58 protein-coding genes and 1 tRNA gene (2 of these 59 running past the window's edge) are annotated in these 56634 nt (G+C 60.7%); 33 read left to right on the forward strand and 26 right to left on the reverse strand.

Annotated elements, in window-relative coordinates:
• The 6 genes from eno to AC2YB9_RS04350 form a co-directional block, all read left to right on the forward strand.
• On the forward strand, positions 1–778 hold the 3' portion of the coding sequence (gene eno / locus AC2YB9_RS04325; RefSeq protein ID WP_487267528.1) for a phosphopyruvate hydratase. The gene continues 509 nt to the left of window position 1, outside the view; the window shows 778 of its 1287 coding nt (coding positions 510–1287); its start codon lies off the left edge, out of view; it ends in the stop codon at positions 776–778.
• 146 nt (positions 779–924) lie between these two features.
• Positions 925–1317 carry an FtsB family cell division protein gene (locus AC2YB9_RS04330; RefSeq protein WP_487267529.1) on the forward strand — a complete coding sequence of 131 codons (393 nt, stop codon included), beginning with the start codon at positions 925–927 and terminating at the stop codon, positions 1315–1317.
• 8 nt (positions 1318–1325) lie between these two features.
• Positions 1326–1835 carry a DUF501 domain-containing protein gene (locus AC2YB9_RS04335; protein ID WP_487268563.1) on the forward strand — a complete coding sequence of 170 codons (510 nt, stop codon included), beginning with the start codon at positions 1326–1328 and terminating at the stop codon, positions 1833–1835.
• A gap of 56 nt (positions 1836–1891) precedes the next feature.
• Complete coding sequence (locus tag AC2YB9_RS04340; protein WP_487267530.1) at positions 1892–2875, forward strand: Ppx/GppA phosphatase family protein; 984 nt, start codon at positions 1892–1894, stop codon at positions 2873–2875.
• The gene (locus tag AC2YB9_RS04345; RefSeq protein ID WP_487267531.1) at positions 2872–4107 is read left to right on the forward strand and encodes an alpha-hydroxy acid oxidase; all 1236 of its coding nucleotides are present in this window, start codon (positions 2872–2874) and stop codon (positions 4105–4107) included. The genes AC2YB9_RS04340 and AC2YB9_RS04345 overlap by 4 nt, the downstream gene beginning before the upstream one ends.
• 22 nt (positions 4108–4129) lie before the next feature.
• A tRNA-Leu gene (locus AC2YB9_RS04350) sits at positions 4130–4203 on the forward strand.
• Positions 4204–4221: 18 nt separating this feature from the next.
• Here the strand turns inward: AC2YB9_RS04350 and AC2YB9_RS04355 are convergent.
• Complete coding sequence (locus AC2YB9_RS04355) at positions 4222–5457, reverse strand: bifunctional alpha/beta hydrolase/OsmC family protein (protein ID WP_487267532.1); 1236 nt, start codon at positions 5455–5457, stop codon at positions 4222–4224.
• A gap of 342 nt (positions 5458–5799) precedes the next feature.
• Between AC2YB9_RS04355 and AC2YB9_RS04360 the strand changes: the two genes are divergently transcribed.
• A complete protein-coding gene (locus AC2YB9_RS04360; RefSeq protein ID WP_487267533.1) occupies positions 5800–6720 on the forward strand; it encodes an Rv1678 family membrane protein in 921 nt (306 codons plus the stop codon).
• Between the two features lie 27 nt (positions 6721–6747).
• Here AC2YB9_RS04360 and AC2YB9_RS04365 read toward each other — a convergent pair whose 3' ends face one another.
• Complete coding sequence (locus AC2YB9_RS04365; RefSeq protein WP_487267534.1) at positions 6748–7674, reverse strand: NADP-dependent oxidoreductase; 927 nt, start codon at positions 7672–7674, stop codon at positions 6748–6750.
• Positions 7675–7731: 57 nt separating this feature from the next.
• Between AC2YB9_RS04365 and AC2YB9_RS04370 the strand changes: the two genes are divergently transcribed.
• The 3 genes from AC2YB9_RS04370 (at position 7732) to AC2YB9_RS04380 (ending at position 9099) form a co-directional block, all read left to right on the forward strand.
• Positions 7732–8217, forward strand: coding sequence for a hypothetical protein (locus AC2YB9_RS04370; protein ID WP_487267535.1), 486 nt, complete (start codon positions 7732–7734; stop codon positions 8215–8217).
• A gap of 56 nt (positions 8218–8273) precedes the next feature.
• Positions 8274–8705, forward strand: coding sequence for a phosphatase domain-containing protein (locus AC2YB9_RS04375; protein WP_487267536.1), 432 nt, complete (start codon positions 8274–8276; stop codon positions 8703–8705).
• Between the two features lie 205 nt (positions 8706–8910).
• Entirely contained in the window at positions 8911–9099 is a 189-nt protein-coding gene (locus AC2YB9_RS04380; RefSeq protein ID WP_487267537.1) for a hypothetical protein, read from the forward strand.
• Here AC2YB9_RS04380 and AC2YB9_RS04385 read toward each other — a convergent pair.
• The 9 genes from AC2YB9_RS04385 to AC2YB9_RS04425 all read right to left on the reverse strand — a co-directional run bounded on the left by AC2YB9_RS04385 (position 9080) and on the right by AC2YB9_RS04425 (position 21814).
• Positions 9080–10051 (reverse strand): electron transfer flavoprotein subunit alpha/FixB family protein, encoded by a 972-nt coding sequence (locus AC2YB9_RS04385; protein ID WP_487267538.1) that lies wholly within the window; start codon positions 10049–10051, stop codon positions 9080–9082. The genes AC2YB9_RS04380 and AC2YB9_RS04385 overlap by 20 nt on opposite strands.
• Complete coding sequence (locus AC2YB9_RS04390) at positions 10048–10809, reverse strand: electron transfer flavoprotein subunit beta/FixA family protein (RefSeq protein WP_487267539.1); 762 nt, start codon at positions 10807–10809, stop codon at positions 10048–10050. Before AC2YB9_RS04390 ends, AC2YB9_RS04385 begins: the two co-directional genes overlap by 4 nt.
• A 6-nt stretch (positions 10810–10815) precedes the next feature.
• A complete protein-coding gene (locus AC2YB9_RS04395; protein ID WP_487267540.1) occupies positions 10816–13332 on the reverse strand; it encodes a GcvT family protein in 2517 nt (838 codons plus the stop codon).
• A 205-nt stretch (positions 13333–13537) separates the two neighbouring features.
• On the reverse strand, positions 13538–14500 hold the full coding sequence (locus tag AC2YB9_RS04400) for an ABC transporter substrate-binding protein (RefSeq protein WP_487267541.1): 963 nt from the start codon (positions 14498–14500) through the stop codon (positions 13538–13540).
• A 51-nt stretch (positions 14501–14551) separates the two neighbouring features.
• Positions 14552–16558 (reverse strand): ABC transporter permease, encoded by a 2007-nt coding sequence (locus tag AC2YB9_RS04405; RefSeq protein ID WP_487267542.1) that lies wholly within the window; start codon positions 16556–16558, stop codon positions 14552–14554.
• Entirely contained in the window at positions 16555–17589 is a 1035-nt protein-coding gene (locus AC2YB9_RS04410) for a quaternary amine ABC transporter ATP-binding protein (protein ID WP_487267543.1), read from the reverse strand. Before AC2YB9_RS04410 ends, AC2YB9_RS04405 begins: the two co-directional genes overlap by 4 nt.
• A complete protein-coding gene (betA, locus tag AC2YB9_RS04415) occupies positions 17586–19304 on the reverse strand; it encodes a choline dehydrogenase (protein WP_487267544.1) in 1719 nt (572 codons plus the stop codon). Before betA ends, AC2YB9_RS04410 begins: the two co-directional genes overlap by 4 nt.
• Complete coding sequence (locus AC2YB9_RS04420) at positions 19301–20806, reverse strand: aldehyde dehydrogenase family protein (protein WP_487267545.1); 1506 nt, start codon at positions 20804–20806, stop codon at positions 19301–19303. The genes betA and AC2YB9_RS04420 overlap by 4 nt, the downstream gene beginning before the upstream one ends.
• A gap of 111 nt (positions 20807–20917) precedes the next feature.
• On the reverse strand, positions 20918–21814 hold the full coding sequence (locus AC2YB9_RS04425; protein ID WP_487267546.1) for an IclR family transcriptional regulator: 897 nt from the start codon (positions 21812–21814) through the stop codon (positions 20918–20920).
• A gap of 82 nt (positions 21815–21896) precedes the next feature.
• Between AC2YB9_RS04425 and purU the strand changes: the two genes are divergently transcribed.
• Positions 21897–22763: a formyltetrahydrofolate deformylase gene (gene purU, locus AC2YB9_RS04430; RefSeq protein ID WP_487267547.1), complete on the forward strand. Its 867-nt coding sequence runs from the start codon at positions 21897–21899 to the stop codon at positions 22761–22763.
• 11 nt (positions 22764–22774) lie between these two features.
• On the opposite strand, the gene AC2YB9_RS04435 is transcribed toward purU, so the two are convergent.
• Positions 22775–24214, reverse strand: coding sequence for a trimethylamine methyltransferase family protein (locus tag AC2YB9_RS04435; protein WP_487267548.1), 1440 nt, complete (start codon positions 24212–24214; stop codon positions 22775–22777).
• Positions 24215–24402: 188 nt separating this feature from the next.
• Here AC2YB9_RS04435 and AC2YB9_RS04440 point away from each other — a divergent pair, with 188 nt between their 5' ends.
• From AC2YB9_RS04440 to AC2YB9_RS04460, 5 genes are read left to right on the forward strand one after another with little or no spacing between them, the layout of a single operon-like run.
• Entirely contained in the window at positions 24403–25176 is a 774-nt protein-coding gene (locus AC2YB9_RS04440; RefSeq protein WP_487267549.1) for an IclR family transcriptional regulator, read from the forward strand.
• Positions 25173–25838, forward strand: coding sequence for a cobalamin B12-binding domain-containing protein (locus AC2YB9_RS04445; RefSeq protein ID WP_487267550.1), 666 nt, complete (start codon positions 25173–25175; stop codon positions 25836–25838). The genes AC2YB9_RS04440 and AC2YB9_RS04445 overlap by 4 nt, the downstream gene beginning before the upstream one ends.
• A gap of 31 nt (positions 25839–25869) precedes the next feature.
• A complete protein-coding gene (locus AC2YB9_RS04450; RefSeq protein WP_487267551.1) occupies positions 25870–26778 on the forward strand; it encodes a dihydropteroate synthase in 909 nt (302 codons plus the stop codon).
• Positions 26775–28682, forward strand: coding sequence for an ASKHA domain-containing protein (locus AC2YB9_RS04455; protein WP_487267552.1), 1908 nt, complete (start codon positions 26775–26777; stop codon positions 28680–28682). The genes AC2YB9_RS04450 and AC2YB9_RS04455 overlap by 4 nt, the downstream gene beginning before the upstream one ends.
• A gap of 7 nt (positions 28683–28689) precedes the next feature.
• The gene (locus AC2YB9_RS04460) at positions 28690–29310 is read left to right on the forward strand and encodes a DUF1638 domain-containing protein (RefSeq protein ID WP_487267553.1); all 621 of its coding nucleotides are present in this window, start codon (positions 28690–28692) and stop codon (positions 29308–29310) included.
• Between the two features lie 36 nt (positions 29311–29346).
• On the opposite strand, the gene AC2YB9_RS04465 is transcribed toward AC2YB9_RS04460, so the two are convergent.
• From AC2YB9_RS04465 to AC2YB9_RS04475, 3 genes are all read right to left on the reverse strand, one after another.
• Positions 29347–30336 (reverse strand): transposase, encoded by a 990-nt coding sequence (locus tag AC2YB9_RS04465; RefSeq protein WP_487267554.1) that lies wholly within the window; start codon positions 30334–30336, stop codon positions 29347–29349.
• Positions 30337–30374: 38 nt separating this feature from the next.
• Positions 30375–30779, reverse strand: a complete 405-nt coding sequence (locus AC2YB9_RS04470; protein ID WP_487267555.1) for a hypothetical protein — start codon at positions 30777–30779, stop codon at positions 30375–30377.
• A gap of 126 nt (positions 30780–30905) precedes the next feature.
• Positions 30906–31772: a methylenetetrahydrofolate reductase gene (locus AC2YB9_RS04475; RefSeq protein WP_487267556.1), complete on the reverse strand. Its 867-nt coding sequence runs from the start codon at positions 31770–31772 to the stop codon at positions 30906–30908.
• Positions 31773–31948: 176 nt separating this feature from the next.
• Between AC2YB9_RS04475 and AC2YB9_RS04480 the strand changes: the two genes are divergently transcribed.
• On the forward strand, positions 31949–33331 hold the full coding sequence (locus AC2YB9_RS04480) for a GH1 family beta-glucosidase (RefSeq protein ID WP_487267557.1): 1383 nt from the start codon (positions 31949–31951) through the stop codon (positions 33329–33331).
• Positions 33332–33336: 5 nt separating this feature from the next.
• The gene (locus tag AC2YB9_RS04485) at positions 33337–34572 is read left to right on the forward strand and encodes an MFS transporter (protein ID WP_487267558.1); all 1236 of its coding nucleotides are present in this window, start codon (positions 33337–33339) and stop codon (positions 34570–34572) included.
• 6 nt (positions 34573–34578) lie between these two features.
• Here the strand turns inward: AC2YB9_RS04485 and AC2YB9_RS04490 are convergent, their stop codons facing one another.
• Both AC2YB9_RS04490 and trmB read right to left on the reverse strand, forming a co-directional pair.
• A complete protein-coding gene (locus tag AC2YB9_RS04490) occupies positions 34579–34953 on the reverse strand; it encodes a hypothetical protein (RefSeq protein WP_487267559.1) in 375 nt (124 codons plus the stop codon).
• The gene (gene trmB, locus AC2YB9_RS04495) at positions 34950–35690 is read right to left on the reverse strand and encodes a tRNA (guanosine(46)-N7)-methyltransferase TrmB (RefSeq protein WP_487267560.1); all 741 of its coding nucleotides are present in this window, start codon (positions 35688–35690) and stop codon (positions 34950–34952) included. The genes AC2YB9_RS04490 and trmB overlap by 4 nt, the downstream gene beginning before the upstream one ends.
• A gap of 129 nt (positions 35691–35819) precedes the next feature.
• On the opposite strand from trmB, the gene AC2YB9_RS04500 reads away from it, so the two are divergent.
• The gene (locus tag AC2YB9_RS04500) at positions 35820–36134 is read left to right on the forward strand and encodes a hypothetical protein (RefSeq protein WP_487267561.1); all 315 of its coding nucleotides are present in this window, start codon (positions 35820–35822) and stop codon (positions 36132–36134) included.
• A gap of 82 nt (positions 36135–36216) precedes the next feature.
• Positions 36217–37041, forward strand: a complete 825-nt coding sequence (locus tag AC2YB9_RS04505) for a Bax inhibitor-1/YccA family protein (RefSeq protein WP_487267562.1) — start codon at positions 36217–36219, stop codon at positions 37039–37041.
• A gap of 13 nt (positions 37042–37054) precedes the next feature.
• On the opposite strand, the gene AC2YB9_RS04510 is transcribed toward AC2YB9_RS04505, so the two are convergent.
• On the reverse strand, positions 37055–37999 hold the full coding sequence (locus AC2YB9_RS04510; protein WP_487267563.1) for an SGNH/GDSL hydrolase family protein: 945 nt from the start codon (positions 37997–37999) through the stop codon (positions 37055–37057).
• 94 nt (positions 38000–38093) lie between these two features.
• Between AC2YB9_RS04510 and AC2YB9_RS04515 the strand changes: the two genes are divergently transcribed.
• From AC2YB9_RS04515 to AC2YB9_RS04525, 3 genes are all read left to right on the forward strand, one after another.
• A complete protein-coding gene (locus tag AC2YB9_RS04515) occupies positions 38094–38780 on the forward strand; it encodes a tyrosine-protein phosphatase (RefSeq protein WP_487267564.1) in 687 nt (228 codons plus the stop codon).
• Positions 38777–39685 (forward strand): pirin family protein, encoded by a 909-nt coding sequence (locus tag AC2YB9_RS04520; protein WP_487267565.1) that lies wholly within the window; start codon positions 38777–38779, stop codon positions 39683–39685. The genes AC2YB9_RS04515 and AC2YB9_RS04520 overlap by 4 nt, the downstream gene beginning before the upstream one ends.
• Positions 39686–39786: 101 nt before the next feature.
• A complete protein-coding gene (locus AC2YB9_RS04525; protein ID WP_487267566.1) occupies positions 39787–40608 on the forward strand; it encodes an SDR family NAD(P)-dependent oxidoreductase in 822 nt (273 codons plus the stop codon).
• Here the strand turns inward: AC2YB9_RS04525 and AC2YB9_RS04530 are convergent, their stop codons facing one another.
• Entirely contained in the window at positions 40609–40989 is a 381-nt protein-coding gene (locus tag AC2YB9_RS04530) for a DoxX family protein (protein ID WP_487267567.1), read from the reverse strand.
• Positions 40990–41093: 104 nt separating this feature from the next.
• Here AC2YB9_RS04530 and AC2YB9_RS04535 point away from each other — a divergent pair, with 104 nt between their 5' ends.
• Complete coding sequence (locus tag AC2YB9_RS04535) at positions 41094–41660, forward strand: NADPH-dependent FMN reductase (protein WP_487267568.1); 567 nt, start codon at positions 41094–41096, stop codon at positions 41658–41660.
• A 38-nt stretch (positions 41661–41698) separates the two neighbouring features.
• Positions 41699–43096 (forward strand): cytochrome P450, encoded by a 1398-nt coding sequence (locus tag AC2YB9_RS04540; RefSeq protein WP_487267569.1) that lies wholly within the window; start codon positions 41699–41701, stop codon positions 43094–43096.
• Positions 43097–43133: 37 nt separating this feature from the next.
• Here the strand turns inward: AC2YB9_RS04540 and msrA are convergent, their stop codons facing one another.
• A complete protein-coding gene (gene msrA / locus AC2YB9_RS04545) occupies positions 43134–43772 on the reverse strand; it encodes a peptide-methionine (S)-S-oxide reductase MsrA (protein ID WP_487267570.1) in 639 nt (212 codons plus the stop codon).
• Between the two features lie 12 nt (positions 43773–43784).
• On the reverse strand, positions 43785–45173 hold the full coding sequence (nhaA, locus tag AC2YB9_RS04550) for a Na+/H+ antiporter NhaA (protein WP_487267571.1): 1389 nt from the start codon (positions 45171–45173) through the stop codon (positions 43785–43787).
• 254 nt (positions 45174–45427) lie between these two features.
• Between nhaA and AC2YB9_RS04555 the strand changes: the two genes are divergently transcribed.
• The 3 genes from AC2YB9_RS04555 to ilvA all read left to right on the forward strand — a co-directional run bounded on the left by AC2YB9_RS04555 (position 45428) and on the right by ilvA (position 48136).
• Positions 45428–45646 carry a hypothetical protein gene (locus AC2YB9_RS04555; protein WP_487267572.1) on the forward strand — a complete coding sequence of 73 codons (219 nt, stop codon included), beginning with the start codon at positions 45428–45430 and terminating at the stop codon, positions 45644–45646.
• 112 nt (positions 45647–45758) lie between these two features.
• The gene (locus tag AC2YB9_RS04560; RefSeq protein WP_487267573.1) at positions 45759–46859 is read left to right on the forward strand and encodes an AI-2E family transporter; all 1101 of its coding nucleotides are present in this window, start codon (positions 45759–45761) and stop codon (positions 46857–46859) included.
• Between the two features lie 65 nt (positions 46860–46924).
• On the forward strand, positions 46925–48136 hold the full coding sequence (ilvA, locus tag AC2YB9_RS04565) for a threonine ammonia-lyase (RefSeq protein ID WP_487267574.1): 1212 nt from the start codon (positions 46925–46927) through the stop codon (positions 48134–48136).
• Between the two features lie 54 nt (positions 48137–48190).
• Here ilvA and greA read toward each other — a convergent pair whose 3' ends face one another.
• A complete protein-coding gene (gene greA / locus AC2YB9_RS04570) occupies positions 48191–48694 on the reverse strand; it encodes a transcription elongation factor GreA (RefSeq protein WP_487267575.1) in 504 nt (167 codons plus the stop codon).
• A gap of 88 nt (positions 48695–48782) precedes the next feature.
• Positions 48783–49172, reverse strand: coding sequence for a DUF4307 domain-containing protein (locus tag AC2YB9_RS04575; RefSeq protein WP_487267576.1), 390 nt, complete (start codon positions 49170–49172; stop codon positions 48783–48785).
• Positions 49173–49209: 37 nt separating this feature from the next.
• Between AC2YB9_RS04575 and mca the strand changes: the two genes are divergently transcribed.
• Complete coding sequence (mca, locus tag AC2YB9_RS04580) at positions 49210–50082, forward strand: mycothiol conjugate amidase Mca (RefSeq protein WP_487267577.1); 873 nt, start codon at positions 49210–49212, stop codon at positions 50080–50082.
• Positions 50083–50116: 34 nt separating this feature from the next.
• On the forward strand, positions 50117–50317 hold the full coding sequence (locus AC2YB9_RS04585) for a hypothetical protein (protein ID WP_487267578.1): 201 nt from the start codon (positions 50117–50119) through the stop codon (positions 50315–50317).
• 54 nt (positions 50318–50371) lie between these two features.
• On the opposite strand, the gene AC2YB9_RS04590 is transcribed toward AC2YB9_RS04585, so the two are convergent.
• The gene (locus AC2YB9_RS04590) at positions 50372–51115 is read right to left on the reverse strand and encodes a hypothetical protein (protein WP_487267579.1); all 744 of its coding nucleotides are present in this window, start codon (positions 51113–51115) and stop codon (positions 50372–50374) included.
• A 168-nt stretch (positions 51116–51283) separates the two neighbouring features.
• On the opposite strand from AC2YB9_RS04590, the gene AC2YB9_RS04595 reads away from it, so the two are divergent.
• Together AC2YB9_RS04595 and AC2YB9_RS04600 are read left to right on the forward strand one after the other, a co-directional pair.
• The gene (locus tag AC2YB9_RS04595; protein WP_487267580.1) at positions 51284–53263 is read left to right on the forward strand and encodes a thioredoxin domain-containing protein; all 1980 of its coding nucleotides are present in this window, start codon (positions 51284–51286) and stop codon (positions 53261–53263) included.
• A 62-nt stretch (positions 53264–53325) separates the two neighbouring features.
• Positions 53326–54573, forward strand: coding sequence for an IS30 family transposase (locus tag AC2YB9_RS04600; protein WP_487266578.1), 1248 nt, complete (start codon positions 53326–53328; stop codon positions 54571–54573).
• A 38-nt stretch (positions 54574–54611) separates the two neighbouring features.
• On the opposite strand, the gene AC2YB9_RS04605 is transcribed toward AC2YB9_RS04600, so the two are convergent.
• Positions 54612–55532: a hypothetical protein gene (locus tag AC2YB9_RS04605; protein WP_487267581.1), complete on the reverse strand. Its 921-nt coding sequence runs from the start codon at positions 55530–55532 to the stop codon at positions 54612–54614.
• A gap of 164 nt (positions 55533–55696) precedes the next feature.
• Positions 55697–56398, reverse strand: coding sequence for a PAQR family membrane homeostasis protein TrhA (gene trhA, locus AC2YB9_RS04610; RefSeq protein WP_487267582.1), 702 nt, complete (start codon positions 56396–56398; stop codon positions 55697–55699).
• Positions 56399–56415: 17 nt separating this feature from the next.
• Between trhA and AC2YB9_RS04615 the strand changes: the two genes are divergently transcribed.
• Positions 56416–56634: the start of an isoprenyl transferase gene (locus tag AC2YB9_RS04615; RefSeq protein WP_487267583.1), read on the forward strand. 543 nt of this gene lie beyond the right edge of the window; 219 of the gene's 762 nt are visible here — the first part of the coding sequence; the start codon lies at positions 56416–56418; its stop codon lies off the right edge, out of view.

Consider the following 56634-nt stretch of genomic DNA (forward strand, 5'->3'; position numbering starts at 1 on the left):
CGCGCCGACGTTCTCGGAAGCAATTCGTCAGGGCACCGAGGTCTACCACTCACTCAAAAGCGTGCTCAAGGCCGACGGCCTCGGGACTGGCCTTGGCGATGAGGGTGGCTTCGCGCCGAATCTCTCCTCCAACCGTGCCGCGCTCGACTTGATCATCCGCGCAATCGAAGCGACCGGGATGGAGCCCGGCACCGATATCGCGCTTGCGCTCGACGTCGCGGCTTCAGAATTCTTCAGCGACGGCGCGTATGCCTTCGAGGGTGTCGCCAAGTCCGCCGCCGAGATGAGCGACTACTACGCCGAACTCGTCGCCGCCTATCCGATCGTTTCGCTCGAGGATCCACTTGATGAGGACGACTGGGATGGCTGGGTTACCATCACCGACGCACTCGGCGACAAGGTTCAGATTGTCGGCGATGACCTGTTCGTCACGAATGTCGAGCGGTTGACCCGCGGGATCAATGCCGGTGCGGCCAATGCGCTGCTGGTCAAGGTCAACCAGATCGGCTCACTGAGTGAGACGCTCGACTCGGTCGAACTCGCGCACCGCCACGGTTTCGCCTGCATGATGAGCCACCGCTCTGGCGAGACCGAGGATACGACGATTGCTGACCTCGCGGTTGCGACCAACTGCGGTCAGATCAAGACCGGCGCCCCGGCCCGTTCGGAGCGCGTTGCCAAATACAACCAACTGTTGCGGATCGAGGAATTGCTCGGCTCGGCCGCCAGCTATGCCGGTGCCGGGGCCTTCCCGCGCCTGTCGCACTACGGTCAATGACGCCGTCGTCGAAGCGTGGTCCGAAACGCCCCTCGACTAGGGGCGCCGCCGGTTCACGTCCAGGTGCGGCTCGACCGTCTTCGGCTCGCAAGGCCACTGCGAAAACGCCTCGGTCGGCACGGTTCACGACCCGTGCCGTCATCCTGATGTCGATCGTCTTGCTGCTCCTAGCCTCATACACCTCAAGTTTTCACGCTTGGTGGCAGCAGCGGCAGGACATCCAGTCGACTAGGGCCGAGATCGTGATGCGTACCGATGCGATCAAGGAACTGCAGGATGACAAGACGCGATGGAACGATCGGGCCTTCGTTGAGCAGCAGGCGCGTGAGCGATTTGGTTGGGTGCTTCCCGGCGAGGTGGGCTATCGCGTCATCGGGAGCGATGGGCGGGTTCAGGGCAATGCTTCCACCCTCGACGCACCGCCGGTGCCCAAGCCGAAGCAATGGTATGACCGGCTTTGGGGGACCGTCGAACAATCGGGCAAGTCGCCGTCGGCCAAACCTGTCGTTCCCGACCCGAACAAGGTGTTGAAGAAGTGAATTCGGCAATGATTGCCCAAGCAGATCTTGACTCGATCCGCGAGCAACTCGGCCGGCCGCCGCGGGGAATTCTCGAGATCAGTTCGCGCTGTCCGTCAGGCCATCCAAATGTCGTTAAAACCGAGCCACGACTTGATGACGGCACACCATTTCCGACGCTTTACTACATCACGTGCCCCCGGGTTGCGGCCCAGATCGGCACGCTTGAGGCGTCGGGGTTGATGCGTGAGATGAGTGCGAGGATTCTCCAAGACGCAGAACTCGCTATGGCTTACCAGCTGGCGCATGAGGGTTATCTGGCAGAGCGGGAGGCCATCGGCCACGTGCCCGAGATTGCTGGCATCTCCGCCGGGGGGATGCCGACGAGGGTCAAATGCCTCCACGTTCTGATCGGCCATTCGCTGGCCAAGGGCCCCGGCGTCAACCCCCTAGGCGATGAAGCGCTGGCGCTGTTAGGGGATTGGTCGACCGGCTGCAGCTGCGCTGCAGCTCCGCGAAGTGAAGGGTTTGTGACCTAAAACGGCGGGGGATGGGTGGCGAACCCTTCCTACTGTGGGGTCGGTAGGGTCGAGGTATGCCATCCACGCAGCGCATCCGGGTTGCCGCCTTGGATTGTGGGACCAATTCGATTCGCCTGTTAGTCAGCGATATCGAGGGGGACACCAAGACCGATGTCATCCGAGACATGCGAATCGTTCGGCTCGGTCAGGATGTCGATAAGACCGGCCATCTCGCCGATGAGGCGGTCGCTCGTACGTTGTCGGCGACCCGCGAGTTCGCCGCATTAGTCACCACACTCGGCGTCGATCGGATCAGATTTTGCGCGACCTCGGCGGTACGCGATGCCGATAATTCGGCAGAATTTTCCGATGCGGTCGAGGCGATCATCGGAATTCGGCCGGAGGTTTTGACCGGCGATGAAGAAGCGCGGGCCTCATTCCGCGGCTCGGCCGGAGATCTCCCAGCGACTCGAACCTTAGTCATCGATATCGGTGGCGGTTCGACTGAGCTGATCGTTGGCACTGGCGAGGAAATCGAGTGGGCGACATCGCTTAACATCGGCTCGGTCCGTATGACCGAACGCTTCCTGACGTCCGATCCGGCTACCGTCACCGAGGCATCCGATTGCATCGCCTACCTTGACGGAATCATCGGCGCAGCCGTCAAGGGCCTCGCGCCGATCGAGACGCTCATCGGGGTCGCAGGCTCGGTGACGACGGTGGCCGCGCATGCCCTCGAGCTGCCGTCTTACGATTCCGATCTGATCCACCTGGCCAAGCTGCCGCTCACCGATGTCAGCAATGCCTGCATCTCACTGGCGCGTATGACAGCGGCCGACCGGCGCGAGTTGCCGTTCATGCATCCGGGTCGCGCCGATGTGATCGGCGGCGGTGCACTGATTCTTGACCGGCTGATCGAGATGCTGCCGCTCAATACCGAGACGCTCCTCGTGAGCGAACATGACATCCTCGACGGAATTGTTTGGTCGCTCGCTGGAAAATGGAGCGGCCATGAGATTGGCAACGAGGTCGTGTCGCACAACAGACAAGGATCATGATGGTCAAACGCCGGTTCCCTCGATTCCGCGACCTCGCGCCGCTGCTGCGCTTCAAACGGTCGACTTGGCGGCTGAAGCAGCGCCGACTGCAGTCCGCGTTGACGATCGAGGATTTGCGTACGATCGCCCGGCGACGCACCCCGAAACCGGCATTCGACTACACCGAGGGTGCGGCCGAGGCCGAGATCTCGTTGGCTCGTGCACGCCAGGCCTACCGCGACATCACGTTCCATCCGTCGATCTTGCGCGATGTGTCCGATGTCGATACGTCAGTCGACGTGCTCGGTGGGCATTCGGCGCTCCCGTTCGGCATTGCGCCGACCGGCTTCACGCGCATGATGCAGGCCGAGGGGGAGATCGCTGGCGCGTCCGCAGCGGCCGCAGCGGGCATACCGTTCTCCCTGTCGACGATGGGTACGTCGTCGATTGAGGATGTCCGCGCTGCGAATCCCGAGGGTCGCAATTGGTTCCAGCTCTATATGTGGAAGGACCGGGACCGATCAATGGCATTGGTCGAGCGCGCGGCCGCTGCCGGTTTCGACAGCCTGTTGGTCACGGTCGATGTGCCGGTTGCCGGCGCTCGCTTGCGGGATGTCCGTAACGGAATGACGATCCCACCGACTTTGACGCCGCGCACGATCCTCAATGCACTGCCGCGGCCGGCCTGGTGGTTCAACTTCTTGACCACCCAACCGCTTGCCTTTGCCTCGCTCGATCGGTGGTCCGGCACCGTCGCCGAACTGCTCGACACCATGTTCGATCCCTCCGTGACATTCGAAGATCTGGCTTGGATCAAGGATCAATGGAAGGGCAAACTCGTCGTCAAAGGGGTTCAGAACCTTGACGATGCGCGCAAACTGACAGCCATGGGTGTTGACGCGATCCTGTTGTCCAATCACGGTGGTCGCCAGTTAGATCGGGCCCCCATCCCGTTCCATTTGCTGCCCGAAGTCGTGCGCGAAGTCGGCAAGGACACCGAAATTCTGGTGGACACCGGGATCATGTCGGGAGCCGACATCGTCGCGGCGATTGCATTGGGCGCGGACTTCACCCTTGTCGGACGGGCCTATTTGTATGGGCTGATGGCCGGCGGGCGGGACGGCGTCGACCGTACGATCGAAATCCTCAAAACCGAGATCATCCGCACGATGAAACTGCTCGGCGTGCATTCGCTCGATGAACTTGAGCCCGCTCACGTGACCCAACTCGAACGGCTCGTGCCGCGAAGGTGATCGCCCGATAGGCTGTGCCCACGCTCCTGTAGCCCAACCGGCAGAGGCAGTCGACTTAAAATCGATCCAGTGTGGGTTCGAATCCCACCAGGAGCACCGAGCGTTGTATTCGTTCTAGGCGGATGAATCGTCGACCAGTTCGGTGACCACATCCGAGGAACGCTCCAGAGTCCGATGGACGGGGCATCGGTCGGCGATTCGCGCCAATGCGGAGCGATCGGCATCGGTGAGATCGCCGCTCAGGCGCAACCGACGTTCCCAACGGTCAACCTTCGGTGTCCGGCCCTCGGCGCTCGCCGCGCAATCGTCGCAGTGTTCCCTCGAGTGACGCACCTCAACGCTCACGTGTTCCAGCGGTATGTTTTTGCGGTCGGCATACATGCGGAGCGTCATCGATGTGCAGCCACCCAATGCAGCAGCGAGTAGGTCATAGGGGTTGGGGCCGGCATCGGAGCCACCGGCCGATTCGGGTTCATCCATCAGGAAGCGATTGCTGCCGGCGATCACCTGGTTGACGAACTTCCCTTCTCCTGTTTCGGCGACGACGACATCCATCGGTGATGCCGGGAATTTCCGATGATCATCGGGGTCGAGATAACGCTCCACCCAACTGCTGATTATCGTGGCGGCGAAGGTTGCGTCGCGGCGGTTGGTGAGCAGATGATCGGCACCATCGAGCGAGATGAAACTTTTCGGATGACGTGCCGCGGAGTAGATCTCACCGGCATTCTCAATGCCGACGGTGCTGTCGACCGGTGAGTGCATGACCAACAACGCAGCATTGAGGTTCGCGACACTTCGCTCTAGTCGCTGATCTCGGAGGTCGTCGATGAGTTGCTGCTTGAGCAGGAACGGCCGGCCGCCCAGATCAATGGTGGCCTCGCCATTGCTTTCGAGTCGAGCGAGGTCTTCAGAAAATAAGGCCAAGACATGATTGGGCTGTGAGGGGGCCGCCACCGTGACCACTGCCCGGACAGAGGGGAGTTCGGACGCCGCAGCGAGCACCGCAGCACCGCCCAATGAGTGTCCAATCAGTAGACCCGGTGCGCGGTAGTGCTCACTGAGGAAGCGCGATGCCGCGGCAACATCGGCAACATTCGTCGAGAAGTTAGTGTCGGCGAAGTCTCCGGTTGAGGCGCCCAAACCAGTGAAATCGAAGCGCATCACCGCGATTCCCGCATTGGCCAATCCAAGCGATATGCGCGCTGCGGCCACACTGTCCGCCGAACAGGTGAAGCAGTGAGCGAAGACAGCTGTGCCGCGGATTGCGCCGGCTGGGAGTTCCACTTTTCCGGCAAGCTGAGCCCCGGTGGCTCCGGTGAAGTGGACGTGCTCGCGCTTCGCTGCCATCGCTATTGCCTTTCGTAACAGGACGGTTCGGCCGGAATTGTTCGTGCTTGGTGATGCTAACGCAGACCCGGCTGGTTCTTCGCGCTGCGAAGCCGCCGGCGGACCGGCTCATCATTCCTACCGCGAAACCTTGGATTAGCCGAAGCCGGGTGGTTCACTCGCAAATGACGGGAATTCTGGAACGATGCGACGGGTTTCCTCTGCGGCGGCAAACGTCGATCGACGAAGGGACTGTGCTGTGGATGCTCGACTCGAACACTGGTTGTGTTCAATCAGGCCATTCCAAATGATCGCTCCGTCGCAACGGTGCAACCTGCGAGGATGTCTTGAGCGGTGCGGCAAATGACTGTCATCCGATGGATCTTGGCCCCGGCTGACGACGCTGGACCGCGTGGTCACGCAGTCGCCAGCGCAGCCCTGCGGATCCTGGTCGGGCTGTTATGGATCTACAACATAGCGTGGAAGCGTCCGCCTGATTTTGGTCAACGTTCGGGCAAAAGCGTCTATGGGTTCACCAAGGACGCCGTGGATCACCCGGTATTTCCGCCGTTTAGCTGGGTCATCGAGCACGTGGCACTTCCCAATTTCACCGCGTTCGGATGGGGTGTGTTAATCGTTGAAACCGCGCTCGCTGTCCTCTTGCTCACTGGCGCGTTTGTCCGGTTGGCTGCGATCGTCGGTATTGCCCAAGCATTAGCGATCGGTCTCGCTGTGGCCGCAACACCGGGCGAATGGCCATGGTCCTATTGGCTGTTGATCGGTGTGCATGTGATGCTGCTGTTCAGCGCGGCAGGAAGTGTCCTTGCGATCGACGCGCTGCGCTCAGGACATGACCGGCCGAGCAAGATAAGAATACTTGCGCTCGTCTGGGGCGTTGTCGCCTCAACCGAAGCGATCATTGTGCTGATCCGTTCGTTCGGTGACGGGCTTTTTGCCTCCTCCGGAGCGCAATTCGGCGGGCCCGGCTTGTCGTTCGGGTTGGGGACCTACAACCTCGCCGGATCACTCGCGTTGCTGATCTGCGGCGTGGCGTTGCTGGCGGCAGCACTGACCCACAACTATGCAATTGCCCTGGTATCGGCAGTGGTGGGCCTCGCGGCCACGATCCTCCTCCATGCCCAGATCGGATATTCCGATTCGGTCTTAGGCGGTACGAACACGTCGGCGGCCTTCTTCCTCAGCGTCGCAGTCATCGGTGTCGTGGTGTGGAAGGTCGATCGAAAAGCGACGGTCACGTCCGATCAGGTGGTAGCGCACGAATAGCCGTAACCAACGGGTTCGAGCTGAGCGTCACTCCAGTCGCGGGACGAGTTTGCCGCGGGCCCGCCGGGTCTGCACTTTTGTTAGCGCGGCTAAGGCATCGTCAAATGGATAAATGCGCTCGAGTTCTATGTGCATTTCTCCGGTCGCGATCGCCGTCAGAAGATTCGCCATTTCATCCCGTACGTCGATCTGGTACGGGATTCCCGACATGTTGATGACCCGTTCGGAAACCAAGTCGTCGCCTGAAATGGAAGCCAGCGACCCACCACCCTTGACGACAGGAATGCTTTCGGCCGTGGTTCCCGGTTGTATCGCCATCGCCGCGTCGACTCCGCCGGGCATCCACTCGAGAACCTGTTCGCGCCAATCGGGATCGTGATAATCGACGTTGTGTTCGGCGCCAAACGAGCGCATGTAGTCGTGATTTGCTTCGGAGGCAGAGGCCGCGATCCGCCAGCCACGCTTGCGTGCGATCTGAATGGCCAGCGTGCCAATCGCCCCCGAGCCACCGGCAATGAAGATCGACCCTCTGGTCGGCACTGCAGTCAGCGCGTGGCCTGTCTTCAAGATGGTGTTTCCAGCGACCGGCACCGCAGCAGCCTCGACGAAGTCCATGCCGGTGGGAATTGACATGATCATCGAATCCTCCGTGACCGCGACGAATTCGGCCCACGTGCCGCCCTTGTATTGCATCGAACTGACAAAAGTTACCCGGTCGCCGGGCTGGTGACCCGATACGGCGCTGCCGACTTCGTGGATCACACCGGCGGCTTCGATCCCAATGGGGTACGGATAGTTTGCGTCAGCAGGCAAGAAGTAGGAGTCGCGGATCCCAACGCCTACTGCTCGCACCTGCACGAGTACTTCGGTGACGTCGAGTTCCGTACGGAGGACGATGCGACCCCTGTTAACCCGTCTGCTTTGTGTGAGCCGACTGTGAGGGCTCGATGCCACGCTGTCTTGACGCCAACACGTATCGGCACACAATCAAACGAGAAGTAGAGGTTAATCATGACCAGTGCACCGATTCGCTCGATCTCGTCTCGAGTGGCGGTGGCCTCGGTTGCCGCCCTATTCGGGCTGACGCTCGCAGCGTGCGGAAGTGACGATTCATCGGCGGCGTCGGATGCGCCGCCAGCCAGCAGTTCAGAAACTGACCAGAGTGACACAGCTGGGTCCGACGCGGGCTCCAACGATGCCGATCGGCCCGATAACTTGGCCGATTTTCCGCTCCCTGACGACTACACCGTGGTGGCCAGCGGGAGTCGTGGCGGCGCCTGGACGGCAGTGCTCAAAACCTCGACCGATTGGGAACAGCTCAAGGATCTCTATAAGGGCGAGCTGACTCGTACCGGGTGGACTCTGCTCGGCGAGCGGCCGACTGCTGCAGAGCACGGCATCCACCTCGAAGCGGGCAGGGCAGGCATGGAGGCCACCGTCGCTATCTCAGCGGCTGGCGGCGGGACCGATATCATGATTAATGTGGTCAAACAGTGACCGCGGCCTACCTAAACAGTCCGTGAGGCCCGGGACCTCCCCAGGAAGGCTCGAGCATGAATGATGCGGTCATCTTCGATATGGATGGGACGCTGTGCGATGTCGCCACGACGAGACATTTTGTCGAGGGCAAGGAGCGCGACTTTGATGCCTTTCATGCCGCATCGATGGACTGCCCAGCGCATGCAGATGTTGTTGATGGATTGCGTCAAGCACAACAGGACGGTTATTCAATCCTGATCGTTACGGCGCGCTCGGCCAAGTGGCGTGATTACACGATCAAGTGGATCGATAACCTCGGCATCACTTTCGACCGGCTCTACACACGGGTTGAGGGCGATTTTCGCCCCGATTACGTGATCAAGAAAGACATTCTCAAACAGATCATCGCGGACGGTTATCGGCCGATTCGAGCTTGGGACGACAATCCCAAGGTCATCGAACTCTGGCGCGAAAACAAGATCGACGTGACTGAGGTTGCCCAGTAAGAGGCCGGCCGGGTCACCTTTTGTGAACGATGGCCTCAGTTAGGGTGACTCCATGGACGAGATGCTGGGGCGGGATGCGGCCAACGAAACTGGGCTTGAACCCGACCGAGATTTGTTCACTCCCTGCCCATTGGGTCGAATGGAATTGGCAAAAAGTGAACAAATCTCGGTGTTGGGGCGACTGGCAAGAGCGTATGTTGGAGGCATGCAGATAATGTTGGCCGCGATCGTAATCCTCGGATTGTCGCTTCTGGTCGTCGGAGCGATTCGCGGCCGAGTCCGGCTCAAGTCCTGCTGCAGCGTCGTAGATCCCCGTCAGGATCTGCGGATGCGGGCAGCTTTTGATGATGATCGAACCGAGGCGGCCGACCCGGTTAGGCCATGCGGCGTTTGAGTTCGTCGTTGATGGCGGGGACGATCTCGTGGAGGTCGCCGATCACGGCGTAGTTGGCCTTCGTGACCATCGGCGCTTCGGGATCGGTGTTGATCGCCAGAATCGTTTTGGCACTCTGGCAACCGGCCCAATGCTGGATCGCGCCGCTGATACCGCAGGCGACATACAGATCTGGCGAGATCCGACTGCCGGTCTGGCCGACCTGCTCCGAGTGGGGCCGCCAACCGAGGCTTGTCACCACGCGCGACACACCGAGGGCACCACGAAGAATCCCGGTCAACTCAAGTAAATCGTCGAAGCCATCGGCGCTACCGGCACCACGGCCAGCGCCGACCACGACGCGGGCGCTTGTGAGGGCACCGGTGTCATCGGCTTCCGCGTTCTCGGTGCGGAGGACCCGCGTGAGCAGATCAGCAGCGGAGAGAGTCGGCGCGTATGACTGCAGTTGCGGGGTGGTCGGTGATTCGGCCGGTGTGGCGTCGACGGCATGACCGGCGACGCTCAGCGACGCCACGGCGCCGCCGAGGCGCATCTCTTCGAACACACCACCGCCCATGACTTGCCGTGACACGGTCAACGGCTCCAGATTGTCGACGCCAATGACATTGGCCGCCATCAGGATGTCGAGCCGGGTCGCGACATGCGCAAGGATCTCATTGCCCCGTGGTGTGCCCGAAGCGATGATCAGCGTGGCTGCGCCAGCCGCCTCGACGACCGCAGCGGCCCAAGCCGCCGCGCTGTATGCGGACAGTCGTTCATCGTCGGCATGATGCACAACGCTGACGCCCTGCTCACCGAGATGAGCGAGCACCCGCAGGGCAAGATCTCCGGACAGCGGACCGACAACAACTGCCTCGACCGCGGAGTTGCCGAGCGTACGCGCAAAACTCAACGCTTCACGCGACGTCAACAGGACACCGTCGGCATCGGTTTCAACTACGACAAGAATCATTTCGCCACCACTCCAATTGCGAACAGCATGTCGACGACGGCACCGGCAGCATCAGGCCCGTTACCCAGAACCTGGACCGAGCTCGGTTGTTCGGGCGGCGTCTTGAGCCGGACCCGTTGGGTCGTTGGGTCGATCGTGGTCTCGATGACCTCGATCGACGCCTTCTTGGCTTTCATGCGGCCGACGATCGACGGGTAGCGGGGGGTGACACCGCCCTCGGAGATCGCGATAACGGCCGGCGTCGGAAACTCGAAGACTTCACCGCCCTCCGGACCAGCCCCACGGGCAGTGATCGTCGATCCATCAACCGTGACCGTCGAGATCCCGGTGAGCACCGGCCGTCCCAATGCGTACGCTAGCCGCACACCGACCTGGAAATCGCCGGTGTCCGCGGCATCATTGCCGACGAGTATTAGTCCCGGGGGAGTCGTCTCAGAGCCGACAAAAGCAGCGATCGCGGCGGCCACGTCGGCCGGCCCGAATGCTTCGGAATCGGCCTCGATGTGTACGCCCCGTGAGCAGCCGACCGCCATTGCGTCACGCAACTGTTGGCTCGCATCGTCGGGGCCAAGGGTCAGGACAGTAGCCGTGCCACCGGAGGTTTCCGCGATCTGTATGGCGATCTCTACGGCACACTCCTCATGCGGGCTGACGGTGTAGCCGACGTGACGTGCGTCGATCGACATGCTGTCTTCGGACAGGAGCACCTGGCTCGACGTTTCGGGCACTCGCTTGATGCAAACAAGAACATCGGTCATGGCAGATCAGGCCCGGATTCGGTCGTTGTCGGCATCGAACAGTGCGGTCGCGTCGATCGATTCCACGGTGACCGGATAGAGCTCCTCCATGTAGGAGACCGCCAGCTGATTCCCGATTGTCGCCTGTTCCGGTGGCAAATATGCCAGCAGGATGTGCTTGCCCAACGACGGTGCCGAGCCGGCACTGGTGACATACGGATGGCGGCCGTGGCCGTCGGTCATGAGCGCACCGTCGGGCGTCAGGATCGGCTCACCACCGAGCATGTAGCGCTTCACCCCATTCGCGGACGTGTGATCATCGACGGTCAGCGTGCACAAAACTGTTTTGAGCGCCTCGTCGCGTTGCTTCACATAAGCCTCACGGCCGACGAAGTTGGCGAGTTTGACCTTGGGCCGCTGCATGCCAGCCTCGACGATTGAACGTTCGCCGTCGAGTTCGGCACCGTATGCGCGGTAGCCCTTTTCGATGCGTCCGGTCGTTCCATAGACGCCGATACCAACGGGGACCGCACCGAACTCGGCGCCGGCCTCATGCAACAGGTCCCACAGCCGAGCGCCCTGCTCCATCGGAACGTACAGCTCCCAGCCGAGTTCACCGACATACGAGATCCGGGAGGCGAGTACGCTTAGGTTGTCGATCTCGATGTTGCGGCAGCGTAGGAAGCCGAAGCCCTCATGGCTGATGTCATCGTCGGTGAGTTTGGCGAGGATGTCGCGAGCGCGCGGGCCCCACAAACCGATGGTCGAGTATGCGGAGGTCACATCAACGATCTGGGCGGTGCCATCGGCCGGCATACGGTCGGAGAACCATTTGAGATCGGCCATGCCGTGCGCGCCGCCGGTCACGACGCGGTAGTGGTTATGGGCTAGGCGCATGACGGTGAGGTCGGCCTTGAAGCCGCCGCGTTCGTCGAGCACCGGCGTGTAGATGACGCGTCCGGGTGCAACATCGGCCTGTGCGACGACGATGCCTTGGACGGCGTCCTTCGCGCCAGGGCCGACGACGTCGAACAGGGAGAATGCGGTCAGGTCGACAATGCCAGCACGGTCGCGCATTGCGAGATGTTCGGCGTTGATGATCGGCGACCACCAACGGCTGTCCCATTCGTTCTCGCGCGGCATCACACGGTCGCCGTACTCGGCCAGCAATGATTCATTGCAGGCATACCAATGGGGCCGCTCCCAGCCGGCGGTCTCGAAGAACATTGCGCCCTTGGCGACCTGGTCTGGATACATCGGCGAGAGTCGCTTGTTGCGCTCTTGTTCCCACTGCTCGCTGGGATGCACGATTCCGTAGGTCTTGATGAAGCCCTCAGAGGTACGTGACTTGACGTGCGCGCGGGTGCGCTGATGCGGGTAGAAACGGGCGATATCGGCGGCGCTGACATCGATCTCGCTCGAGCCGAAGGTCATCCACTCGGCGACTGCGCGGCCGGTCCCGGGGCCTTCCTTGACCCAGACGGCAGCCGCGGACCAGAGGCCCTTGACTCCAGGCGTCTCGCCCAAGATCGCCGAGCCATCCGGTGTCAGGGACAACAGGCCGTTGATTGCGTAGCGAATCTCGGCTCCTTCAGCGCCGAGCGCATCGGGCATGAGTTCGAAGGCCTGCTCCAACTGAAGATCGAAATCGTCCTGGGTGAACGGCATTTCAGTCGGCGACAACTTGGCCTGGTCGATTGAAGGAATGTCGTCAGCGTCGTGCAGGATTGCGCGGTGTGCGTACGAGCCGACTTCCATGTCGGCGCCATGCTGACGCTCATAACAGAAGGTGTCCATGTCGCGAACGATCGGGAAGGTGATCTCGCCCTCGCGCTCGGCGAGTTGGGGGATCGGGCCGACAGAGATCATCTGGTGGACCGCAGGCGTCAGCGGGATGTCGGCGCCGGCCATTTTGGCGATGCGCGGGCTCCAGACGCCACAGGCGATCAAGACAGTGTCGGTCTCGATGTCGCCGCCGGTGGTCTTGACGCCGGCGATCCGGCCATCGACGACGTCAATATCGGTGACCTCAACATTGGCGACCACCGTCAGGGCGTCGAGGGCTAGAGCCTTCTCGCGCATGATCGTGCCGGCACGCAGCGAATCGACCACGCCAACGGTGGGTGTGTAGAACGCGCCGACGATCACCGAGGGGTCGAGGAACGGAACCTTCTCGACGACCTGTTCGGGGGTCATGATTTCGGAGTCGATGCCCCAAGCCCTGGCTGAGGACATCCGCCGACGCAGCTCCTCCATACGTGCTTCGGTGCGCGCGACCTCGAAGCCGCCGGACTCAGTGAAGACACCCATTTCTTTGTATTGGCGGACACTGTCGGCGGTGATATCGGTGATTTCACGGCCGTGATCGACCGGGAAGATGAAGTTCGACGCGTGGCCAGTCGAGCCACCAGGATTGGGTAGCGGGCCCTTGTCGATCTGAACGATGTCGCGCCAGCCCAGACGGGCAAGGTGATACACGAGGCTGTTGCCGACGATTCCGGCTCCGATGACGACAACTCGTGCGTGCCCGGGCAGTTCTGGCATGGGGTTCTCACTCTCTAGTCTTACAGTATCGTGTTGCTTAGTACGCAACCCGAATCGCTATGTGAAACAATGTGGTTCCATCGTCGTCCCCGACGAGGGGGAGTGTCAAGGGTGTTGAGTGAGTCATTTTGGCTGAAATGACGTACGCCCCGATCGTCGAAACGATCGGGGCGTACAGAACACCGTGCTGGTGGGGTTGAAGTGATTACTTCGTCCAGGCGGCAACCTTATCGGAGTTGGCGTCGATCCACTTCTGCGCGGCCGCATCAGGATCCATCTTGTCTTCAGCGATGTACTTGGCGACGATGTTCTGATCGTCATTCGTCCAGTTGAAGTTCTTCACGACCTTCCAAGCCGGGCTACCGGAATCCGCAAACTTTGTTGCGACGATCTTGTCCAACTTGGCCTCGGGGTAGTCACACTTGATCTTGTTCAGATCAGCGTCGCAGCCCTCGGTGTACTTGGGCAGGTCGACCTTCACAAGCGGCACTTCGGCCAGGAACCACTGAGGAGCGTAGAAGTAACCGATCAACGGCTTCTTCTTCTTCTCGGCCTGACGGAAGGCCGTGATGAGCGCGGCCTCGCTACCCGCGTAGACAACCTTGAAGTCGAGCTTGTTGTTCTTGACCAGCGCTTCGTCATTCGTCACGAACGACGGATCGCCGTCGAGCAGTTGACCCTTGTTGCCCGACTCGGACGTCTTGAACATCGACGCATACTTGTTGAGGTTCTTGTAGTTGGTGATGTCTGGGTACTTCTTGACCATCCACGGCGGAACGAACCAGCCGATCTGACCGATGTTGCCGTTCAGGCCTGCCTTGGTCGCGGACTTGTCGCCCTCGACGTATTTCTTCTCCAGCGCTGGGTGGCCCCAGTCTTCGATGACAATGTCGACGGTGCCCTTGGCGAAGCCCTGCCAGGCGACCTCTTCCTTGAGGTCCTTGTAATTAACCTTGCAACCGAGCTTATCCTCAAGGACTTTGCCGACGACATGAGCAGAAGCTTCATAGCCGACCCACGGGTTGACGGCCATATTGACTGGTGTGTCGCACTTAGCGCCGTCTTTGGACGCGGTGTCCTTGATACCGCCGCCGCCGCAGGCGGTCAATGCGAGGAGGGCACACGCCGCAAGCGCGGTGAGTTTCGTCCCCTTGGTCAGTGACTTCATCCGATCTCCTTCGTTGGTGGTTTATCGCTACTGCAGGATCTGCGATAGCGGTCATATATTGGTTGGTTTTGCCTGACTATCGGGGGACCTCCCTGCTGCCAGTCGATCCAGCATGATCGCAAGTGCGACGATGGCAATCGCTGCGGCGAGACCCTTTCCGAACAGTTCAGTTCGGGAGAATCCGGCATACACCAGATAGCCGAGCGCGCCTGCACCGACAAGGCCGCCGATCACGACCATGGCGAACACGTAGAGCAGGCCCTGGTTGGTGGCCAAAGCGATGCCTTTGCGCGCCATCGGAAGCTGCACTTTGGTGATGATCTGCCAGCGACTTGATCCTGCCGACCGAGCGGCTTCCACAACGGTTGGCGGCACATTGAGAATCGCATCGCAGACCAGTTTGATGGCGACCGGCGTGGCATACACGATTGCCGCCACGATCGCGGTGAAGCGGGTTGGTTCGAATAGCGCCAAGGCCGGCACGAGGTAGACAAATGGCGGCACCACCTGGGCCGCATCGAGGATAGGCCGCAGAAAAAGATCCACGCGCGCACTGGTTGCCATCCAAACCCCGAATAGCAGCGCTAGCAGCATCGTCAGGATGGTGGCGACCAACGTCATCGTCAGGGTAACCATGCTGTCTTGCCACAGGCCGACTCCGAAGATAACCCCGATGCAGACAATTGAGGTGATCAGGGAGCGCATACCGGCGATCAAGAATGACAGGACCAAAATGGTGGCCGTGACCAACCACCAAGGTGACTGTGCAAGAAGAGACTGCAACGGGTTGAGCAATCCGTAGGTGATGCCATCTTTGAATCCGTTGGTGACGGTTGAAGCGTTGTCTGCCAACCAGGTCGACAGCCAATCAGCCGCTTTTGCGAACGGTGTGCCCAGATCGGGTTGGGACGGAAACGTTGCCAAGTTGACGAACTGCCGGGACAGGTAGACACAGACCAGGGCAATTACACCTGTCGCGCCAAGGCCGATCCTTCGGTTTCGCTGGCTGCGGGGAGTGGGGATGATGGTGCTGCGCTCGCTGGCTGCCGTGGTGACCCGGTCGAGCATGATCGCCATAAGGACAATGCAGAGACCGGCGGTGGCGGCGCGGCCAACATCCAAGGTCTCAAGCGCTTTGATGACCGGTTTGCCTAGGCCGGGACCATCGACAAAGGCAGCGATCGTAACCATCGCGAGTGCGGCCATCATGGTCTGGTTCACGCCGACGATGATCGTGCGCCGGGCCATTGGCAACTGAACTTTGCGAAGCATCTGGAAACGACTGGTGCCCAATGACTCCATTGCCTCGATAGTTTCAGTCGAGACACTGCGAATGCCGTGGGCGGATATGCGGATGACGGGTGGCAGCGCGTAGATGAGCGTGACGATCACTGCGGCTGCGACGCCGATGCTGAAGAACAAGGTGATCGGCAACAGATAGGCGAACGAGGGCATCGTTTGCAGCCCATCAAGGATGGGGGTAATCACTGCTGTGGCGCGCTTGCTCCGGCCCATCCAGATGCCGATCGGGATGCCGACGATGAGGCAAATTGCGACTGCCATGAACGTCACGATCAGGGTATCCATGCTGATTGCCCAGTAGCCCAACAGTCCGAACAACGCGAACGTCACGCCGGTCAGGATCGCCATCCGCCAGCCTGCGACCAGCAGCGCAACCCAGATCGCGATGGTAATTACGCCGAGCCAGCCGATTTCTGGGACCGGACGCGGGTAGACAGCCTGGCTAACGAGGCCCTGCAGAAAATTGGCGATCGAGTCGAGCGCATCACTGATGTGCTGCAGGCCCTGCAAAAATGCGCTGGAGTTGCGGGCAGCGTCCAATTTGTCACTGAATGTGCCGATCCAGACCTGAAATTTGGAGAGATCTGACCGAGCCAGGGGGAGATCGTTGACGCCCTTCAACAGCGTTCCAGCGACAACAAATGCACCGATGGCGACCGCGATTATGGGCCCGCGGTGGGTCGCCTTGTCGATCGGAACTGGTGGTTGCTGCTCCTTGTTCGGCGGTGGTGGCAGGGGCGCCGTATCGACGCTCACGCTGGGACCTCATCTTCGGCGACGATGACTCGTAAGATGTCGTCGTCGGTCACAATGCCGACGAGCTTGCCGTCCTCGACGACCTTGATCGGGTGGTCGGAGTCGAGCACCGCGTGAGCTGCCTGTTGCACGATCGTATTTGGTGACATTTCGGGCCCGCCCAGATCGTCGCCGTCCTTGGCTGGGCGCATGATCCATTTGAGCGTCAATACGTGAGATTTGGGCACGTCACTGACAAAATCGCGTACGTAATCATCGGCGGGTGCGCCGACGACTTCGTCAGGAGTGCCGATCTGCACAACTTCGCCATCGCGCATGATCAGGATCCGGTCGCCAAGCTTGAGCGCCTCTTGCAGATCGTGGGTGATGAAGACCATCGTCTTGCCGACCTGTTGGTGTAGCCGGATGACTTCATTCTGCATATCGCGACGGATCAGTGGGTCGAGGGCTGAGAATGGCTCATCGAACAACAGCAACGAGGGGTCGACGGCGAGTGCTCGGCCGAGGCCGACCCGCTGCTGCATGCCACCGGAGAGTTGGTCGGGATAAGACAGCGCATTGCCGTCGAGACCGACGAGTTCGAGGATCTCATTGGCTTTGGCATGACGTTCGGCCTTGCCGACACCACGAACTTCCAGCCCATAGGCGATATTGTCGATGACCCGGCGGTGCGGCAGCAGACCGAAGTGTTGGAACACCATCGCGACATGGTTGCGGCGTAGCGCGCGCAGCGATGACTCCGACATCTTCCGAACATCGTCACCGTCAATCGTGATCTCACCAGACGTCGGCTCGATCAGGCGGGTCAGGCAACGAACCAGGGTCGATTTGCCCGATCCGGACAATCCCATGACGACGAAAACTTCACCCTGCGCCACTTCGAAGCTGACATCCTTGACTGCGGCAACGCAGCCGGTCTTCTCACGCAGTTCCTGACGGCTGAGATTGCCATCGGCACTGCCGGGAATGCGATCAGCTTTGGGCCCGAAGACCTTCCATAAGTTCTCAACTTTGACTGCGATGTCGCTCATTGCTGCTCCTCGTGGCGGTGTTGGTCCGAGTTGCGCGGATCACCGGGCGGGAACAACGGGGAGCCATCGCGGTAGCGGTAGTACGGTACGTCGGATGCGGCGGCTAGGGGAGTGTTTCCCAAAATTAGGTCGGCGGCCTTTTCGGCGAGCATCATGATCGGTGCGTAAATGTTGCCGTTCGTGACGTATGGCATGGCGGAGGCATCGACCACGCGCAGCCCGTCCATTCCGTGGACCCGCATACTCGTCGGATCGAGCACGCTCATGTCATCGGTGCCCATCTTGGCGGTGCAGGACGGATGCAGTGCCGTCTCCGCGTCCTTGGCGACCCAATCGAGGATTTCTTGGTCGGTCTCGACCGAAGGCCCGGGCGAGATCTCGCCGGCATTAAAGGTGTCGAATGCTGGCTGGTTGAGGATGCGGCGGGCGATCCGGACCATTTCAATCCATTCACGCCGGTCGGTCTCAGTGGACAGATAGTTGAAGCGCAGCGCCGGGTGTTCCTTAGGATCGGTCGACTTGATCTTGACCGAGCCTCGGACATCGGAGTACATCGGGCCGACGTGCACCTGGTAGCCGTGCTCAGCGGCCGGCTGGGAGCCGTCGTAGCGGATTGCAATCGGCAGAAAATGGAACATCGTGTTGGGATAGTCGACAGCATCGTTGCTGCGGACGAAGCCGCCGGCCTCGAAGTGATTGGTTGCCCCGACGCCGCGACGAAGGAACATCCATTCGGCACCAATGCGCGGCTTGTGCCGGTGCTTGAGCCAAGGGCCGATCGAGACTGGCTGCTTGGACTCGTACTGGATGTAGACCTCGAGGTGGTCCTGAAGGTTTTCACCAACGCCGGGAATGTCGGCGACCGGCTTGATACCGAGCGCAGACAATTCGGCCGCGTTGCCAATGCCGGACAACTGAAGCAACTGTGGCGAGTTGATTGCGCCGCCGCACAGAATGACTTCTTTGGCCTTGACACTGCGATGCACTTTGCCGCCGCGCAGATAGTTGACGCCGACGACGCGCTTGCCTTCGGTTTGCAGCGTCGTCACATGGGCGAGTGTCTCAACACGAAGGTTGGGGCGTTTCATGACTGGATGGAGATAGGCGCGGGCGGCGCTGAGCCGGCGGCCCCGATGCACATTGCGGTCGAACCGGGCAAAGCCTTCTTGGCGGTAGCCGTTGACATCATCGGTGGGCGGATAACCGGCCTGTTGGGTTGCCTCGAGGAATGCGCCGAACAACGGATTGGTTGCCGGGCCCCGCTCAAGGATGAGCGGTCCGGAGCCGCCGCGCCATTCATCGGCTCCGGCCAGGCAGGTCTCCATGCGCTTGAAGTAGGGCAGACAGTTGGCGTAGCTCCAAGACTCCATGCCCGGATCGGCCGCCCAGCGTTCGAAATCGAGCGGATTGCCGCGCTGGAAGATCATGCCGTTGATGCTGCTCGACCCGCCGAGGACCTTGCCGCGGGCATGGAACACCTTGCGACCGCCCATAAACGGCTCCGGTTCGGACTCGTACTTCCAGTCGTAGAGCCGGTTGCCGATGGGAATGGGTAGCGCAGCTGGCATGTGAATGAATGGATCGATTTTGAAGTCGCTACGTCCGGCCTCAAGTACGAGGACGCTCGTCGAGGGATCCGCACTGAGCCGGTTGGCTAGCGCCGAACCGGCTGAGCCACCGCCCACGATAACGAAGTCGTAACTATCGGGCTTCATGAAGTTGCGGTTCCTTCCTTGGTCGATGCGCGCTGTCCGTCGAACCAGCGCTGCGGCGCCGGATTGATGTTGTGCCAGATGTGCTTGGTCTCGCGATATTCGGCCAATCCATCGAGGCCGAGTTCGCGGCCGAAGCCCGATTGCTTGTAACCACCCCATTCGGCCTGCGGCACATAGGGGTGGTAGTCGTTGATCCAGACGGTGCCCATGCGCAGCCGACCGGCGACCCGTTCGGCTCGCCCGGCACCGGAGGTCCATACGGCACCCGCTAGGCCATAGATGCTGTCGTTTGCCTTGGCGATCGCGTCGTCCTCATCGGTGAACGACTCGACGGTAAGGACCGGGCCGAATGATTCGTCTTGGACGACGGTCATCTTTGACGTGCATCCGGTCAGGATCGTCGGGAGGTAGTAGAACCCGTTGGCGAGCGCCGGGTCGGACGGTCGGGCTCCGCCGGTACGCAGCGTGGCGCCCTCAGCGACACCAGCGGCGACGTAGGCCTCGATCTTGTCGCGATGCGCAGCGCTGATGAGCGCTCCGGTTTCGGCGTTTTCGTCAAAGGGACCGCCGATCCGGATGAGTTCGGCCCGACGTACGAGCTCATCGACGAACTCATCGACGATCGATTCCTCGACGAGGAGGCGGGCGCCAGCCGAGCAGACCTGTCCCGAGTGCAGAAATACCGCGGTCATCGCGAAGTCGAGAGCAGTTTCTCGGTCAGCGTCGGCGAATACGATATTAGGGTTCTTGCCACCCAATTCGAGCGCGATCTTTTTGACCGTTGGGGCCGCCGCCGCCATGATTGAGCGACCCGTGACGAGCCCGCCGGTGAACGACACTAAGTCGACGTCGGGGTGGCCGGTGAGCGGAGCGCCGACACGGGCACCCGCGCCGAGGATTAAGTTCGCGACGCCGGCTGGCAGCCCGGCCTCGGTCAATGCGCCCATCAGCCAGATCGCGGTTGATGGCGTCAACTCGCTCGGCTTGAGCACAAATGTGGTGCCAGCGGCGATCGCGGGGGCAACTTTCCAGGCAGTTTGCAGCAGTGGGTAGTTCCATGGCGTGATGAGTGAGCAGACACCGACCGGCTCGTGCACAACCCGACTGACGACATCGGCGCGACCAGTGTCGACCACGCGGCCGCTCTCGGCGTTGGCGAGGCCAGCAAAATGGCGGAAAACGCCGACGATGTCATCGACGTCGTATTCGGACTCGACTAGGCGCTTGCCAGTGTCCAGTGATTCGAGTCGTGCGACGTCGGCCTTGTCGCGCTCGAGCAGGTCCGCAACGCGATGCAAAAGCGCGCCGCGTTCTAGTGAAGAAGTTGCTGGCCAAGGCCCACTGTCAAAGGCGCGGCGGGCGGCAACAATGGCTAGATCAGAATCCTCAGGTCCGGCCTCAGGGACAGTGGCAACCAGATTGCCGTCAGCGGGGCACCGGATCTCGCGGGTTTCGCCGCCAATCGCGGAGCACCATGTGCCATCGATGAATAGTCCGGTCATTGTGGGTCCTCGCTCTCGACATGCTTGGCAGGACGATTAGTCCGGCCGTGTTGCTTATCGTGCAACAGTTACCGCGTTACGCAACAACTCTGGATGTAGGGCTTCCGTTCGTCAAGGGTTGATTTTTTCGGAGGGCCGATTACTCTGCCGCCAACCGAGCCGTTTTGACACTTCTTCCGCGGTTTCTATGACCAATTTCGTCGCGAGCAAAACCTTTGCTTCATCGAATCGAAACGTTGGTCCGGACACCGAAAGCGACGCGATGACGTCGCCATGGGCGTTGCGCAGCGCTGCCGCAACGGCCGTCAAACCGATTTCAAGTTCATCAGCAACGATGGCATATCCCAGTTGGCGAGCCTTCTCGACCTCGATGAGAAGTTGTTTTAGCGTTGCGGTAGTGGTCGGCGTATATGAGCGAAATTTTTGGCCAACTTGGCTCGCGATCTGTTCATCGGTGAGCCCGCACAGCAGCATTCTGCCGTTCGATGTTGCATGCAGCGGTATGCGCTGGCCGACCCAATTGTGCGGCTGGAGTGAAGACCCGCCAGTGATCTGATCCAGATAGAGAGCCGCACCCTCGGATAGCACTGCGATGTTGACCGTTTCACCGGTCTCAGCGGCCAAGGTTCTCGCCAGCGGACGGGCTTCCTGGACGACGTCGAGCCGCGCGGTAGTTGCACCTGCTAATCGCAGGATGCCGACCCCAAGGCGGTATTTGCCGCGCTCGCTGTTCTGCTCGACGAGGCCACGCCGTTCCAGTGACGCAATCAGCCGGAATGCCGTCGATTTGTGAACGCCGAGCTCAAGTGCGATCTTGGTGACTCCGGACTCCCCGTCGTGGGCAAGCATCTCGAGGATGCTGACAGCGCGATCCACCGATTGCACGGTGCCAGTGATGGGCTTGGCTGAACTGGACTTATCGCTCAAGGGCGCGGACACCTGCTGTTTCGCCGCAGACCGTTTAGCGTCAAGCTGTTTTGCATCAAATCCTGCAGAACTGTTGCTCATGACACGACACTATTGCACAATTCACAACAGCGGGAGTTTGACCACGTGGGCCGGAACACCGTAGTCACAGCGAGGAATACACATGGCGAACGATGAGAATGCCACCCCCACCTACGTACTCACACTGTCCTGCATGGACCGTCCCGGACTAGTTTTTGCCGTTTCATCTTGGCTCATGCGGGCCGGTGGAAACATCCTTGATTCCCAGCAATTTGATGACAGTCTGGGCCACAAATTTTTTATGCGCGTTCATTTCGAGGTCAGCACGGTCAGCCTTGACGAGCTGCGTGACTCATTCGGTCCGGTCGCCGCTGAGCACAGCATGGACTGGCAGTTGTATTCGACCAGCGTTCCCTATCGGACCCTGGTTCTCGTTTCGAAGTATGGGCATTGTCTCAACGATCTGCTGTTTCGCCAGAGCAGCGGATCGCTCAACATCGTCATCCCGGCGGTCGTGTCGAATCATCGTGATTTTGAGCGGCTCTCGGGAACGTATGACGTCCCGTTCTACCACGTGCCAGTCACGAAGGAGACCAAGTCGCAGGCCGAAGCGCGGCTGTTGGAATTGGTCGACGAACTCGACATCGATCTAGTCGTCCTCGCGCGCTACATGCAGGTGCTGTCCGATGATCTGTGCAAGCAACTTGAGGGTAGGGCGATCAACATCCACCATTCATTCCTGCCCAGTTTCAAAGGCGCACGACCGTACCACCAAGCGCATGCCCGCGGCGTGAAGCTGACCGGCGCGACCGCGCACTACGTGACCGCAGAGCTCGACGAGGGCCCAATCATCGAACAAGGCGTGACACGGGTCAATCACCGGATGACGCCGCACGAGACGGTTCAGGCCGGCCGGGAGATGGAGGCACAGGTGTTGTCACAGGCAGTCAAGTGGCACACCGAGCAACGCCTCATCATCGCTGATTCCCGCGTCATCGTCTTCCCGTAGGACTCACGGCGTTAGTCGCCGAGTTCAGTGCGGCGGCGGTCGACGTATTCCTTCAGCTCAGCCTTGATGGCCTCATCCATTGGCGGCGCTTCGTACTCTTCGAGCTTCTTTTTGTAGATGATCCCGGCGCGTTGGTTCGTGTCGAGCTGACCGCCACTGGTCCATTTGGAGAAGTTGTCCGAACTGGACAGGAACGGCCGGTGGAAGCAGGTGCGGAAGCGCTCCATCGTGTGCTCGGCGCCGAGAAAGTGGCCGCCGTGACCGACCTCGACGTGCGCATCGAACCCCAGCGATGCCTCGTCGATCTCCAATGGCGTGAACTCCGCGCGCAGCATTTGCAGAAGTTCGACATCCATGATGAATTTTTCGTAGCCGGCCACAAGACCGCCCTCGAGCCAGCCAGCGGCATGCAAGACGTAATTGGCGCCAGCGAGGAAGGTCGGCATGAGCGTCATCAACGACTCATAGCCGGCCTGCGCGTCGACTTGGTGCGCGGAGGTGAGTCCGCCGCCCGAACGCCACGGTAGGCCGAAGCGGCGTGCGATCTGGCCGGTGCAGAGCAGCCCAATGCCCGACTCGGGGGTGCCGAAGCAAGGCGAACCCGACTGCATGTCGATGTTGGAGAGGAATGATCCGAACAGCACCGGGGTGCCGGGGCGTACGAGTTGGGCCAACGCGATGCCCGAGAGGGCCTCCGTGATCTGCTGAACAAGCGCGGCCGGAATCGTGACCGGCGACATGGCACCGAGCAGGATGAATGGTGTCGGGATGATTGCCTGGCCGGCAGCCGCATATTCGAACAACGACTCGAGCATCCGGTCGTCCCACTTCAGCGGCGAGTTGCAGTTGATCAGCGAGATCGACGCGGGCGTCTTCTCAATCGCCTCGCGGCCGCCGAAGAGGATCTCGCTCATCGCAATCGTGTCACGGGCATTGACGCCGGAGACGACATTGCCCATGTAGATCTTGTCGGTCAGCGTCTGCAGCGCAAACAGCATGTCGAGATGGCGTGAGTCGAGCGGTGTGTCGTACGGCTCGCAAATGATGCCGCCAGCGGAGTCGAGCTCGGGGTAAGTCTGCGCGAGCTTCGTGAAATTGCGGAAATCCTCCATCATGGCGTCGCGGCGGATCGCGCCCTCGCGGACAAACGGGGGACCGTAGACGCCGGCGAACACCATTTTGTTGCCGCCAATGTGAACGTTGTTGGCGGGGTTGCGGGCCTGGATGTCGAATTCCTTGGGCGCCTTAGCAACCTGCTCGAGAACCCAATCGGGGTCGAAGAAGACGGTGTTTCCTTCTACTTTCTGCCCGGCCTCGCGGAACAATCTGAGCGCTTCGTCGTGCATGAACTCGACGCCGACTTCCGAGATGAGCCGGCGCCACGCGGCCTCGATCGATGCCATCGCATCCTCGGACAGGATTTCGTAATGGGGCATCTTGTTCTCGAACATTGGACCTCCAGGTGTCCATCGGGCGGTGCGCCGAATCAATAAGCATTAAAAGTGCTGAGCGATTTCCCTTGACCGGGGAGACAATGTGATTCTACTCTCATGTTATGGGAATTCGGTTCCACAATATGGAACTCGAACCGATATGGGAAGACCTTCCCGACAATCGTTTTGAAAGGCGTGTCAGTCCGATGACAAGTGGAACCCAGTCGCTCGATCGAGCCGCCGAGTTGCTGTCATTGGTGGTTCGTTCAGACAGCCCGGTGACATATACCGATATCGTCGATCAAACCGGCCTCGCGCGGTCGACGACATCGCGACTGTTACAGGGTCTTGAGCGCAATGGATTGCTCGAACGTGATCGTGACGGTGCCTTTCGCGGTGGGGCATTGTTTGCCCATTACGCAACTCGATTCGATCGCATCGAAGCGCTCGTTGCCGCCGCGAACCCAACTCTTGAGCGCATCGCCGAGGCGACGGGAGAAACGGTCAACCTCGCGGTGGCCCGCGGCGATACGGTCGTCCAGGTCTCGCAGATCGACTCCACTTACATGCTCGGTGCGATGAACTGGGTCGGCATGGACGTGCCGCCGCATACCTCGGCGCTCGGCAAAGTCATGTATGCCTTCGGTTCGCTGCCGCTGCCAAAGGGGCGACTCGAGCAGTCGACGCTGAACACGATCACCGAACCCAAGACGCTCGCGAAAGAACTCGACGTCATACGCAAGCGCGGCTTCGCAGTTACCAACGGCGAGCTCGAAGAGGGCCTCGATGGCCTTGCCACCCCAGTTTTCGGTCCGGATCGCCACATCATTGCGGCACTCGGGGTGTCCGGCCCGGCGTTTCGGATTGAAGAATCCGTGACGCAGTTCGCCGAATTAATGATTGAAGAATCGAATCGGCTCAGCACACTCCTCGCACGTCGTGCACGGAATACCACCACCCTGAAAGGTTCCCGCAAATGACTCCTGACGAAATCCTGCAGTCGTTGTACGACGACACCCTTGTCGGCAACGCTCCGCGCGTTCTCGAGCTGACACAGATGGGCCTTGATTTGGACATGGGCCCGGAGACGCTGTTGTTCGATGCACTCATCCCATCGCTTGAGGAGGTCGGCGCACGGTTCGAACGAGGCGACTTCTTCGTCCCAGAAATGCTGATCGCAGGCCGGGCCATGAGTGGCGCGCTCAACCTGCTTCGCCCGTTACTCGCTGATCTAGGCGCTGAAACCGTTGGGACCTTCGTGATGGGCACGGTCAAGGGCGACGTCCACGACATCGGCAAGAACCTCGTCAACATCATGCTCGAAGGTGCGGGCTTCCAAGTGATCGATCTGGGCGTTCAGGTGCCGCCGGAGAAGTTCATCGAGGCGATCAATGAATACCACCCCGACATTGTCGGTTTCTCGGCCTTCCTCACCACCACGATGCCGATGTTCAAGGCCAATATCAATGCCCTTGAGAAGGCCGGAATGCGGGATCAGGTCATCGTGATGGTCGGCGGCGCGCCCGTGACCCAGGAGTATGCCGATGCGGTCGGCGCCGATGCATATGCACCGGATGCTTCCGCAACGGTCAAGAAGGCTAAGGCGCTTATCGCCGAACGCCGCGCCAAAGTCCCGGCCTGACCGGCCGCCACTAATCCATCAGGAGCAGCACGTGCATACGATAATCCGCTCGGCAACCAAGGAAGTCATCATCGGTGGCGACCAAAAATTCTGCATCATCGGCGAACGCATCAACCCGACCGGTCGTCGGATCTTTCAGGAGCAGCTGCGCGCTGGCGATATGTCGGCGATCGAGCGGGATGTCGCGGCGCAGGTGGCCGGCGGTGCGATGATCCTTGACGTCAACATGGGTGTACCGCTGACCGATGAGCCCGAACTGCTCGGCCGTGCGATCACGATGGTCCAGACGTTGACAGATCTGCCGATCTGTATCGACTCCTCGGTCGTCGACGCGCTCGAAGCGGGCCTTTCGGTCTATCAAGGCCGGGCGCTGGTCAACTCGATCACCGCCGAGGATGAGCGGATGGAACAGGTTCTGCCACTGGTCAAAAAGTATGGTGCTGCGGTCATTGCGCTGCCCAATGACCACAAGGAGATCCCGATGGAGCCCGAGGGTCGGCTCGTGTTGATCGAGAAGATCATCCACGTCGCCACCACCGAGTATGGAATCCCGATCGAGGACATCCTGATCGATCCGCTGGCGATGCCGATCGGCGCTGACCCACAGGTCGGCCGATCATTCTTCACGACGTGCGCGACCATCCGCGAGCGCTGGGGCGTCAACACGACCTGCGGTGCAGGCAATAACTCCTTCGGGATGCCCGGGCGCAACGAACTTGGCGCGGCCTTCCTGCCGATGGCAATTGCTTCGGGGCTCACCTCCGCGATCATGGATTCGCGCAGCGCCGCCATGGTGGGAGCGGTCAAGGCCGCCGACGTTGTTATGGGCAATGACGAGTGGGGCATGGCCTGGATCGGTGACTTCCGCAGCAAGAAAGCCGCTGCTGAAGCCGCCGCGAAGGCTGAGTCTGTGACCGAAAGGGTCGAAGCAGCCTCATGAGTGTTGTTCCGGGTCGATCTCGCGTCGTCCATGCCGATGAAGTCGATGAAGACGACGACCCATCGGCAGGGGCCGGTCGAGTTCGGCTGAGCTTCTCCCCGGCGGGGCGTGACTTTAAGGTTCCGCCCGGAGTGACGGTGTTCGATGCCGCCAGTTGGAATGGCATCGCGATCGATTCGACCTGCGGCGGCCACGGCACCTGTAAGAAGTGCATCGTCAAAGTGCTCGAAGGTTCAGTCCCGGTCACACCGATGGATGAGCGAGCCTTCAAGCAGGATGAACTCGACGAAGGCTGGCGGCTGGCCTGCCGAATCGCCGCCAAGACCGATCTCAAAATTGAGGTACCACCACTGGTCACCCGGCCCAAGGCGGCAACCGTCGGCGTCGGGCGCCAGGTGATCCTTCGGCCGGCGATCCAGAAGCGTTATGTCGAGCTTGAGGAGCCGACGCTGGCCGATCAGGTACCTGATGTCGAGCGGCTGTTGGCGGCGATCGACGATCTGGAACTCACCGTCGATCTGCATGCGCTGCGCCGCATACCCTCAGTCATCCGTGCCGCCAACTGGAAGGTGACGGCGGTCATCGTTGATTCGGTCTTGATCGATATCGAGCCCGGTGACACGTCTGCGGTGCATCACGCGTTGGCATTCGATCTCGGCACCACGACCGTGGTCGCGACCTTGCTCGACACGGCGACTGGCACTCCGGTCGCGGTGGCCTCGATGCTTAACAAGCAGCAGCCCTTCGGCGGTGATGTGATCACGCGTATCAGTTCGACCATGATGGACCCCGAAGTCCTGCCCAAACTCACTCAGCTGGCCAAGGACACCTTGGCCGAGCTGACCGATAACGTTTGCACCGAGTCGGGCCTTGATCGACGCGAGATCTACGAGGTAGCGCTTGCGGGCAATGCGACGATGGTGGCGCTGTTGCTTGGTATCGATCCCGAACCGCTCGGCGTCGCTCCGTTCATCCTGAGTTCCCGGATGGCGCCGGCGGTCAGCGCGGCCGATATCGGCGTCGACATTCATCCCTCAGCGCCGGCCTACATACATCCCGCGCTCGGCGCCTATGTTGGCGGTGACATCGTTGCCGGTGCGCTCGCCTCGGGCATGGATCGTGACAAGCGGCTGCGGCTGTTTATCGATGTTGGAACCAACTGTGAGATCGTCCTCGGCGACGGCGAACGCATCTTGTCGACCGCAGCTCCGGCTGGGCCTGCCTTCGAAGGCGGGCAGATCAAATGCGGTATGCGCGCCTCCGACGGGGCGATCGAAGTCGTCAAACTCACCGAGGATGATGTCCAACTCCAGGTGATTGGCGATATCGAACCGGTGGGATTGTGTGGCTCGGGCCTCGTCGATGCGGTGGCTGAGCTCGTCAAGATGGGGCTGCTGGACCGCAGTGGCCGTTTGATCTCGATCGAGGCGGCCACCGAAATCGTCCCGAAACTGGTGCCCCGTCTCACCCAGGTCGGCAAGGAGCGCGTGTTCGTACTCCACTGGTCTGGTGCTGAGGGCGATGTCTCTGAATCGGTCTACATCTCGCAGCGCGATGTCCGCGAGTTGCAATTCGCCAAGGCGGCGATCTCGACCGGTTGGACGCTCCTGCTCGACGAGATGGGCGTGACTCAACGTGATATCCAGCAAGTATTGCTGGCCGGGTCGTTCGGCTCGTACCTCTCACCGGCGAGCGCGATCCGCATTGGCCTGGTGCCCAAACTCCCAGTGATGCGAATTGTTAGCGCCGGCAACGTAGCTGGTGAAGGCGCGAAGATGACGCTGCTGAGCAAGGCCGAGCGTGCAGGCGCGGAAGCGCTGCTGAAAGAGGTGGCGTATGTCGAACTCTCCGACCGTAAGGATTTCAACGACCGTTTCGTCGATCTCCTCGCCTTCCCTGACTGAGCCCAGTTTGGCGGCTAGCGATCTACTGGACCATCCGACCAACGGACGTGCCGTGGTGATCGCGTGTGGTGCAATCGCGCAGCCGATAGCCGAAGTGGTCGCACGCAACGAATGGCCAGTCGATATCCATCCGCTGCCGCCGCTCCTGCATAACCATCCGGAGAAGATCGCGGCCGAGATCGAGCCGTTGCTGATCGAACTGCGTGCCACCTATTCGACCGTCGCGATCGGCTACGCGGATTGTGGGACGTACGGCGCGTTGGATGACGTGTGCGACAAGTATGGTGTCCGCCGACTCGAGGGGCTGCATTGCTACGACGTCTATGGCGGTGCCGAGCGGATGCGGAAGATCTTCGACGCGCAGGCCGGCACGTATGTATTGACCGATTTCTTGGTGCGCTCGTTCAAGCGGACCGTGATCCAGGAGTTGGGGCTCGATCGTTACCCCGAGCTGCACGAGGACTACTTCCGCCACTATGGAAAAGTCGTCTGGTTGGCGCAGAAGCCCGATGCTGAGCTCCGCGCACTTGCGTTGGATGCGGCGGAATTCCTCCGTCTGCCGCTGACCGTGATCGACGTCGGACTCCGCGGCCTCGACGCCGCAATGCGCGATCTTCTGGAGCTCTAGTCCCCGTCCCCAAGATTTGGCCGATTTCGGGCGTTGTCAAGCTGCTTGGAGTCGTTGAGGGTCGTCTTTGGGGAGGTTGATGCCAACGGTGTCGGCGGGGGTCGGCGTGCTGGGACGGGTACGGAATCGTTCGGGGTGCGCGTCGTAGTAGGCCTGATGGGCTCGGTCGCGTTGTTGCCAGCGTTCGCGCCAGCTGCCGTCGTGGACCTCGTTGGGTGAGAACAGTGCGATTCCGGAGTGCTTGTGTTGGCTGTTGTACCAGGGCACGTAGGACGTCATGTGAGCTCTGGCGGCCTGCAGGTCAGGAAAGGTGCCCGGATAGTTCGGCCGGTATTTCATGGTGCGGAACTCTGACTCGGAGAACGGGTTATCGTTCGACACCCTGGGCCGGTTGTGGGTCCGATCGATGCCTAGATCGGCCAGCAGGTCCTTGAGGACGTTTGAGCGCATCGCGGGCCCCGAATCGGCGTGCACGGCCCGCGGCAGCCCGTGCTCGCCGAAGGCGTGCTCGAACATGTCGACCGCCAGATCGTCGACCTCGCGTTCCTCGACCCGCCAGCCGACGATCTTGCGCGAATAGATATCGATGATTGAGTAGCCCTTGAACGCGACACCACGCCACGGGCTGCGCAGATCGGTGATGTCCCAGGACCAGACCTGTCCTGGGCCGGTCGCTTCCAGCGCCGGCATCTCCCGCGGCGTCTTGCTGCGATGTTTGGTGGGCACGTCGGGCCGTGCTGACTGATCTTCGATGTCGGCCGCGATCCGCCACCATGACCTTCGGGACGCGAGCATCACCCCGGCGTCCCAAGCGGTCGCGAACGCGTGATCGACTGAGTTCCCGACCGTCCACGCAGTGTTGATCCGTTCGACGATCAGGGCACGGTCAGCCGCACTAATGCGGGACCGATAGGCCCGATCCATCTGCGGCACCGGGTCAGCGGTCAGCTCGCGCGGGTTGGCCCGGTAGTGCCACGTCGACCGCGACACACCAGCCAACTCCAACGCCTGACGTTGCGACCCCACCTGACAGGTCAGATCGGCGACGAGCTCGTTCTCAGCGTTCAGGAATCGGATGGATCGTTCATCTGCGGGGTTTCGTCGGGCTCGTGTCCGCTCATCGCGTGCAAGAGCCCGATAGCTTTTCCCAACGCATCATTGGTGCCCTCAAGCTCACGAATCCGCTCGTTGAGCTTCACGATCTGGGCCTCGTGCGCTGCGCGTTCAGCAGCCCGCTGCTTCTCCAACGCCGTCCGCTTGGCCGGTGGAATAGTCATAGGACTACCTTCTCGCGGGATCAGCCGCCGGTCCAGATCGCCCTCGAACACCGCCAATCGCCACTTTCGCAGACAGTCATACGAGACACCCTGCGCCGCCAACCAAACAGACTTTTGACCGAACGGCTGCACGTGATACTCATGCACAAACTCCCGGACCTCATCGGCCGTGAACCCCATCCCTGCCGTCACCACCCAGCTCCTTCACCAATCGCGAAACTGACTCACAACCAGCCTGGCAAAGAGGGAATCCTCCCATTTTGAAGGGATTTCTGACGGATTTTGGGTGTTTAGCCGCCAAATCTTGGGGACTGGCGGTTAGTGGCGTACGGTTTCGCCGGCGTCGATCTTGGCGATCATCTCTTGGCGCCAGTTGTGTGTCTGGGCGACCTGATTGAAGGTGAACAGATGGAGGCCGTCCACCCGTGTGCTGGCATCGCTGGTGGTTAGCGCCAACCGTTCGATGAATCGTTCGGGGCTGTAGCCACCGGGTGTCGCGATCCGGGCGAATACGGACTTGTTCTTTGATAGGAACCGAGCCGATTCACTGACCCCGATCTTGGTTGCCATCGACAATAACTTTGTACGCTCGATCGGGCCGGGCATGCCAATCAGGATCGGCATCGCGGCACCGCGGGAGCGAACCCGTTTGATCCAGGCGGACACAACCTCGATATCGAAGCACATATTGCTGACGACATGGTCGGCGTGCTCACGCTTGTCCCACATGGCTTGGACGGTGACGTCATCGAGGATCGTCGGATGCGACTCCGGGTAGCCAGTCACGCCGACATGCGCGAATGGTCGGCCTAGATCGGTCAGATCGCGCAACAAGTCGATCGAACCGGCATAATCGCCGGCCGCAGGATCGGCGTCACCAGCGGGGACGAATACGGTATCGACTCCGCATTCGAGCAACCGCGCAACGATCTCCTCGAGCTCCTTGCGGCCGCTGATCATGCGTGCGGCCAGATGCGGCACCGCCCGATAGCCATGGCCGGCCAGACGTTCGGTGAGGTCGAGTGTGGCAGCTAAACCCTTGCCAGTTGATGCGGTCACGGTGAGCATTTGCCCGGCGGGGATCGCGGCCACAATGTTTTCCTCTATCGAGGGTGTGGGCAGCACTTCATACCGTGCGCCGACCAGCAGTCGCCGCATTTCTAACTTCGCAAGATTGTTGCGCATAAGGCAACTCGTTTCGTGATACGCACCAAGGGACTCCAGACTATCTGTGTGTGAATCATCGGGCAATAGCATTTCCGTACGCATCTGAAATTCCTGACAATCAGGCGAGCTAGCCGTAGGGTGAGGTCCGATGCTGATCCCGTCGCCCAGCTGCGATGGCGTTGAGGGAGAACAGAATGGCAGAGCTGACCGAGTCACTACGCGGAGCATTCGGACCGGACTTTATTTGGGGCGTTTCGACTGCGAGTTATCAGCTTGAAGGGGGCGTCGACGAGGGCGGTCGTGGACCTACCAGCTGGGACACGTTCTGTGCGTTGCCGGGCAAGATTCGCAACGGCGATACTGGTGCGGTCGCGTGTGATCACTTTCATCGCTACCCCGAGGACATCGCCCTGATGAAGGATCTTGGCGTCGATGCCTATCGATTCTCCTTCGCATGGTCGCGCATACAGCCCGATGGATCGGGTGCGACGAATGCGGCGGGACTCGACTTCTATGACCGGCTCGTCGACGGGCTGCTTGAAGCTGGCATCGCGCCGACCCCGACGCTGTTTCATTGGGACACACCACAGGCACTCGAAGACAACGGCGGCTGGCTCAACCGGGAAATCACCGACCGTTTCGCCGACTACGCCACGATCATGGGCGAGCGGTACGCCGATCGGATCGACCGATGGATCACGGTCAACGAGCCGGTCGTTTTGACCTTGATGGGTCATGCGATCGGCGTCCATGCGCCCGGCAAGTCGCTCGGTTTCGATGCGTTGTCGGTCGCGCATCATCAGCTGTTGGCGCACGGTAAGGCGGTCGCTGCGTTGCGTGGGGCCGGCGCCGACAGCATTGGTATCGCCAACAACCACGCCCCCATCTGGGCCGCGGGCGACAGTGATGAGGACAAAGCCGCAGCCGATTTCTACGATCTACTTCACAACCGTCTCTTTGCTGACCCAGTCCTGCTCGGGCGTTGGCCCACCGATGGCATGGAGGAAGCCTTCCCGGGCTATCAGTCTGGTGATCTGGACATCATTTCAACGCCGTTGGACTGGTACGGCATCAACTACTACAACCCCTTGCAAGTCGGCGCCCCCGGGCATTCGCATGAGGCCTCGATGGTCGACGGCGCCGAACTCCCGCCGGACCTGCCGTTCGCCTTTGTTGACATCGAGGGCTACGCCAAGAACGACTTCGGCTGGCCGATCGTCCCGGCCGGCTTCACCGATCTCCTCACCGGCATGAAGGAGCGTTATGGCGACAAGCTCCCGCCGCTCATGATCACCGAGAACGGCACCGCAATCAACGATGAGCCGGACGCCGCCGGACGGATCGCCGATACCCGTCGAATCGACTACTTGGCCACCCATCTAGCCGCGGTCAAGGACGCGATCGATGCTGGTGTCGATGTACGCGGCTACTTCCAGTGGTCGCTAATGGACAACTTCGAATGGGCTGAAGGTTTCGCTCAACGATTCGGTCTCGTACACATCGACTATGCCAACCAGCAACGTCGTCCCAAAGACTCCTACCGTTGGTATCGCGATCTGATCGGTTCGCATCGTTGAGTGCCATGAGTGCCATGAGCGCCACGGCCGAACCGGTCGAGCCGGTCTCCCGCGGCTGGATCCTCGTCGTCACGCTGGTCAATCTCGGTACGTTCGTTGCATTCTTCGGGCCGATCCAGGTCTTGTTGGCCACTCAGGCTGAGGCCTTCAACCCCGATCACAAAGAAGCAATTCTCGCCCTTGCCACGGGCTGTGGCGCCGCGGTCTCGATGATCTCCAATCCGCTGTTCGGCGCATTGTCGGACCGAACCCGCTCGCGCTTCGGCCGGCGGGTTCCGTGGATCGCAGGTGGTTCGATCATCGGTGCGGCGGCGCTGATCTTCCTGGCCGGAGCGCCCTCGATTGCCGCAATGGTGATCGGTTGGTGTGTCGTACAGGCTGCCGTCAATGCGATGCTTGCTGCAATCACCGCGGTGCTCCCCGACCTCGTCCCGCGCGGGCAGCGTGCGTTGGTTGGCGGCTTCTTTGGCCTCGGCCAAACGCTCGGCATACTCGTCGGCGTCGGGCTGGCGATCGCGTTCGGCGGTTTCCGGGCCGGCTACATCGCGTGCGCGGTCTTCCTCGTGCTCAGTGTCATCCCGTATGTTCTTCGCAGCCGCGACACGCCGCTGACCGACGTACGCGATGATTCGCCCGGGTTCAAGGCATTCCTGCAATCGTTCTGGATTTCGCCGCGCGAACATCCGGACTACGCCTGGGCTTGGGGCACGCGGTTCCTAGTCAACCTCGGCAATGCGATCGCGACGCTGTATCTGCTCTTCTATCTCGATGACGAAGTCGGACTGAAAGATCCCGAAAGCGGACTGTTTATCCTGATCGCGCTCTACAGCGTCGTGGTCGCAGCGACCGCCGTCATTGCCGGCCGGATGTCCGACCGAATCGGCAAGCGCCGGATCTTTGTCGTGATCGCGGGCGTCGTGATCGCCGTCGCGACCCTGATCCTTGCCTTCTTCCCGACGTGGTCCGCAGCGATCGTCGCCGCGATCATCCTCGGTATCGGCTTCGGTGCTTTCATCGCGGTCGATATCGCGATCATCACCGAGGTCCTGCCGAGCGCCGGCGACCGAGGCAAGGATCTTGGCGTGATCAACATCGCGAATGCGATGCCGCAAGTGTTGGCACCGGTCATCGCAGCGCCGATCGTGACGGTGATGGGCGGCTATCAGGTCTTGTATGTCGTTGCGGCAGTCATTGGTGTGATCGGATCAACCGCGGTCGTTCGGATTAAATCCGTCGCCTAGACGTGGTTAGCTTTGTTCCAGCCGAACTGCCGACCAGGCGTCACCGAGCTGGACGGTATCGACGCACTTCCAGCCATAATCCTCAACGAGTCCGCTGACTGCAGTCGGCTCGATCTTGCTGCGGCTGTCCGCACGGTGCGAGATCCATACCGATGGGGTAGAGCCGAGCTGCGGCAGTACCTCGTCGACCTCGGCCAGAAGTTCGTCCCAGTCATCGACGAACAGGATCGCGACGCGCATACCGTCGGTTGCTTCGTCGAACATCTCGGCGCCCTCGGGCAGTGGATCGAGCAGTGCGGACTCTTCTTCACTGGTGGCGATCACCCAGATGATGTCGTTGACCTCAATGCGGAGTTTCTCGGCGTTGGTCGGTTCGATCATGCAGACATCGTACGTGGCTCGCGCCGAACGGCCGACAGGTCACGGATTGCCCGGTCGACCGCGAGCCCCTTCTGCTCAAACCGAGTCATGACGCGGCCTTCGAAGCGTGGTGACCAATCAGCCGGCGCATCGAACTCGTCGGATGCAATCAGAACGCCCCGCATCTGGTCGGCATAGTTCTGCCAGTCGGTCGCGAGCCGCCAGACACCGCCAGGCTTGAGTACGCGCGCCGCCGTGTGGGCAAAATGGTCGGTCACGAGTCGGCGTTTGCGATGGCGCAACTTGTGCCATGGGTCGGGGAAGAACACCCAGAGCTCCTCGATCGAGGCCGGCGCGAGTGACGTTTCCAGTGCTTCTGCGGCGTTGAGCAGTCCGATCCGTACGTTGTCGACTTCCCGGTGGCGCATCGAGACGAGCGTCTGTGCGATGCCGGGAATGTAGACCTCGAGGGCAAGGAAATCGGTGTCAGGATTCTCCGCCGCAGCGTGCACGATCGCTTCGCCGCGGCCGCTGCCGATCTCGACGATGAGCGGTGCATCGCGGCCGAAAGCGTTGACTGGATCGAAGCGCCAGTCAGGATCGACTGATGTATTGGAGTCGCTGCGCGGCAAATCTAAGACGTACCGATCGGCCATGTCATCCCACGCTCGTTGCTGGCGTTCGGTCAGGCGGCCGCCGCGCCGAGTGAACGAGACAGCTCGGCGTTGAAAGACCTCGAGATCTGGGGAGCTGTCCACCGCTGCAGCCTACTAAGAGGCCGATCTCACGGCCACTCCTGACCTCGAGATTTGTTCGAGATGGCGAGATTTGTTCGAAATGACCCCTTTTGGTTGCGGAAAACAGGCTGAAATCGCACAAGTCTTGGGTTGGAGCATCTCCAACTCTTCGATCAGTCTGGCCGGCCGCTCGCCCCGAAACTCGATTCGAACCGCGACGAATGCGGCGATGATTGTGGGGCTGATGCGAACGGACGCACCTGGGCACCCGTTCCGCTGGAGACTGGGGCGACAGCATTGAATGTGTTCCCGTTGTCACTAATCTCGACGATTACCGCAACGAACGGACAATTGGTCGCTGATCGGGACGCCAAAGCGGACGCTCCCAAACCGCCGTTCCTGAAGGTCCCGGCCGTGCTGTCAACCAATGCGACCCCCAAAAAAGGTGTCGAGAACAACAACTAATTCGGGCACAAATTGCGATTGCGCAGCGTTGGATAGAGTAAGACCACAGACTTCACCTCGAAGCAGCACTATGGAGGAAACCATGCAGAGCAGAAACCCCGTTTTTGCCCGCAATGACGAGTTCAACGGCCGGGCCACCTCGGCCCAGACCAACCCGTCGCAGTGGCAGATCGACCTCAACGACAAGAGCCCGGTCCAGCCTGCTGGACAGGGTCGTATGACGATCGACACGGTGGTCGAAAAGACTGCCATCACGCTCGGGCTGCTCACGCTTGCCGCCGCCGTCGCGTGGTTCATGATCGGTGATATTGCCGATCAAAGCTCGCTCAACAAGGCGTTTGCATTCTCCTTCGGCGGTGCGATGATCGGGTTCGGCCTGTCAATGGTCAACTCGTTCAAGAAGGTTGTCAGCCCACCGCTGGTGCTGGCCTTCGCTGTGGTGGAAGGTGTTTTCGTCGGTGCGTTCTCCAAGATCGTTTCCAGCTATGTCGGCGACCCGATCATCGTCTTCCAAGCGGTTCTAGCCACGATTGTTGCTTTTGCTGGCACGCTTGCGGCCTACAAGTTCTTCAACATCAAGGTCACGGACAAGTTCCGCAAGGTCGTCACGATCGCGATGTTCAGCTTCGTCGGCCTGATGCTCGTCAATATGGTGCTCAGCCTCACCGGCGTTCTAGGTGATGGCGGACTGCGCAACATGGGCGGCCTCGGCCTGCTTGTCTCCGCGGTTGCAGTTGTCATCGCGGTGTTCATGCTGATCATGGACTTCGACTACGTTGAGCGCGGCGTCGCGGCTCAGCTGCCCGAGTCCGAGTCTTGGCGTGCGGCCTTCGGCCTGACCGTCACCTTGGTCTGGCTCTACATCGAGATCCTGCGGATCCTCGCAATCCTGCGCGGTAGCGACTAATTAGACTAATTAGTTAGTGGGAGAGATCGGCGTCCGTACGCCGCCTCCTGCGTAGCGTGGCCCAGCGGCCGGTTTGGACAAGTTCCGTACCGGCGTGCTGGGCCGCTTGCGTTGCGGCCTCGTCGACCGGCAGCATTTGCCGCGGCGATTGCGGGTGGACGGGTGCGTCGTAGGCCGAATCGATAGCCCGCTCATGCAGCGCGGCAGCGATCGACGGCAGGACGACTGAAACCAAATGGCCATAGCCGGCTTCGGACGGATGAAAGTGATCCTCGCCGAACATCATCTCGGACTGCGAAGCGAACACCGGCCCGAGTAGCCCGCCGAGTGAAACCGTGCGACCACCGCCGTGGAGCGTGGCGACAGCCTGCGCGGCGGCCAAATGTCTGCTGTAGGCGCGGGCGACTGAACGCAATGGTTGGCGCAGCGGTCGCACTGTGCCCAGGTCGGGGCAGGTGCCGACGACAACTTCACAGTCGGCCTCGACAAGGCGGCGCACGACCGCTTCGAGGTGACGTGCCGATTCGCTAATTCGTACGCGGTTGACGACGTCATTCGCGCCGACCACGATCAGCGCAACCTGCGGCATTGCCGCCAACCCTCGGGTGACCTGCTCGTCAAGATCGGACGTGCGTGCGCCCACAACGGCAACGCTTGTGACCGTAACCGGGCATTCGAGGAGGTGGGTGAGACCAAGTCCGACAAGGCCCGGAGGGGTCGCGTCGAGTTTTATCATGCCGTAGCCAACGGCCGCAGAGTCACCCAAAATCAGACACGTAATGGGCTCGCCGGGCAGATCCGCACCAAACTCGGAGTCAGGCAGCGGCGGCCGGGCATCGGACGTTCCGATTATGCGCCTTGCGAGCATCCCTTGGCCCAGCAGCAGGCCATAGAATGTGGTGACAAAGGTGCCACCGCCGACGAGTGCCGACGTAGTGACCTTACGAATCCCAACCATGCACCCAGTCTAAGTTTCCATCGCAAGCGCGAGATTTCCAGGCCGTGGGTAGGTAGCGGGTCCGGTCACAAGCGCTGACGCTTATGCTCGAACCGTGTCCCACTACGTTCCCAATCTCCGTGACGTTGGCGGTATGCCAGCCCTTGATGGCGCTGCCGTCCGCCCCGGTATGGTGCTGCGCAGCGCGATGCCGCTGGCCGATGATCTCGTCGAACCGCAAATCACCTGGCCGCCCAAACTTGTCATCGATCTGCGCTCAAAGGGGGAGTCTGAGGCCGTCCACCCACTCAGTCTGAGTGGGTCGCGGGTCTTGAACTTCCCGCTCCTGAGTTCCTTGAAGCCAGGGATGCAGCCGGCCCGATCGCTCGTTGAGCTCTATCAGGTCATGATCGACAATGCCGCTGACATGCTCGTCAGCATTGTTCGAGAAGTCAGTAGTAGCGAGGGACCGGCGTTGATCCATTGTGCCGCCGGTAAGGATCGCACCGGAGTTTCGATCGCGTTGTTGTTGCGTTTGGTCGGGGTGGATCGGGAGCACGTTGTTGCTGATTTCATGGCCAGTGAGGCCGCGCAAAGTGCAATTGCGGCGCGACTATCGCATCTTCCTGATCGCGGGACGATGCCGCCGATCCCGCCGGCCTTCCTCGCCGTTCCGATTGAAGCAATCGAAGCGGTTCTCGATTTTTGGGATGCTCAGGACGGCGGTGCAGAAGGATGGCTTGCCGCAGCTGGCGCTGAAGATGCCGTGGTGAGCCAGTTGCGGAATACTCTCCTCCTATGAGTTGGTCAGATCTGTTGTTGCCGAGTCGCGAGGTTCCCCTCGGTGGCATACGGGGTATTAAGGTCCAGCGAACCCTTCCCCATCGCGATCTGCCGACCGTGGGACCGTGGTGTTTCGTCGACTATTTTGGCCCGACCAATGAAGCCATGTCCGTGCTTCCGCATCCACATATCGGGCTGCAAACCGTTACCTGGTCACTGCGCGGAAGCATCCAGCACCGGGACAGTCTTGGCAGCGACATCCTGCTCGAGCCGGGCGAGCTGAATCTCATGACCGCTGGCCAAGGTGTATCGCACTCAGAGTTCAGTCTGCTCGAATCAAGCCCGATCCATGGCGTGCAGTTGTGGACTGCGCTGCCCGATCACAGGCGTCACGGACCGGCAGGGTTTGAGCGCCACAAAGACCTTCCGGTGCTGCATGGCGACAATTTTGATGCGACCGTTTTTATGGGGACCTTGGGCGACGCAACGTCGCCAGCAACGGTGTATTCACCGCTGGTCGGAGCCGAACTTGATGTCCGCAAGGGCGCGTCGGTGCTGACCTTGGATCCGGCATTTGAGCACGCGATCATGACGATCGAGGGCAATGTCTCGGTCAATTCGCTGGGACTTCCGCGTACCCAAATGTTGTATCTGAGCCCCGGTCGAACTCAGATCACGATCTCGGCCCATACCCACGCCAGCCTGCTGCTGATCGGCGGCGAGCCGTTCGACGAGGAGCTCGTCATGTGGTGGAATTTCGTCGCCCGTACCCACGATGAGATTATCGAGGCGCGGGACGATTGGGAGCGGGGCAGCGCGCGCTTTGGCGTCGTCGAGGGGCATGGCGGACAGGTCATTCCGGCACCGGGACTGCCCAATGTGCGGCTGACTCCACGCCGACGACGGGCAATCGTCAACAGTTGAGATATCCGGGCACTGGTGGCTGAGAAGCCTTTCGGATGCCGTGGGTATGTGGTGGGGTGCCGTCAGTAGCTGAATTTCCGTCCGCCCGAGAGGAACGCATCATGACCCATTACACCCATAAGGTCGCCGTTGTCACCGGAGCCGGATCTGGAATTGGTCGGGCACTGACGCTCGAACTCGTACGTCGTGGCGCGAGGGTGGCGATTTCGGACTGGAACCGTGCCAGCGTCGAGGAGACCGCCGGACAAGCGGCAGCGCTTGGCGGTGAGGTCAAAACTGATGTGCTCAATGTTGCCGAGCGTGAAGCCTTCCTCGCCTATGCGGAAACGGTCAAGGAGCGCTTTGGCAACGCCAACTTCGTCTTTAACAACGCCGGCATTGCTTTCACCGGCGATGTTGAGGAATCCGAATTCAAGGACATCGACCGCATCATGGACGTTGATTTTTGGGGCGTCGTCAACGGTACGAAGGCGTTTCTCCCGCAACTCATCGACTCCGGTGACGGTCACGTCGTCAACACGTCAAGCATTTTCGGGCTGTTCGCGATGCCGTCGCAGAGCGCCTACAACGCGGCAAAATTTGCGGTTCGCGGATTTACTGAATCACTGCGGCAGGAGATGCTGATCAACAAACGACCGGTCAAAGTGACGTGTGTGCATCCGGGCGGCATCAAGACCAATATCGCACGCAATGCGGGGCAGGCGGAGGGTCGTAATCATGACAATCTCGCAACCTCCTTTGACAAGGTGGCTCGTACCTCGCCGGAAAAAGCTGCCAACGTCATTCTTGATGGTGTCGCGAAAGGCCGACCACGGATCCTCATTGGCGCTGACGCGCTCGTATTGGACGCGTTCGTTCGACTTACCGGATCGGGCTATCAGCGGTTGTTTGCGACGCTGGCTCGCCGAGTTGGCAAACTCTGATCAGGAGCTGAATGGGTAGGGGCCAAAACGTCCCCAAGCAACGAGAATCGACAGCACCAACAAGACTGCGTTTAACAGCAAGAAATGGCTCTCATCGCGCCTAATGTGGGTGTAGAACGCGCCGGTCATCTGGCAGATCAAGCCGATCGCGGCGGTCGGTGCGAGCCAGGTGGCAACGCCGACCAGCGGCGGGACGATGAGCCCAATCGCGGCCAGCACTTCGAGCAGCCCGGCTAACTTGACCGTCGATGCAGAGAAGTCTTCGGCCCATGCCATCGGCCCGGCAATCAGTTTGTCGCGGGGCACCAAAATTTTGGTCATGCCCGCTAGTAGGAATGCGGCGGAAAGCAGCCCTGCTGCACCCCAAAGAACACCATTCACAACGCTACCCCTTGTCTGGTCGAGCCATCGACGTCGACTGTACCGTTGAGTTCGTGGTTTGGCTCGGTAAACGGGGCCGATGGTGCGGCTGCAAGACTGGGGGCATGATCTTGGCCCTCATCGGTAGCACCCGCCCTAACCGGGTTGGCGATCAACTTGCCGACTACATCGTTCCTCGAATTGAGCAGGGGAGCGGCCACTCGGTTGACGTTGTCGACCTACGTTCGCTGGCGTTGCCGCTGCTCGACGAACCCAAACAGCCCTCTGACGGAGACTACGTTCACGCCCATACAAGGACCTGGAGCGAGCGGGTCGTGGGAGCCGACGCGGTCGTCTTTATCACGCCGCAATACAACGGGGGTTATCCGGCGGCAGTCAAGAATGCGATCGACTTCTTGTATGCCGAATGGCGTGACAAGCCGGTCCTCGTCGTCTCGTATGGCAGCAAAGGGGGGCCGGGCAGCAATGCGCAACTCAGCGAGGTGTTGAACTACATCCACGCCGATGTCGTGACCGGTGGCGTCCGAATCGTCATACCGGGGGCCGACTATGGTCCCGACCATCGGCTCCGTCATCCCGCCGATCACGTGGCAGTAGCTGGTGATGATCTGCTCCGTGCGGGGACTGCGCTCACCGAGAAGATCGCGAGCCGCCAACCGAGCGAACGCTAACCTTGACGATGTGACGCTCGATCACTACGGAGGTTCGTATGCGCAATGACTGGGCTGGCCAAATTTTCCCCCATCCCAGCGGGCGCCGGCCAATCCTCGGTGATGTGCTCGGGACCGATCGACGAGCGCCGCTACAAAGCATCATGCGCCGAGGTGCACAGCTCGGTCCGATTTTTGAGCTCAAGATTTTCGAGCAAAAATTTGTCTTCGTCAGCGGTGCGGAACTCGCGGCAGAATTCGCTGACGAGTCGAGATTCGAGAAGGCATTGTCGCCGGCCATCGTGGCACTGCGGGAGTTCGTCGGCCAGGGCTTGTTCACCGCCTACAACGACGAAACCAACTGGGCGCTTGCGCACGAATTGCTCCGTCCTGCCTTCACTAAGCCAGCGATGCAGCGCTATCACCCGATAATGCTGGCGGCCGCCCAAGAGCTGTTCGAGGCCTGGGAATCAGCCGATGGACCGGTTGACGTGTCTGTGGGAATGACAAAGCTGACGATGGAAACGATCAGCCGATCCGCCTTTAGTCACGACTTCGGATCCTTCAGCCGCGCCGCGCCGCATCCGTTCATCCCCGCCATGGTGGCGGCGCTCCAGGCGGGACAAGTCAAAGGATCGATTGCGTCGATGCCGGGTGGATCGATGTTGGCGCGCCGGATCGATCGCCAGAATGCGCATCACCAAGCGTATGTCGACTCGCTGCTTGACGACATCATTCGTGAGCGTCGGGCCGATGGTGCGGCGCCCGAGAACGATCTGCTCGGAATCATGCTCGAACCGCCCGCGCAACTCGACGATCTGAACATTCGGCATCAGATTCTGACCTTTCTTGTCGCCGGGCATGAAACCACATCGGGGGCGCTGTCCTTCGCGCTCTACTATCTGTCGCGCAATGGGGACGTGCTGACCGCTGCGCAGGCGGAAACCGATCGGATTCTCGGTCCCGACCGCGACGCCGAGCCGACTTTCGAGCAGATCGCCAAGTTCCGCTACCTGCGTCGGGTCCTCGATGAGACGCTCCGGCTGTGGCCCACGGCGCCAGCCTTCACTCGCAGTCCACGTGAGGCCACAACGCTGAGCTCAGGTCATCGGATGCGGCCGCAGGATTGGGCGATCGTCGTTCTCCCGATGATTCATCGCGACAAAGCCGTATGGGGTCCCGACGCCGATGAATTCGACCCCGATCGATTCCTGCCCGAGCATTCACGCGGCCGCATGCCGCAGACCTACAAACCATTCGGCACCGGCGAACGGTCCTGTATCGGGCGTCAGTTCGCCCTGCATGAAGCCGTACTGGTTCTGGCAAGGCTGCTGCATCGCTTCGACATCGCTGGCGACCTCGACTATGAACTCAAGGTCGCCGAACGGTTGACGTTGATGCCCGAGGGTTTCGAACTCGTACTGACGCCGCGAACTCCCCAGCGTCCAGCCGAATAGCCCAAAGGCCGAATAGCTCGAAGGATGTATGGACGGCTCAGGAGTCGAATTTGATGCCGGTCGCGTGCAGCGGGCAGTAGCCGTTCGGCTCGCGGAAGAGATATTGCTGGTGGAAAGCTTCGGCGTAGTAGTAGGCCTCAAGCGGCACAATCGAGGTCGCGATCTCGCCGTAGCCCTGAGCAGTCAGCTGCTTCTGATAATGATCGCGTGATGCCTCGGCGACCGATTGCTGTTCGGGGGTGGTGGTCAGAATGATCGATCGGTAATTGCTGCCGCGGTCATTGCCTTGGCGCATGACCTGCGTTGGGTCATGGTTCTCCCAGAACACTTTGAGCAGGTCATCGTAGGAGAGTTTTGCTGGATCGAAGATGATTCTGACGACCTCGGCGTGGCCAGTGTGTTTGGAGCAGACTTCCTCGTAGGTGGGGTTGGGCGTCACCCCGCCGGCATAACCGACCGAGGTGGACCAGACTCCGGGCACCGACCAGAAGGTCTTTTCCTCGCCCCAGAAACAGCCGAGTCCGACGACCGCAACCGAGAAGCCGGTGGGTGCCTCGGTCTCGACCGGGGTGCCGAGCGCCAGATGGGTGCCCCCGACCTCGAAGCCGCGTGTGGCGCGGCCGGGCAGGGCATTCGAGCGGTCGGGTAATGGGGTTGCGGCACGGTTGAAGATCATGAAGTCCACCTTTCAACTTGATCCTACGTGAGGGGCAATGGAGGATCTGGTCTCATGTCGATGCGATCGTGTTGCCACGGCAAGGAACGCCAAGCCAACGCAACCGGCCAATGCCGATGCCGCCAACACTCCCACTTTGGCCTGGGCGATGAGCAGCTGATCTTGCGGGAACGACAGTCCAACGATGAAAAGTGAAACGGTGAACCCGACACCCCCGACAATGCCTAGGCCGACCATCATTGACCACGTCGTACGTTCGGGCAGCCGGCCAAGCCCGAGCCGGATCACAAGCCATGAAGCGGCAGTGATTCCCACAACTTTGCCGACTAGCAAACCCATGGCAATTCCGATCGTGACCGGTGAGTGCAGCGCATCACTGACAACTCCGCCGCGCAGATCGACCCCGGCATTGGCCAACGCAAAAATGGGCAGGATCACAAAACTGCTGACCGGATGCAAATGGTGCTCGAGGCGCGTAACGACCGGCAATGATTCACGCAACAGAAAACCTAACCGCCGCATCTCCTCATGACTCAGATTGTCGTCGGCAAGAGCGCGCCGGGCGTACCTTCTAGCGACACGTTCGCGGAGCAGCGGGTGAGCCGGAGCCAACAACCCGATGATGACGCCCGCGATCGTTGCATGAACCCCCGATTGGTAGGTGGCGAACCACGTGAAGAGGCCGAAGGTGACGTAAATCGGCAGCTGCCACACACGTACCCGGGCTAACACCACGATTCCGATTAGCGCGATGACCGCGGCCAGCAGCCAGCCGAGTGAAAGATCGGCGGTATAAAAGATCGCGATGACCGTTATGGCGCCGATGTCGTCCACGACTGCGAGCGTGAGCAAGAAGATTCGGGCCGCGGGTGGGATTCGGCTACCAAGCAGGCTGAGGATGCCGACTGCGAACGCGATGTCGGTCGCCATGGGTATGCCCCAGCCATGGGCGCCTTCGGAGCGACCAGCAATCAAGACAAAGATCAGCGCTGGCACGGCCATACCTCCGAAGGCGGCAATGATGGGGACGGAAGCGACCCGCAGATCGCGCAGATGCCCGGCCACAATCTCGTACTTGATCTCAAGTCCCACAACGAAGAAGAAGATCGCCATGAGGCCATCATTGACCCAGCCTCGAAGACTCTCGGAGAGTTCCGCCGAGCCGGCAGAGAAGCTGATGTTGGTGTTCCAGAGGTTTAGATACGAGTCTGACCAAGATGAATTTGCCCAGATCAAAGCGGTGAGGGCCGCGGTCAGCAGCAACATTCCACCAGCGGCTTCCACTTTGAAAAACTCCACCATGGGGCGTGCAACATAACGTGCCAACAGCCGGTCGCTGGTCAGGAAAATTGGTCCTTGGCGCCAAACCTCATCATTGGCTGGGCGGCGATCGGACGTCATCGGTGGGGTGCCAATGCGCGCTCGATGGTAGTTCGGTCGGTTCGACGGACCACGCGCGCTCCTTAGCCAGACAATGGTGCCCAGAGTTGTCACTCGCGGTGGCGCAGCACGATGGCAGTGCCATCGGCGGGGCAACCGCCTTCTCTTGCAGCGTAGATCCTGAGCGCGGCAACAACGTCAGGTGGGTGAAGAGCGCCTGCGCATGGCAGACTTGGACGGCCGTTGTGTATCTGTCACCGCCAGCATGGTGCATTGTGAGTGGCAGTTTGGATGCCATCAGCTTTTTGGCGCTGGGTGAGGCTTTCGCCAGTGTCATGACCGGCGCGTTGCTGGGCAGCTTGGTCCTGACCCACTTACGTCCGGCCGCGCTGTTGGTGCCGACGGTTTCACTCGCGACCGTCCTGTTGATCCGGTTGGCGTATGACCGTTGGGGTGTGGGATCTTCGCTGGAAGTAGACGACCGAATCAGCTAAGCGGCAGCGCTGCCGAGCGCTGCTGCCGTCCGGGTGATTTACGTCGAACAGCTCGCCCTGATCGCCCGATGAGGCAACGGTGGTTAGGCTCATCCCCGAGGTGGTGAAATCAGTGTCTGAACGGCTTCAGATCCCAATCGGTGTTGAAATCGCCGCAGCGTGGGCTTGGCGACTTCTTGTCATCGCCGGCGCCGGGGCGATTGGCATCTGGTTGATGCGGTATTTCTCGGAAGTAACGGTCCCAGTCGCGATCGCGCTGCTTGGCACCGCGCTCACCATTGGCGCCGTCGATTTCCTTGATCGACACGGCGTGCCGCGGGTGGTGGCGACATTCATTGTGGTCATCGGCGTACTCGTGCTGTTCTTCGGCATGCTCGCCCTCGTCGGCCAGCAACTGTCCACCCAAGTCGCTGATCTGAAGGCCAATATTGTCCAAGGCATCACCCAGGTTCAGACCTGGCTGACCACCGGTCCGCTCGGGCTCACCGACGCTCAGCTTCAGACCTGGGTTGATCAGGTCACCAACACGATTTCCTCGAGCGACACCTCACTCCTGACTCGGATCTCTGAGATCGGGTCGCGAATCACCCACGTTGTGGCAGGCTTCTTCATCGCCGTGTTTTCGCTCTTCTTCTTCCTGTATGAGGGGGAGCGCATCTGGGCTTGGGCAGTTATCTTGTTTCCGCGCGCTGCCCAGGGCAAGGTCAATTCTTCCGGTCACACGGCATGGGCGTCGTTGACCGCGTTCGTACGGGCGACTGTTCTGGTTGCTTTGACTGATGCGCTTGGCATCGCGCTCATGGCATGGGTTCTCGGCGTGCCGCTGACGCTTGCGATCGGTGTGCTCGTGTTTCTCGGCGCGTTTGTCCCGGTTATCGGTGCTTTCCTCTCCGGGCTGGTGGCCGTGCTCGTTGCATTGGTGGCGCAGGGTCCGTGGACGGCGCTGTTCATGTTGCTCGCCGTGGTGGCAGTCCAGCAGTTGGAGTCCCACGTCCTGCAGCCCTTCCTGATGGGTCGACTGGTGGCGGTGCATCCCTTGGCAATCATCATTGCGATCGCCACCGGTGTCATTACCGCGGGCATCGTCGGCGCCTTGATCGCGGTACCGCTGGCCGCGAGCCTCAACGGCGTCGTGCGGCACCTTGCCAGTTTTGCCGACGAACAGGAAGTCCTGAATGAAGATCCTGGGATCACCGGTTTCGGTTCTGCCTGATCGTTGCCAGCGCACAAATGGGATCTGGGTCACATCCCTTCGGCCGGGTGGCCTACTGTAAAACTGTGGACGTATCTGACCTAGAAGCAGCACGTGAATTGCTGCAGGGTGTATCCCTGACAACTCCGACCGAAGAGTCCCGATGGCTGTCCAAAATCGCCGGGACTCAGGTCTTTCTGAAATGTGAGAATCTCCAGCGCGCGGGTTCGTTCAAAATCCGCGGCGCCTATACGCGAATAGCGCGCCTGAGCGATGAGGAACGATCCCGAGGCGTCGTCGCGGCGAGCGCCGGCAATCATGCCCAGGGTGTTGCTCTTGCGGCTTCCTTGCTGGGCGCCAAATCCACGATCTTCATGCCCGAAGGCGCCGCCCTGCCAAAGGTCAGCGCCACTCGTGCCTATGGAGCGGATGTCGAGTTCTATGGCAACGGGGTGACCCAGGCACTCGAAGCGGCAGTCGAGTTCGCCGACCGTACCGGCGCAACGCTGATCCACCCGTTCGACCATGCCGACATCATGGCGGGACAGGGAACCGTCGGCCTCGAAATCCTCGAGCAAGTTCCCGACGTCAAGACGATCCTCGTGCCCGTTGGCGGCGGCGGTCTCGCCGGCGGTATTTCGTTAATCCGCAAGACTCATCCCGACATACGTATCGTTGGTGTCCAGTCTGAGGGCGTTTCGTCCTACGGGCCGTCCTTGCTCGCTGGGCATCCGGTGCAGGTCGAAATGCATGACACGATGGCTGATGGAATTGCCGTGACCCGGCCGGGCGATCTGCCATTCTCGATCATTTCCGAGACGGTCGATGACGTCATAACGGTCAGTGAGGAATCGCTCAGTCAATCGCTGGTCATGCTGTTGGAACGCGCCAAACTCTTGGTCGAGCCGTCCGGCGCGGCCGGTGTTGCCGCGATCTTGGAGAACCCCGACGGGTTCGAGGGGCCGATCGTCTGTGTGTTGTCGGGCGGCAACATCGACGCCTTGGTATTGCTAGATGTCATCCGGCACGGACTCGCTGCCGCTGGCCGGTTCCTGAATTTCCGTGCGCGAATTTCGGATCGACCCGGTGCATTGATGGGGCTACTCGCCGATATCGCCGCGGCGCAGGTCAATGTACTTAACGTGACCCACGACCGGGCATCGGAATCACTCGGCGTCCACCAGGTCGATGTCGCGGTCCAGGTTGCCACGCGTGGTGCAGAGCATCGCGATGAGTTGCTGTCGAAGCTCGAAGGACTCGGCTACGACATCAACCGAGACGACTGGCCCACCGGCTGACATACGCCGATGGGCCAGTACCCGCTAAAACTCAGTGCCCGCTAAAACTGCGAGTCAGAACGGCTTAGCGTTGAGGATTTTGACCTCGATGGTCTTGCCGGTGGGGGTTGCGTACGACGCGGTTGTGCCCTTGCGCATACCGAGGATCGCGACGCCGAGCGGTGATTCGGGGGAGTAGACGTCGATGTCGATTTTCGAGTCGCGGGCGAGGAGTTCGCGGGAGCCGAGCAGGAAGGATTCGTCCTCTGTGCTGCCCTTGAAGCGGACCGTGATGATCATGCCGGACTCGACGAGGCCGTCGTCGGCTCGCTTTTCGCCGATTTCGGCGCGATTGAGCATGTCCTCAAGTTGACGGATGCGGGCTTCGGTCTTGCCCTGTTCCTCGCGGGCGGCGTGATAGCCGCCGTTCTCCTTGAGGTCACCCTCGTCGCGCGCGGCGGCAATCTTGGCAGTGATGTCGGCGCGGATCTCGCCACGAAGATGATCCAGCTCGGCCTTCAGACGGTCAAAGGCGTCCTGGGTCACCCAGATTGTGCCTTGCTCGGTCGGCTGAGTCATGTTTCATATCTCCTATACGTGCGGCACCCCAGGCCTGCGCCCGGGGTGAAACAGCAAGATTATCACTTTATGTGAGGTTTTGCAGCGCTCAAGGTTGCGCAGCCGTCACGGTCGTACATGCTTTGAGTACGCCCGTGACGGCGCGTCTTTCGGTTTTAACAGTGATTGATTTGCGCAGGCTCGTTTGGCTGGATGCTGGGATTATCACCGTACGCTCACCGACGATCGAGTGGTCCTCGCCCTGCGCATATACGGTGCATTCCAACTTCACTGGTTTTGGCCGTTGGAGGTCGAGCCGAACGGTCGTTTGATGATCGCTGATGACGTCATAGCTGTAGACCCGCGCTTGGAAAGGTTTGTCCGCCGTCGCAACCCATAGGACCCACGCCAGTGCGGCAACGATGGCGATTCCGGCGAGGACCGGGAGTAGCCAGCGGGGCCTACGACGTGTGCCGTAGCGTGCCTCGAGATCGGTCATGGAAAGATTGTCTCAGCCAACTGATCTCAGGAGTACTGTGGCCGAGCAACTGCGTCTGATGCATGTACACGCGCATCCCGACGATGAATCGAGTAAGGGTGCCGCCTCGACGGCCAAATATGTTGCCGAGGGCGTCGACGTCCATGTCGCGACGTGTACCGGTGGTGAGCGGGGTTCGATCCTCAATCCCGGCTTCAACCACCCGGGAATTTTAGACAACCCTGAGTTGATCGGCGAGATTCGGCGTGAAGAGATGGATCGGGCGCGCGAAATCCTCGGGATCAAGCAGGATTGGCTCGGCTTCGTCGATTCGGGTTGGCCCGAGGGCAATCCCAAACCGCCGCTGCCGGACAACTGTTTTGCGATGGTGCCACTCGAAGCGGCAGCCGAGCCGCTCGTGCGACTCATCCGATCATTCCGTCCACATGTGCTGACGACATATGACGAAAACGGTGGCTACCCGCATCCCGATCACATCAAATGCCACGAGATCAGCGTGTATGCCTATGAGAAGGCAGCCGATCCGGCGGCATACCCCGAGTGCGGTGAGCCGTGGCAGGTTTCGAAACTCTACTACCATTTGGGCTGGAGCTACCCGCGGATCAAGGCGATCAGCGATGAATTGGCACGCCATGGTCTGGAGAACCCGTATGCCGATCGCCTTGCGAAGTGGGTCCTCAAGGAGGAAGACAGCGTCCGTCTGACGACACGGGTCGAATGCTCTGAATACTTTGTGGTGCGCGATGAGGCGCTGTTGGCCCATGCCACGCAGATTGACCCGCTCGGCTTTTGGTTCGCGATCCCGCACGAGGTGCAGGCACAAGCCTGGCCTACTGAGGACTTCCAGCTCGTCGACTCCATCGTAGAGACCTCGATCCCCGAAGAAGATCTCTTCGCCGGTCTCCGCTGAGCCGCCGGCGGGCGTTAACGCGTAGACTGCAGCCATGAACACCCTCGCCCTCGCCGTGATCGCCGCTGCGGAAAAGCCGTTCGATCCCAATGACGTGCGGCCCGGTTTGGTCGCTTTTATCATCGTGGTCCTGATGTGTGTGGCCACCGCACTCTTGCTGGTCAGTTTCGTCAAGCACAGTCGGAAGGCACGCGAACCTTGGGAGAGCGAGAAGCGCGACAGCCCAGCGCCGTGAATTGGCTTATTGCTGCAAAGGCGGCGGTCCGGTCACATCGCGCCCCTCGCTCGACTAGCCGAGCGTCGTAGCGAACATTGCTCGCTGGATCCGACGATCTTCCTTCTTGCCGATGTAGCTGACTTCGTAGATAACTCCACTCGTGTCTTGCAGGAGCAGTGTTGTCGTGTGGCGGCCATCCTCGGCGCGGTTGGCATAGTGAGCGCGAAGGACGTTCTTGGCCTTGAACGCAATCTCTCCTAATGTCATGCCAGCAGCACTCTTCGGAAGCTCATCGATCAGCTGGTTAAAGTTGCCCACCATCGTATGCGTGTCAGGAGACGCGGGAACGATCCGGTAAGTCAATACAGCGCCGTCGTGCTTCGCGGATTTGTAGATGTACTGTTCATTTTCCCCCACGCCCGCAGTCCCACCAGGAATGACGGACTTTAACTCCGAGGGAATCGAAACCGTCCAAGAGTCATTGAGAGTGACCCGCTTCATGTCCGTCAACTTCGACGGATTGACTGGGGCAACACCTTCAGGAGTGGCTTCGATTTCAAGACTGGACTGGGTGACACGATCAATCCAGTACCGGTCCCACTTGTCGCTGCTGATGTCAGGAACCTGGCCTTTGGGGAACGCCTCGAAGCCCTCGCCCGGATTGTCGCCGTCCTTCGCGCAACCAGTGCCGGTGCCGCCATTCGTCTCATGCACGAAGTAATCACCGTCACTGCACATGTGTTCGGCTGGAAAGCCACATCCTGAAATGATCAGGGCGGACACAAACCCAACCAGTGCTGCCAATGTGCGGACCATGTTGATCACCTGTCATGGGTGGTGCTGCCAGCCGGACACGCCCAACTGCCTTAAATTGTGACCCTAACCGTACTGACCAGCGTCGGCCTCGCCACCACCAGTGATGTCGGCAATGCCGCAGTCGGCTGGCCAGGCACCGTGGAAATCTCTTGATGGCAAGGTAGGGATGTGACCAACCGACTTGCGCACTCAACTTCGCCGTACCTCCTGCAACACAAGGACAATCCGGTCGATTGGTATGAATGGGGCGCCGAGGCGCTGAACGCGGCCGTCGAACAAGACCGGCCGATCTTCCTGAGCGTCGGCTATGCGGCTTGCCACTGGTGCCACGTCATGGCGCATGAGTCATTCGAAGACGCCGCGACTGCGGACTTCCTCAACGCGCACTTCATCAGCATCAAGGTCGATCGTGAGGAGCGCCCAGATCTCGACGCCGTTTACATGGCCGCCACCCAGGCGATGACCGGCCAGGGTGGCTGGCCCATGACCTGCATACTCACGCCGGACGGCCGACCATTCTTCGCCGGAACCTACTTCCCGCCTGAGCCGCGCCACGGCATGCCGTCATTTGGGCAGGTCCTCGGATCGCTCGCCGATGCGTGGGAGAACCGCCGCGATGAGGTCGAGACGATCGGAGCCGAAGTCGTGTCCCATTTGACGGCCCGCGCTGGCGGCGTGGGTGAGGCGCTCGACGACGAAACGCTTGAGGTCGCTGCTGCGCTGCTGGCACGCGAATACGACCACGACGCCGGCGGGTTCGGGACGAGTCCGAAGTTTCCGCCGTCTATGGTGCTGGAGTTTTTGCTGCGGCACGGTGTGCGGACTGAGCAGGCCGATGTGCTCGACATGGTCGAGGGCACCTGTGAGGTCATGGCCCGCGGCGGCATGTACGACCAACTCGCCGGCGGCTTTGCCCGTTATAGCGTTGACCGGTTTTGGCGGGTTCCGCATTTCGAGAAGATGCTCTACGACAACGCGCAGTTGCTGCGGATCTACCTGCATCAATGGCGCTGCAACGGATCGCCATTGGCGCGTCGAATTGCGGCCGAGACGGCCGAGTTCCTGCTGGCCGAAATGCGGACTGAGCAGGGCGGCTTCGCATCGGCATTGGATGCCGACAGCGATGGCCACGAGGGAACATTCTATGTATGGACACCCGAACAACTCGTCGAAGTGTTGGGCGAGGTCGATGGTCGCTGGGCCGCCGACCTGCTCGGGGTCAGCGCGGACGGAACCTTCGAGGCAGGCTCCTCCACGCTCCAGTTGCGTACCGATCCTGACGACATAGATCGCTGGGCCCGCATACAGGAGCTGTTGTTAACTGCTCGTGCGCTGCGGACCCGGCCGGCTCGTGACGACAAGGTGGTCGCGGCGTGGAATGGGTTGGCTATCACCGCGCTCGTCGAGGCTGGCGTCCTGCTCGAGGAACCACGATTTGTCGAGGCGGCGATCACGGCAGCGGAATTATTGGTCGATCTGCATACTGCGTCGGACGGTTCGCTGATCCGAACCTCCCGGTTGGGTGTGGCATCGGCGCATGCGGGGGTTCTTGAGGACTACGGCTGTGTTGCTGAGGCCTATCTCGCGGTGCTCGGCCGCACTGGCGACGCGGTGTGGCTCGAACGTGCCCGCGACCTGCTCGACCGGGTCCTTGCCGTGTTCGCCGATCCTGCCGGCGGGTTCTTCGACACCGCAACTGACGCAGAAGCTCTGGTCATGCGTCCCAAAGACGTCTCGGATAACGCGTCGCCCTCAGGTTCGTCGGCGGTCGCGCACGCGTTCATCGCCATGGGCGCCATCACCGGGGATGCGCGGTGGTCCGATGCAGCTCGCTCGGCACTCGAGTCGGCCGCCGATGTTGCTCGTCGTGCGCCACGGTTCGCGGGCTGGACACTCGCCGCCGCCGAAGCCGTGCGGTCAGGTCCGTTGGAGATTGCCATCGTCGGTCCGGCCGGTGCCCGCGATGGGCTTTACCGGGCGGCACTGGCTAGGGCCCCGGGCGGTTCGGTCATCGTTGGCGGGGCGCCAGGGTTGAAGATCCCACTGTTTGAGGGCCGCGAAATGGTCGACACCATGCCTACGGCATATGTGTGTCAAAACTTCACCTGCCGACTCCCAATCACCAATCCCCAAGATTTGTTCAGTTAGGGCCCGTTTGAGGGTCTTGAGTTCAAGGAGTCGACGCAACACTCTGAATTTTGGAGTGCTGTATGGGCCGTTTCCCTGATGTTGATCGTCAGCGTGGGTTTTGGATTCGGGTTCGTGAGGGCTTGTCGACCGCGGAGGCTGCTCGGGCTGCGGGTGTGTCGGTTGAAACGGCCAAGAAGTGGGTGCGCAAAGGTGGCGGTATGCCGCCAATGTCGCTGGTCCTGCCCGCAACGAGTCGTTATCTGAGTGTTGCCGATCGCGAGCGGATTCACGCCGGCCTGCATGCTGATGAATCGATCCGATCGATTGCCCGGTCGATCGGCCGGGCGCCCTCAACGGTGCTACGTGAATTGCGGGCGAACATGTATCACCAGCAGTACCGGTCCTTGGCTGCGTTGAACCCGTCAGTTGCGGGTCGTCCGAGAACCAAGGGCTGGAAATATTCCCCGTCGAAGGCCCACCGGCGTGGTGTTGCCAGACGGGCGCGTCCCAAGCCAGCGAAGTTGGCGACGAACCAACGGCTTCGTGATGAGGTCCAGTTCCGGCTCGAGAAGAAGAAGCACTCGCCCGCGCAGATTGCGAACCGGTTACGGTTGGATTTTCCCGATGAGGCGGAGATGTGGGTGTCACACGAGACGATCTACCAGTCGCTCTATGTCCAGGGCCGAGGTGCGCTCAAACGTGAGCTCACTACCTGCTTACGAACCGGTCGAGCGGTGCGCAAACCCCACCGCAAAGAAGGCCGGCGACAGACCCGGATCAAGGACATGGTCAACATCAGCGAACGACCTGCCGCAGTCGAAGACCGGGCTGTTCCGGGTCATTGGGAAGGCGATCTGATCACCGGTGAGCTGAACAAGTCCGCGATCGGAACGTTGGTCGAACGCAGCACAGGTTTCGTGATGTTGCTTCATCTGCCCGAGCGTCACGGCGCTGAGGAAGTTCAGGACCAGATGATCATCCAGATGGGAAAACTATCCACACAGTTACGCGGATCGGTGACCTGGGACCAAGGCATCGAAATGTCCAACCACAAGGCAATCTCCACCGCTTTGGACATCGACATCTTCTTCTGTGACCCACATTCACCATGGCAGCGGGGCTCGAATGAGAACACCAACGGGCTGCTGCGTCAGTACTTCCCCAAAAGCACCGATCTATCGGGCTACCACGCGGACTATCTCGAGTTCGTCGCGAACCAACTCAATGACCGGCCACGCAAACGCCACCAATGGCGCACCCCCAGAGAAGTCCTCGCCACACTAGTCTGGGACCACGCAAATCAACCCGGTGTTGCGCCGACCGATTGAATCCACCGGTGGTGGAACGGGCTCAAAGTGATCAACACTCACGCCGCCAGAGCTTCGTGCCACTCGGCGGGGAAGGTCGGACGCGGACCGCAGTAGCCGTGGTCGACGAGGGCGGCATGTACGCGATTGACGATGTCCCGCGGGTGTTTGAGATCCGCTGCGGTGATGACGACGAACCGCCACCCCAGAAGCTCCATGCGCTCGCGTCGCCAGACATCGTGGGTGCGTTGGGCCAGGCTCAGGCCATGTTGGCGGCCGTCATACTCCACCGCGACCTTCCAGTTGGGATAGGACATGTCGGGCCGTGCGAATGGCTCGAACTGATCTCCGTACGTGCGATTGCATACGGGCCGGGGGAGTCCGGCGAGTTCAAGAATCACGCGGACGTGCGATTCGCGCGGTGATTCGGAGCGTACGTCGAGCAACTCGGCGACGCGCCGTGCGCGGACCACTCCGTCAAAGTGGGTCTCGGTGACAAAGATCAGGAACGAATCGCGCGTCATATGGCCGTCGCGGATCAGCCAGTCGCCGGCGGCAACAAGATCGAGAATCGATCGGTGGGTGGCCGCATCGACCAAGCAGCGCTCCGCTGACAGGACGCGGCAGCCGTCGATCAGGTGGACGGGGCCGAGCAGATAGTTTCGGTGCACCGTGATGCCTTTGATACGAGTCGGCGAAGGCTTGTGGGTCGATACATGGACGCTCCCGCGAGTACCGATGTCGACGCCCCAGACGGCAAGACCTGACTCATGGCTCGCGGCGACGCGGTCACCGAGTGAGAGGACTGCTGCATACGCGCGCAGCGGCGGGGTGAGAACGAGGCCTTTGTAGGAGTACACCAGCGGGAAAGTCTTGTTGAAACGCGCGCCGCTAAGTATCTTGACCGATAATCCGAGTGCCAGTGCTTCGCGCAGGTGAAATGGACGAGTTAAAAGTTCGGTAGGTATTGGAGTTGTCATCCCACCACGACGCCACACACCCGGCCATCACCACCAGACTCAAAACTCAACCTGTGGACAAAATCGACAATCCACAGGCCGGGCCGAAGGCCCCCAAACCCAAGATTTGTTCGATTCCCGACCATTTGCTTGAAATGAATGGGCACAAATCGCACAAAACTCGGTCAGTAGTTTCGGTAGGCGATCAGGGAGACGCCGATGTAGTGGACGATGAAAGCGGCGATCGTGAAGCTGTGGAACACCTCGTGGAAGCCAAACCAGTGTGGCCACGGATCGGGCCATTTGAAACCGTAGACGAGAGCGCCGATCGTGTAGAGGCCGCCGCCGACAGCGATCATGGTCAGCACCGCGGTGCCACCCACTCGCTCGAAGTCGTCAATCCAGAAGATTGCCGCCCACCCCAGAGCGATGTAGATCGGGACGTACAACCAGCGTGGCGCGCCGACCCAGAACACACGGAAGATCAACCCGAGAATGGCGCCGCCCCAGACGAGGCATAGCAGAATCCACGCATTCTTCTTGTTCAGCAACAGTAGCGCGAATGGCGTGTAGGAGCCGGCGATGAGTACGAAGATGTTGGCATGGTCGAAGCGCTTCCAACGCGCCTTGGCGGTAGGGCCCCACTTGCCAGTGTGATAGGCCGCGCTGACGCCGAACAGCAGTAGTGCGCTGACCATGAACACCGCTACACCGGCACGTACCTTGACATCATCGGCGACAACCAGCATGACCAAAAAGCCGAAGAAAGCCAATGGCCACGTGGCCGCATGCAGCCAACCGCGAAGCCTCGGCTTGATCTCGTCGACCCTTCCCTTAAAACGTTCGCCGACTTCTTGGGCAATGCCGTCTGATTTAAGGTCGTCCATACGACTAGATTAGCGGTATGGCACCACGCGACCTCATTTACGGAGCCTACGAGCGACGTCTGCAACGCCGACTTGACCCGACGCGGCTACCCAAGCACGTCGGGGCGATTGTCGACGGCAATCGTCGCTGGGCCAAGGGCGCCGGGACCGGGGTCGACAACGGCTATCAGGCCGGCGCGGACAAGATCGGCGAGTTCCTTCAGTGGTGCAAGGAACTCGATGTTGACATTGTGACG

The organism is Aeromicrobium changchenzhani (genome assembly GCF_057586615.1).

Bases quoted from the DNA above. Each gene is read 5' to 3' on its own strand.
- AC2YB9_RS04330 (WP_487267529.1), top strand. From the start codon at position 925: ATGTCGATCGTCTTGCTGCTCCTAGCCTCATACACCTCAAGTTTTCAC.
- AC2YB9_RS04335 (WP_487268563.1), top strand. From the start codon at position 1,326: ATGATTGCCCAAGCAGATCTTGACTCGATCCGCGAGCAACTCGGCCGG.
- AC2YB9_RS04340 (WP_487267530.1), top strand. From the start codon at position 1,892: ATGCCATCCACGCAGCGCATCCGGGTTGCCGCCTTGGATTGTGGGACC.
- AC2YB9_RS04345 (WP_487267531.1), top strand. From the start codon at position 2,872: ATGATGGTCAAACGCCGGTTCCCTCGATTCCGCGACCTCGCGCCGCTG.
- AC2YB9_RS04355 (WP_487267532.1), bottom strand. From the start codon at position 5,457: ATGGCAGCGAAGCGCGAGCACGTCCACTTCACCGGAGCCACCGGGGCT.
- AC2YB9_RS04360 (WP_487267533.1), top strand. From the start codon at position 5,800: ATGACTGTCATCCGATGGATCTTGGCCCCGGCTGACGACGCTGGACCG.
- AC2YB9_RS04370 (WP_487267535.1), top strand. From the start codon at position 7,732: ATGACCAGTGCACCGATTCGCTCGATCTCGTCTCGAGTGGCGGTGGCC.
- AC2YB9_RS04375 (WP_487267536.1), top strand. From the start codon at position 8,274: ATGAATGATGCGGTCATCTTCGATATGGATGGGACGCTGTGCGATGTC.
- AC2YB9_RS04380 (WP_487267537.1), top strand. From the start codon at position 8,911: ATGCAGATAATGTTGGCCGCGATCGTAATCCTCGGATTGTCGCTTCTG.
- AC2YB9_RS04385 (WP_487267538.1), bottom strand. From the start codon at position 10,051: ATGATTCTTGTCGTAGTTGAAACCGATGCCGACGGTGTCCTGTTGACG.
- AC2YB9_RS04390 (WP_487267539.1), bottom strand. From the start codon at position 10,809: ATGACCGATGTTCTTGTTTGCATCAAGCGAGTGCCCGAAACGTCGAGC.
- AC2YB9_RS04395 (WP_487267540.1), bottom strand. From the start codon at position 13,332: ATGCCAGAACTGCCCGGGCACGCACGAGTTGTCGTCATCGGAGCCGGA.
- AC2YB9_RS04400 (WP_487267541.1), bottom strand. From the start codon at position 14,500: ATGAAGTCACTGACCAAGGGGACGAAACTCACCGCGCTTGCGGCGTGT.
- AC2YB9_RS04410 (WP_487267543.1), bottom strand. From the start codon at position 17,589: ATGAGCGACATCGCAGTCAAAGTTGAGAACTTATGGAAGGTCTTCGGG.
- betA (WP_487267544.1), bottom strand. From the start codon at position 19,304: ATGAAGCCCGATAGTTACGACTTCGTTATCGTGGGCGGTGGCTCAGCC.
- AC2YB9_RS04420 (WP_487267545.1), bottom strand. From the start codon at position 20,806: ATGACCGGACTATTCATCGATGGCACATGGTGCTCCGCGATTGGCGGC.
- AC2YB9_RS04425 (WP_487267546.1), bottom strand. From the start codon at position 21,814: ATGAGCAACAGTTCTGCAGGATTTGATGCAAAACAGCTTGACGCTAAA.
- purU (WP_487267547.1), top strand. From the start codon at position 21,897: ATGGCGAACGATGAGAATGCCACCCCCACCTACGTACTCACACTGTCC.
- AC2YB9_RS04435 (WP_487267548.1), bottom strand. From the start codon at position 24,214: ATGTTCGAGAACAAGATGCCCCATTACGAAATCCTGTCCGAGGATGCG.
- AC2YB9_RS04440 (WP_487267549.1), top strand. From the start codon at position 24,403: ATGACAAGTGGAACCCAGTCGCTCGATCGAGCCGCCGAGTTGCTGTCA.
- AC2YB9_RS04445 (WP_487267550.1), top strand. From the start codon at position 25,173: ATGACTCCTGACGAAATCCTGCAGTCGTTGTACGACGACACCCTTGTC.
- AC2YB9_RS04455 (WP_487267552.1), top strand. From the start codon at position 26,775: ATGAGTGTTGTTCCGGGTCGATCTCGCGTCGTCCATGCCGATGAAGTC.
- AC2YB9_RS04475 (WP_487267556.1), bottom strand. From the start codon at position 31,772: ATGCGCAACAATCTTGCGAAGTTAGAAATGCGGCGACTGCTGGTCGGC.
- AC2YB9_RS04480 (WP_487267557.1), top strand. From the start codon at position 31,949: ATGGCAGAGCTGACCGAGTCACTACGCGGAGCATTCGGACCGGACTTT.
- AC2YB9_RS04485 (WP_487267558.1), top strand. From the start codon at position 33,337: ATGAGTGCCATGAGCGCCACGGCCGAACCGGTCGAGCCGGTCTCCCGC.
- AC2YB9_RS04490 (WP_487267559.1), bottom strand. From the start codon at position 34,953: ATGATCGAACCGACCAACGCCGAGAAACTCCGCATTGAGGTCAACGAC.
- AC2YB9_RS04505 (WP_487267562.1), top strand. From the start codon at position 36,217: ATGCAGAGCAGAAACCCCGTTTTTGCCCGCAATGACGAGTTCAACGGC.
- AC2YB9_RS04510 (WP_487267563.1), bottom strand. From the start codon at position 37,999: ATGGTTGGGATTCGTAAGGTCACTACGTCGGCACTCGTCGGCGGTGGC.
- AC2YB9_RS04520 (WP_487267565.1), top strand. From the start codon at position 38,777: ATGAGTTGGTCAGATCTGTTGTTGCCGAGTCGCGAGGTTCCCCTCGGT.
- AC2YB9_RS04525 (WP_487267566.1), top strand. From the start codon at position 39,787: ATGACCCATTACACCCATAAGGTCGCCGTTGTCACCGGAGCCGGATCT.
- AC2YB9_RS04535 (WP_487267568.1), top strand. From the start codon at position 41,094: ATGATCTTGGCCCTCATCGGTAGCACCCGCCCTAACCGGGTTGGCGAT.
- AC2YB9_RS04540 (WP_487267569.1), top strand. From the start codon at position 41,699: ATGCGCAATGACTGGGCTGGCCAAATTTTCCCCCATCCCAGCGGGCGC.
- msrA (WP_487267570.1), bottom strand. From the start codon at position 43,772: ATGATCTTCAACCGTGCCGCAACCCCATTACCCGACCGCTCGAATGCC.
- nhaA (WP_487267571.1), bottom strand. From the start codon at position 45,173: ATGACGTCCGATCGCCGCCCAGCCAATGATGAGGTTTGGCGCCAAGGA.
- greA (WP_487267575.1), bottom strand. From the start codon at position 48,694: ATGACTCAGCCGACCGAGCAAGGCACAATCTGGGTGACCCAGGACGCC.
- AC2YB9_RS04575 (WP_487267576.1), bottom strand. From the start codon at position 49,172: ATGACCGATCTCGAGGCACGCTACGGCACACGTCGTAGGCCCCGCTGG.
- AC2YB9_RS04585 (WP_487267578.1), top strand. From the start codon at position 50,117: ATGAACACCCTCGCCCTCGCCGTGATCGCCGCTGCGGAAAAGCCGTTC.
- AC2YB9_RS04590 (WP_487267579.1), bottom strand. From the start codon at position 51,115: ATGGTCCGCACATTGGCAGCACTGGTTGGGTTTGTGTCCGCCCTGATC.
- AC2YB9_RS04600 (WP_487266578.1), top strand. From the start codon at position 53,326: ATGGGCCGTTTCCCTGATGTTGATCGTCAGCGTGGGTTTTGGATTCGG.
- AC2YB9_RS04605 (WP_487267581.1), bottom strand. From the start codon at position 55,532: ATGACAACTCCAATACCTACCGAACTTTTAACTCGTCCATTTCACCTG.
- trhA (WP_487267582.1), bottom strand. From the start codon at position 56,398: ATGGACGACCTTAAATCAGACGGCATTGCCCAAGAAGTCGGCGAACGT.